This is a genomic window from Aeromonas dhakensis (assembly GCF_000820305.1).
Classification (GTDB): Bacteria; Pseudomonadota; Gammaproteobacteria; order Enterobacterales; family Aeromonadaceae; genus Aeromonas; species Aeromonas dhakensis.
In genome coordinates, this window is record NZ_CDBH01000027.1 from 1 (window position 1) to 56,660 (window position 56,660).

Consider the following 56,660-nt stretch of genomic DNA (forward strand, 5'->3'; position numbering starts at 1 on the left):
GACTTCCAGTTGCCCAGCGGCAATAAGGGGCTCTTTACCGTCAACGGCAATAGCGACAGCCCCTATCTGATCGAAGTAAACCCCTTGCTGGCCAATCTGGGTCAGGCCGGCAGCGGCATGCTGGATCGTATCGATGCTGCGCTCCAGCAGCAGTTGCAGGGCGCGGGACAACTCTCTTTCGATGCGGTCTCTGGCAATGGCGGCATTGCCCAGGTGGCTGGTCAACATGCTGACTGGGCACTGCCGGGACGAGCAAGCAGCGGGGACCACTCCCCTGAGTTGCAGTCGTTAAGCGGTATGGCACTGTCAAACAGTGGCCATGTCGTCACATCAGGTCAGTGGCAACAGAGCCTGCAGCCTGATTTTCATGCAAATGGCTCCGGTCCGCACATAGTTGGCGGTACAGCCAGTGCGGCAGGTCAGTGGCAACAGAGCCTGCAGCCGGGTTGGCAAGCCTCCGTGGTCACGACCGTGGCGGTAACGGCGCCGGGCTCGGTACAGACCGGCTTACAAGCCGTGCCGGCGTTGGCGACCCAGCCGCAGCTTGAAACCAGCCCGACCCTGACCCAGGTCAACCAGTTCCTCGGCTCCAGCTACTTCTTCTCGCAGATGAACTATGCGCCGGAGAAAGACATCAAGCTGCTGGGTGATGCCGCCTTCGATACCCGGGTCATCCGGGATGCGGTGTTGGCCCAGACCGGCCGCCGCTTTATCAATAACGAGATGGGATCGGATCTGGCGCAGATGCGCACGCTCATCGACAGCGCGGTGCAAAACCAGCGCGAGCTGGGGCTGACCGCCGGGGTGGCTCTGAGCGCCGAGCAGGTAGCGCAGCTGGGCCGCAGCATGGTGTGGTGGGAGCCGGTCTGGTATCAGGGCAAGATCGTGCTGGCGCCCAAGCTCTACCTGACCGAGGCCGACAAACGCCACCTCTCTGGCAGCGTCATCACTGCCACCAACATCGATCTCACGGCCGGCGGCATCAATAACAGCGGCACCTTGCTGGCAGACGGCACTCTGTCGCTCAAGAGCGGCAGTACGTTGGTCAACCAGGGGCAGATCCAGGCGGGTGGGCGGCTTGAGCTGCTTGCCAAGGGGGATATTCTCAACCAGAACCTCATCAAAGGGGGAGACGTTGTTATTGCCTCGCGGGACGGCTCGGTACGCAATGAAACCCAGACGGCGCAACGCCACGTGGATGTCAACGGCGTGCTGTCGAATGAGCTGACCGAGCAGACCCGCTTCAGCCGCACTGACGTGGGTGAGATTGCCCGTATCGAGTCGGCGGGCAACCTGCTGCTGCAGGCAGGGCAGGATATCTCGCTGTCGGCCAGCAACCTGCTGGCGGGGCTCGACATGTCGTTGTCGGCGGGACGGGACATCAACATCGGCAGTGTCGAAGACCGCCGTAAATGGGAGGAGGGCAACAGCCGCTTCGCCCGGGTTGAGCAACTGATGAGCGGTCTTGAGGCGGGTCACACCCTGAGTCTGTCAGCTGAGCGTGATATCACCATCTCAGCGTCTTCCCTGGCTGCCAAAGGAGATGCTTCCTTGACTGCCGGCAATGAGCTCGTGCTCAAGACCGCCACTAATGATGCCAACCAATACACCACTCGTCGCAATGGGTACGACATCGTTCAGCAGCGTGAAGAGGTGGGGGCAAATCTGAGCGCCGATAACATTGCATTGCGCGCTGGCAGTGATCTGGCGATGCGTGCAGCTCATGTGCAGGCAGAAGGCGAGCTTGCTGTCACTGCCGGTCGAGACCTGCTGCTGGAAGCGGGTGATGCAATGGACTATCGCGAATCCTACACCAAGGAGAGCAAGAAGAAGGCACTCAGCAAGAAGACCACCACAAGCCACGACATTAGTGAACAGCACATGGCACAGGCTACCGAGCTGGGTGGTCAGTATGTGTTGCTCAAGGCTCAGCAGGATATGGCGGTCAAAGGCAGCAATGTGGTTGGGGATCTTGGCGCGACCCTGCTGGCTGGGTGCGACCTGAACATTGATACCGTCGATCTGCTCAATCGTGAGCTCCATTTCCGTGAAACCAAGCGCTCCGGCCTGATGGGCAGTGGTGGGATCGGCTTTACCATCGGCAAGCAGCAACAAAGTAGCGACATGGCGGGCACTACGCAGATCAGAGAAGGCTCCAGTGTTGGCAGTGTTCAGGGGGATGTCACGCTGCAGGCCGGTAACCGCCTGCAGATAAGCGCCAGCGATGTCATTGCAGGTCAGGATCTGCTGCTGGTAGGCAAAGATGTCGCCATCACCTCGGCTGAGCAGCAGATCACCCGCAAGGAGGAGTTCAAGAGTAAGAGTGGTGGGCTTACGGTAGCGTTGACCGGTGGCGCCGTCACTGCCTTGCAGAGCGCCTATGACACCGTCAAGACCAGCAAGGAGAGCAGCAACGATCGTCTGGTGGCGTTGCAGGGGGCCAAGGCGGCCATGAATGGTTATCAGGCCTGGCAGGGGATGCAGGCGATGGCGAATTCTGGTGGTGTGCCCGATCCCTCCTTTGTCGGGATCGCCATCTCGGTGGGCAACCAGCGCAGCCAATCCAACAGCCAGAGCAGCGAAACCAATGCACTGACCTCGGAGCTCAATGCCGGGGGGGATATCACCGTGTTGGCCAAGGGGGATGAGGCCAATGGCAGCGGCGACCTGATCGTCAGTGGCAGCAGCATCAAGGGGCAGAATGTGACGCTGGGCGCTGCACGTGACCTGGTGCTGCAATCGGCCGTCAACAGCAGTGACAGCAGCGGCAGCAATCACAGCAGTGGCTGGAATGCTGGTGTGAGCTTTGGATTTAGTCAGGGGAGTGCGGGGATCAGCATCTTCGCCAACATGAACGCCGCCAAAGGTAAAGAGAACGGGGATTCGGATCGCTATACCGAAACCAATATCACGGCCGGCGATATCCTGACCCTCAAGTCGGGACGGGATGCGACTTTGCTTGGTGCACAGGTGAGCGGAGACAAGGTAACGGCGGATATTGGCCGCAACCTGACCCTGACCAGCCAGCAAGATAACGATCACTACCAGAGCCAGCAGAGCAGTATTTCGGCGGGCGGCAGCTTTACCTTTGGCAGCATGACCGCCTCTGGTTACGTCAATGCCAGCCGTCAGAAGATCAACAGTGACTTTGAGAGCGTGGTAGAGCAGACCGGCGTCTTTGCCGGCAAACAGGGTTTTGATATCCGGGTGGGCGAGCATACCCAGCTCAATGGTGCCGTGCTGGCGGGTAGCGAGGATGCCGGCAAGAACCATCTGTCCACCGGTACGCTGGGGTGGAACGATCTGGTTAACCGTGCCGAGTACAAGGTTGAAAGCCAGAGCATTGGCATCAGTGGTAGTGGTGGCTCCAAGCAGGGCTTATCAGGCAAGGGTGAGCCGACTGCTGCAACCGTACTAGGCGGCAGCAACAGCAGCGGCAGCGCCAGTTCGACCACCTTCGCTTCAATCGGAGCGGGTGATATCGAGATCCGCAATACAGCCGGCCAGCAACAGGATCTGGTGAGTTTGCATCGTGATCCCACCCAGGCGGTCAACGGGCTTTCTCCCATTTTTGACAAGCAAAAAGAGCTGGCAAGGATGCAGGAGGCCCAGCTGATTGGTGAGGTCGGACAGCAGGCGACCCAAATGGTGGTCAGCCACCATCTGGCTGAAGCCAATGAAAAGGCCAAGGATGATCCTGAGTACGCCAACAGCAAGGAGTACAAGGCGCTGCAGGAAAAATGGGGCGTGGGCAGCGACTTCCAGCGCGGGATGCAGGCTGCGACGGCGGCACTGCAAGGCTTGGCGGGGGGCGACCTGACCCAGGCTGCAGCCGGGGCCGCGGTCCCCTACCTGGCCCAGATGGTCAAACAACAAACCGATGATGGTGTCTCTAGGGTCATGGCCCATGCGCTGGTGCAGGGAGCGCTGGCCACCGCCCAGAACAAGAATGCCATGGTCGGAGCCACCGGTGCTGCGACTGGCGAGCTGGTTGGTATGATGGCGACCGAGCTTTACCACAAAGAAGCCAGCCAGCTGACAGAGGGAGAGAAGGAGACAGTCTCCACCTTGGCGACTCTGGCTGCTGGATTGGCGGGTGGTTTGACCGGAGATAGCTCCGCCAGTGCTTTGGCCAGCGCCCAGACCGGTAAGACGGTGGTGGAGAATAATTCACTGGCAGGAGATAAAGCTCGTGAATCTCTGAAAGGGAGCAATGAGTGGTGGAAGCAGCGAGTCCGAGAGACGCTGGGTGAAAATACTTCATCACAAATCACTAATGGTGTTCTAAATGCGTTGACAGAAGTAGGTGATTCCGGGCTACTGGCTGTGGACTCGGCGTTTGATGTTGCTGCGGCACTGGTTACCTGTAGCTTGGGTGAAGCTTATTGCAACCAGGCCAAAAGTGACCTTGGCAAGAAGAATCAAGCAGCTTCCGATGCGGTAAATGCAGTCATGAGTGGTGATGCATGGGCTGCTGTAAAAGGTACGGTAGGCAAAGCGGCGCAGGGCGATCAGGTTGCCTTGGAAAATTTGGCGGGTGTCTTGGCTGGTGCACTGGTTCCGGCGAAAGGGACCGGTTTAATTAAAAGTGGTGATCGGGTTGTTGCTGTTATTTCGAAAGAGACTGGTAGCAGTCTGTTAACTACTGGTGAAAAAGGTGCGGCTCAAGTTCTGCGTGAAGTAGAGGTGAGTTCTGGTGGAAAAGGCGCATGGACGAAGGAACTAAATAAACCAGAGCCAAATACAATTTATAAGGTTGATGGAAATAAAACTTATCAAACAGATAGCCTTGGGCGTGTTGAAAAAGTTGAATCCAATCTCTCACTGACTAAAAATGATCGCAATACTTATCAGCAATGTGTTGCAGGGAAATGTGGTATTAGCGGCGATGAGGGTGGGCACTTAATAGCAAGTGTATTTAATGGCCCGGGTGAACGTCTGAATTTACTTCCTATGAATGCGAATTTGAATAAAGGGGCTTGGAAGAAAATGGAGAATGTTTGGGCTAAAGCATTAAATGAAGGGCAGAGCGTTAAGATTGATATCCGGCCATCGTACATTAGTGATGGCACTAGACCGGATAAATTTAAAGTTGTATATTCAATGGGTGGTGGACGACCAATTGAAAAAGTATTCAATAACGCGCCTGGAGGAAAGTGATGCGGACCGACCAAGAGATTTATAATGATATAGGCTCAATATTATTATCAATTGCTCCTGATGATGCAAAAAAGATTATTTTATGCGCTAAGTTAGAGCCGGAAAGTGATTCTGGCGAATTTACTTATGATTATATTGATAATCATGGTGGGCAACACTGGATAACTGAAACCAGGGATGCAAGCGAAAAACTTTTAGATTTACTTGTTGAGCTGAGGGGGGTTTTAGTTGATGCTTTTAAATCACAGGAAAAATCGTTCTGGCATAGTTGTGAAATATCAATAAATATTGATGATCTTAAAATAAATATTACTTTTGGGTACAATGACTAACTGAAAACCGGTGTCTTGCGGGCTGACATATTGACCCGTTTTTGGCAGTGCCCGGGGTAATGTCGCCCTGGATACAAAATCTGGGACACTCACCATTTTTGACAATGGGGGCTGCTGAGGGAACTGCTACAGCGGCCATGGCCAACGCTGCTTTAGTACTTTGGTTAGTCAGGCAACTATCTCCACCATCAACAATGGCGGCAATTTGGGAGCGGTACTCAAAGAACTGGGCAGCAGCGCCAATATCAAGCAGTTGGCCACCTCGGTGGCAACGGCGGGGGCCTTGACTGGTTTTAACGAATGGGCTGGCTTGTCAAGCGGTACCCCCAACGCTCCCTATGCCCAGCTGGGGGCAACTAAAATACCTTCAACCGGGTCACCAGCAACGCCGGGATTAGTGCCGGAATAGATAGCACCATCAATGGCTCCCACTTTGCGGATGCCTTTAAAGCCAGCCTGTTATCCAATATTCAGGGGGAAGTGGGTAAAGCCACGGCCAACTGGATAGGGGATCAAGGCATTAAATTTGATGCTGCCAACAGCCCGTTGGCAGAGGCAGGGAAAATCGCTGCCCATGGGGTGGCCAGCGGTGCCATGTCGGAACTCGCCGGTGACTGGAGCCTGGGGGCCTTTAGCAGCAACGAGGAGTATCAGGTTGCCCTCAACAAGGTATTGGGTGGACTTGCGGCAGTGGCCGTCACCGGGGATGAAAACGACTTCTATACTGGTGCAGACCGGGCTGAGACGGTGCATCGGTACAATGCGATGGCACATACGTTAGCCGCGCTGACAGCGCGCGATCCTGAACAATTTGCCAAGTTGATGGAGGCTAAAAGAAATCAATACAAGACTTGTGGTGAATCGGCAGAATGTAAAAAAATGATGATTGCTGGTTTGGGATTAGTGGGCTTGCCCCTGCTTCCATCAGAGTTGCTAGCTGTGGGGGGAATAGGGGGAGGGGCCAAATTTGGGTTTGAGCTGTGGAATAATAAAGGTGACTTAAGTAAAGTTGATGTGGGCGAGGTTGTATTTTCTACTTACTTAAGTGCAGGTACAGTAGGTTGGAGCTTCTGGCCAACTGTAGCTGTCAATTCTGCAGGTGGAGCTTATACGAGCCATTTGAAAGGAGAAGATCCACTTGTCGGTGGTTTCGCGAGTTCTTTGGGAGCTGGTACTGGATATTGGACCGGTAAATAGGTTGAACCATTGGCAAAAAATTTATTTAACGTGAACCCAGATGGTATAAAATATGAGTTCATTGACATAGGTTTGACTATACAAAAGAACAAACCGGAAAGTATTATTTCGAGTTATTTTGGAAATGCAGGTGGTTCCATTTCATCGGAGCTATCAACCAAGTTTTTTGAATGTGAATTAAAAGAGGCTGGCTGGTGAGGTATTTTTCTGGAGTGTTTTTTATATGTTTGCCAATTATATTTTCCATTATTGGTGGCATTATTTATATTTCTGTAAATTTCTTTACATTCATATTCTATGGACGTAAATTGAATCTGTCATGGTCATTATTAATTTCATTTGCAGAGAAAGGTGCAATGTATGGAGTATCGCTTAGTGGTGTCTTTCTTCTGCTTTTAATATGTTCGATAGTTAGGTCTAAATTTTTATCATGGCGGCGTTAGAACTCTCTTTTTCAAGTCGTTGGTGATGAGTTGAGAGGAATAAATAGTAGCTATTAGTAGTGGATATTTATTGGAGAAGATTGTTGTATATACATCTATCAGTGTCGTGACCCTTTATCTGGCTCAGTTGGTGCCCATCCTGGGTGATGGCCCATACCTAGAATAAGAACGCCATGGTCAGTGCAACCGGCGCCGTGACTGGTGAGTTGGTCGGCATGATGGCGACCGAGCTTTACCACAAAGACGCCAGCCAGTTGACAGAGGGGGAAAAGGAGACCGTCTCCACCTTGACTACTTTGGCAGCCGGATTGGCAGGTGGTTTGGCCGGTGATAGCTCCGCCAGTGCTTTGGTCAGCGCCCAGACCGGTAAGACGGTGGTGGAGAATAATCTGCTGGCCCCGTCAGAATACAGAGCCTTAAGCAAAGCGCTGGATGATTTTGATAAGGGTAAAAATCCGCTTGAAGCTGCCAAAAAAATAGTGTCGTTGACCAACAAAGATAACGTCACCGATGACTTGCTATATCAGCTGCAACAGGGGAAACCCCTGTCTGAACAAGACTAGCGGATCTTGGCATCAGCTCTGGATCAGTATGGTTATGAGTTACAAACCAAGTATGGATATACAGAGCAGCAAGCCTTTGCTGCAATTGAAAAGGTAAAGGCTGGCGAGGCTATTGTTGCCCCAGCGGCAGATGTAGCCACCTATAACAAAGCGAGAGCCTACCTAATAAACTATGGCATTCAATCCGGGCAGGCTGCGGTAGGTACAGATGTATTATTGGCTCTGCCGGGTAATCTTGGCACGATACTACGTAGTACGGTGGCTGCAGGCGGTGCATATCAAGCTGGCACCGGTGTAGGGCAGTTGCTAGAAGGCCAGAATGTCGATGGCCTAATCAACGCGGGCTTGGGCACTGCCGCGATTTTTGGTAGTGTGGCTGCAAATAAGATGATTGGAAGCACTGGTGCCGCCCCTAAGGTAGTGGCGGAGGGTGGTATTGGTGTCGCGAAGACGGCCGCCGAGGCCAAAGCAGAGGCTGTCGCGAAGGTTGCTAGTAAGGCTGAATCAGCAGTAATAAAAACAGCTAATGCCTCCAATGCGGCACATAACGCTGCAATGTATGCTGGCCTAAAAATGGATCTTAAAACCACTCAAGCAGCAAATGAGGTAGTGGAAAGTTTACGTAATACAGGCAATTTTCCACCAAACTACCTTACAAAAGAGATAGCTATGGGGAGTGGCTGGAAACCAGGTAAGGCGTTGAATAATAGCGTTCCTAATGGACAAATTGGCGGGGATGTATTCAAAAATGAGAGTAATATATTGCCATCGGCACAGGGGCGAACTTGGCACGAAGCTGATGTTGGTTTAGATAGTAAAATGTCTAGAGGCAATCAACCTGGAACTCGCCTGCTATACTCAAGTGATGGTGTATTATACATCACAACAGACCATTATAAGACCGCAACTTCAATCGGCAAGTGGAAATAAACATGAGAAAAGTCATTTTAGATGGTTCGAAAATAGAATCCGAATCTGATTTTCACAGAACTATTTCTGAGTTATTAAATTTTGGTCCATATTATGGCAGAAATCTCGATGCGCTATGGGATCGCCTAAGCACAGATGTTGAAAGACCAATCGAAGTGATCTGGTTAAACTCCGAAAAATCAAGGGAGTGCCTTGGTGAGTGTTTTTATAAAATCGTTGAAACTTTTGAGCAAACAAAGCAACAAGATATTAAATTTAATTGGGATGAGAAATTTAACTATACATTGAAATAATTGTTGATGCCTCCGAACCGCGGGAGTCCGGGACACCCACCTTTTTGACAGAGGCGTAGTGCTGTTGTTGACTTGAGAGGTCATCGTTGAGGGATGCGCCATGACCATTGCTCGTTCACGTCAAATCAGCTTGCAGGATACGCCTTACTACCACGTGGTCAGTCGCTGTGTGCGGCGAGCTTTTCTGTGCGGAGAGGATTCCTACTCCCAGAGTTACGAGCATCGACGCCAATGGGTGGTCGACAAGTTGGGGCAACTGTCGCGGCTGTTTGCTATCGACATTTGTGCTTACGCGGTGATGAGCAATCACTATCATCTGGTGCTCAAGGTTGAGCCAGATACTGCGGCCAGCTGGAGTGAGCGGGAGGTGGCTGAGCGCTGGGCGGCGCTTTTCCAGTGGCCGCATTTGGGCAGGCGTTGGTATCAGGGGGAGATGTTGATAGAGCCCGAACTGGCTGTTGTGCAGCAATTGCTTACTCAATGGCGGGAGCTGCTTCACGATAAAGAAATTAAAGAGTTAAAGGGGAAAAATGATTTTCGGTCAACCTTTTGAGTTCGCTGTTTTTTATGAGATATTGGAGGAAACAGATGACGAACATTGGAAGTTTGGGATTTTCATGTTTTTTATTGAGGATGAAATATATCCATCAAAAGGTTCTAATTATACATTGCCTATGGCTATTGATTATCTTAAAAATACTCATCAAGAGGTAACTGATAGCCAAGATGAAGGGTTAGATATGTCAATGAATGCCCATGCTTTATTAAAGGTATTAGCTCATTCACATGGTATGCCACTTGATTGTGAACTTGATGATATGGAATTGCCTGATTCAAAAAAATAGGGGTTTTTTTGAGCCCTCTTGAAATAGCTGATACAGGATTTTATCTTTTTTATTGTTTAGGGGATAATGAAAATGAACATTTGGTATATAGTCATGATTATGGGAGTACAGCTAAAAAAACAACTTTAAATAAAGGCACCGTTAGTAGTGTTTTGGATAAGCTTCCATACAAAGAATCAATATAGTGTTGACGGGAAATCTGGGATACCCACCTTTTTTGATGGAAATTAAAAAGATTTCGAAAAAATATTGAAACGGTTAAATAGGTAGGAGCAAATGAATTTATTTGAAGAGTGTAAAAATGCTCTCAGTGCAGATTTTTATGTTATTGAGGGCGTGGCCTGTAAAAATGTTATGAACATTCTGAACAGGTATCCGCTTTCAAATGGATACATGGACTGGTCAAAAATAAAATACAAGGACTACGAAAGCGTCAATGAATTATTAATTTCAAATGTTATAAAGAATGATGATGTGTTCGTTTTTGCGGATGACTCTAGCATTCCTATTTTTAGAACAAAACTGAAATTGATCGCTGAAAACATTTATGATGTTACTGCTTTATCACCGAAATTGTTTATTTTTAACAATGAAGTTATATTGCAACCTTTATTTCCAACTGATAGGGTTCGTTTGGCTGTTTTGGACATAAATTCGATCAACAAAGCGTAATATGGCATTCGCGATATCAGCGTGTTTGCCAATCAACACGTCGCCAAAGGCAAGAATCTGGGTAACACTGAGTGCTATCGAAACTAATAACACAGCCGGTGATATCCTGACCCTCAAATAGGGGCGGGATAGAACCATGCAGAGAGTATGGATAAAGGATACGAGGTAGCAGAGCTGTATCTCGGCTGGAGGCAGCTTTACCTTTGACTGCATGAATGCTTCTGACAACGTCAATGCCAGCCGTCAGAAGAGCAACTGTGGCTGTGAACGTGTAGTTCAACAGACTGGCGTCTTGCCAGCCAGCAGAGTCTTGATATCTGGGGTAGCACACCCAACGGGCCGGTAGCGAGGGGGCAAGAACGGCCTTTCCACCGGTGCCTTAGGCTGGGACGCCACGATACTTCTGACTTTTTTGTAGTGTTTTATTACAAATTTTTCTCTTCGGTAGCATAAAGTGTGGGAGAGTTCTGATTTTTAGACCTGCTGGGGTGTGTCATCTATTGACGCTTGTTAACATTCAGCATGTTTCCATGTTTGGCCACCTTATCTTGTGCATGATCCTCATACCCCGGAAATGAATACCCTGCACGCGCTGGATCTCATCGGCCAGTTCGAGACGGCGGCTGACGAGCGCGCCATCGTGACCCTGCTGCGCGAACTGAGCGGTCGCATGGGATTCGACTATTTTCGCCTTGCCCTGATCTTCCCCAGCACCATCCAGCGTCCTGACGTCATCATCTTCAACGGCTGCCCACAGGCCTGGGTGGATACCTATACCGGCAGCGGCTTCTTTGCCATCGACCCCATCGTCAAGTGCGCCATGACCAGAAGCACGCCCATTCTATGGGCCGATGTGGTGAACGATGAGGAGCGTTGTGATGAACAGGGCCGGGAGGTGATGCAGCTGGCCAGCGAGTACGGCATTCGCGACGGTATCACCCTGCCCTGGCACGGTGCCAACGGTCATGTCGGCCTGCTCTCCTTTATCACAAGTACAGCTCGTACCAGCCAGCAGTGGCTCTCTGCTGTGCCCTTTATCAGCTGGCTCTCCATGCATATCTTTGAGGCGGTGGCCCGGGTCTGTCTGGCAGGGCAGTCACCGCACGATGCGTTGAGTTTGCGGGAGCTGGGGGTGTGTCGCTGGGCGGCGGAGGGCAAGCAGGTGAGCGATATTGCCCAGATCCTCGGGATCACGCCCCGTACCGTGACGTTTCATCTGAACAATGTGGTCAACAAGCTGGGGGCCAGCAGCAAGAGCCAGGCCATCTCATGGGCATTGAAACAGGGGATGGTCAGGCTGAACGTGGAGATGGCGCTGGTGGCTAATGTGGATGAGGAGCAGTGATTCTGTTTGTGGCAAGCAACTCGTTGCGTAGATAGCAAGATGTTCCACTGCATGTGCAAGAATTTATGGTGCAATAACCTGCTGGTTGCAACTTTTTGCGCCACGCATCAGGCCGGCTTGCTTGATTGTTAGTTAATGCTTTGAAAAATATGGATAAAAAAGAGTGGCATGGTCGCTGCTAACCGGTTCGGTCGAGTGTCATTACCGTTCAACCAATCAGGAGCAAACTCATGCCAACTCCATGTTATATCAGCATCGAAGGTAAAACCCAGGGCAATATCACCGCCGGTGCCTTCACTTCCGATTCCGTCGGCAACATCTTCGTGCAGGGCCACGAAGACGAGATGCTGGTACAAGAGTTCCAACACGTCGTCACCGTACCGACCGATCCGCAATCCGGTCAGCCTGCTGGTCAGCGTGTCCACAAGCCGTTCAAGTTCACCGTGGCCCTGAACAAGGCCGTACCGCTGATGTACAACTCCCTGGCTTCCGGCGAGATGCTGCCGAAAGTGACCCTGAAGTGGTACCGCACCTCCGTCGAGGGCAAGCAGGAGCACTTCTTCTCTACCGTGCTGACCGATGCCACCATCGTCGACATCGACTGCCAGATGCCGCACTGCCAGGATCCGGCGAAGTCTGACTTCACCCAGCTGATCCAGGTCTCTCTGGCCTATCGCAAGATTGACTGGGAGCACACCGTGGCCGGTACTTCCGGTGCGGATGACTGGCGCGCACCGATCGAGGCCTAATTCTCGATCTCTTATTGCCGTTATTCCTTGTAGTGCACCCCATGGCCTGGTGATGGCAGTGTCAGCTGTCGTCAGGCCAGTGCAAGCTTTCTCCGACCCGTTCAGCTGGATGCGGTCGGAGCTTTTGTGTTTTGCCATATGGCTGCGAGCCGACCTTATTGCAAAGCACAACAGAGGCCAGTCGTCATGTGTTCCACCATTGCATCGTCCGGTGACATGCTCACCGATCAGGATGGGATTCCCCCATCGACAGTTGCCAGAATCGATTGCAAGCCGCTGGCCCCTTACGACAAATCCGACCATCCCCTCTGTCCGCGCAGCATCTCGGGCGGCGTCGGCTCTGTGCTGGTCAACGGCAAGCCCATCACAGTGACCGGCACCGCCGTCGGCTGCGGCGGTGTGGTGATTGGCTCGGGCAGCGGACAGGCAGGTTAAGGAGCGCTTCATGGCAGACAGCACAGGATTACAATTTACCGTCAAGGTGGGGGCCCTGCCCGAGAGCACTTTCGTGGTGGTCGAGTTTGCACTGGATGAAGCGCTGAATCGGCCGTTCAATCTGCGCCTGGAGCTGGCGAGTGCCCAGCCCGACATCGACTTTGGCGCCGTACTGGACCAGCCGTGCGAGCTCTTGGTGTGGTACAACGGCGAGCCGCAGCGCCGGGTGTGCGGGGTGGTCAGTGACTTCGTGCAAGGGGATAGCGGTTTTCGCCGCACCCGCTATCAGCTCATGGTACAGCCAGCCCTGTGGCGGCTCTCTTTGCGCCAGAACTCCCGCATCTTCCAGGCGCAAAAGCCCGATGAAATCCTCTCAATCTTGTTGCAAGAGCACGGCATCACCGACTATGCGTTTGCCCTGAAAAACGAGCACGCCAAGCGGGAATACTGCGTCCAGTACCGGGAAACTGACCTCGATTTCGTGAACCGCCTCGCCGCCGAAGAGGGGATGTTCTACTTCCACGAGTTTGAAGCGGGCAAGCACCGCATCGTCTTTGCCGACGACGCGGCCGCCCTGACTGCCGACCTCGAGCTCTTCTTCAACCTCGGCAACCGCTCGCTGGAGCAAGGCCCCTATGTGCGCCAGTTCCACTATCGGGAGGCGGTGCGCCCCTCGGACGTGGAGCTCAAGGATTACAGCTTCAAGACTCCGGCCTACGCTCTCTCCCACAAGAAACAGGGCGCAGAGCTCGAACACCAGCGCGATACCTACCAGCACTTCGACTATCCGGGTCGCTACAAGCAGGATGGCAGCGGCAAGGCCTTTGCCCAACATCGGCTGGATGCGCTGCGCAACGATGCCGTAGCCGGCAGTGGCAAGTCCAACTGCGCGGCCTTGCAGCCGGGGCAGAGCTTCTCACTCACCGAACATCCCAACGGCAACCTCAACACCGACTGGCAAATCGTGCGCATCCAGCACACCGGCTTGCAGCCACAGGCACTGGAAGAGGAAGGGGGCAGCGGCCCCACCGTCTACCACAACGAGTTCGGGGTGGTGAAAGCGAGCACCACCTGGCGGGCACGCATCGGCAGCCCGGAGGCTCCTCACAAGCCCATGGTGGACGGCCCGCAAATCGCCATGGTGGTTGGCCCCGAGGGGGAAGAGATTTACTGCGACGAGCATGGCCGGGTGAAACTGCAGTTCCCGTGGGACCGTTACGGCAGCTCCAACGACCAAAGCTCCTGCTGGGTGCGAGTATCGCAAGGTTGGGCTGGGGGGCAATACGGCATGATGGCGATACCCCGCATCGGCCACGAGGTCATCGTCTCATTTCTGGAAGGTGACCCCGACCAGCCCATCGTGACCGGTCGCACCTACCACGCCACCAACCGGCCGCCCTACGAGCTGCCGGCCAACAAGACCCGCACCGTGCTGCGCACCGAAACCCACCAGGGGGAGGGCTTCAACGAGCTGCGCTTTGAAGACCAGGCGGGGCAGGAAGAGATTTACATCCACGGTCAGAAAGACCTGAACGTGCTCATCGAAAATGATGCCGCCTGGCACATCAAGCATGACGAGCATCGGGATATCGACAACGAGCGGGTGACCCGCATCAAGGCTAATGACCACCTGACGGTAGAGGGCGAGAAGCGCGACCAGATAAAAGCCGACTACTCGCTGACGGTGGATGCCAGCCTGCACCAGAAGCTGGGGCAGTCCCTGCTGGTGGAGGCGGGGAGCGAGGTGCATCACAAGGCGGGCATGAAGATAGTGATGGAAGCAGGGGCAGAGCTGACCCTCAAGGTCGGCGGCAGCTTTGTGAAGCTTGATGCCGGCGGCGTTACCCTCAGTGGCGGCTCCATCAAGATGAACTCGGGCGGCAGTCCGGGTTCAGGTTCCGGCTGGGGCGGCCAGATGCCGATCCAGCCTGGTGCGGTTGAAGTGGTGGCGCCACCGCCTCCCATGGACCCCGCACGTCAGATTGCGACGCTCAAGTCTGCCGAACCTGTGTGCGAGATCTGTGAGCAACTGGCCAGACAGGAGGGTGGTGGCTGATGGCCATGGCTTTAGTCGCAGAGCGTCCCGACATCGAGCTGAACAGAGGTGAGCAACTCTATCTATTGCTAGATGGGGCGCGCATTCCCGCGCTGGAGCGAGTATTGTTCGAGCAGGACGCATCGCCTTCCTATCAGCCTGTTTACCTTCACGCCCCCTGGGACAGCTTGCGAGAAGTGAGCCCCTGTCTGGTCTGTGCAACGCCCAATTTGCTGGATTGGTTTATGCAAAACCGCGATGCATCATGGGGTTACCTGCTATCGTCCCCTCTTTCTCTGTTGTCGTTGGCCGAGCGACTGCGTGGGCTTATCGAGGTGGAGAGTCCCTATGGCAGCAGGATTTTGCTCAAGCTGGCCATGCCGGAGACCATGTGGCGGCTGTTTATGGATGATGAACCCTGGCTCTGGCAGGGGGTGGCTCAAGTCTGGATCCCGACCCGGCAGGGGGAGGGGCTGGTGTGGCAGCACAAGGTTGCCGCGCCTGGAATGGGGTCCCCCATGGGGGAGCGCCTGCGACTTTCCGACGCGCAGTGGCGCCGTCTGGGAGAGGTGAGCTGGTTGAACACCCTCGATGGGATAAGAGCGCACATGCACACCTGGTTTGGGGCTCGCATGCTGACGCTGCCAGAACCCATGGCCTGGATTGCCCATTGGGCTGATTACGCCTATGCCCAGGGATTCGAGAGCGAGCGGGATCTGCTGCTGTTTTTCAATGTGATGGGGTATCTCGGCAGTGGCTGGTTCGATGAAGATGAGCATCCCCGGATCAAGGCGTTGATTACCCAGCGTTCTCCCCAGACCCCTTCGCAACGTATCGAGCAGGCCGCCGAGCTTGCTGCCGCATTGAGCAACAAGGATCAAGACGCATGAGTACGCCCAATCAAGCCGCCCAGTGTGCAAACACGACCGACAGCAAGAGCCCGGCAGGAGTCTGTCCGCTCAAGAACAAGAAGATTGCCATCATCCCGGTGCGTTATGCCCTGGATGAGCCGTTCTCCCCGCCACAAAAGCAGCCTCACCCTGTCCCCGCCGGAGCAGGCTTTGTGGTGCCTCTCAAGTTGAAAGAGAGCGGTTATGCCTTGCGCCAACTGCGTGATGGCTGGCTCTATGTGTATGACGAAAAGACCAAGACATTTGATGAGTACGAGATAAAAGGATCGACCTTCATCAACCAGAGCAAGGGAAGCAAGGGGCATCTGCTCTACCCGGCGAGCCATACCCTCTCCCTCGCTTATTCTCCCCAGCGCTGGACGGGGCGCATCAAGCATGAGATGGAAAAGAGCGGCGGTTTGCGCACCACCTGGATGCGGCAGGTGAAACTGGGCAGTTTTGCCAGCACCATGAAGGCCCCTCATTGCGGTCTGCCAGATGTACTCGACAAGGTTGCGGACCTGGGGATGTCCAACAAGGGATTTGTGCTCTCTTCTACCCCTCTTGCCAAGCCTGCCGAAGAGGACAAGCAGGGGATCAAGTTGCTGGCTCACAAACCTGCGAGTTCACCGACTGCCTACAAGGCGGGCATACAGGATCCCAAGAGCGCCATGGTGGTCGCTCTGGAGGACCCGCTGGCCGACCTTGCCGACCTTTCCATGAAGGTCAATCAACTGCTCGCCAAGCGCGAAGCTCTGCTGGGGAAAGATGATGCCACCATCAAGGTCAACAGCCACAAGCTGATGATGGCGGAGGTCACGCGCAACCTGGCCAGGGTGCGGCTCGACGAGAAGGAGTTGCCCGCCTCCATCAGGGGCAATGTCGCCAGGACCCAGGCCTTTGAAGAGGCGCTGGATGATTATCTTGGGGATCGCTACCTCGCCGACATGGAGAGCATGACGGCAGAGCCCGGGATGGTGCGGTTCAACTCCCCCATGGAGAAACGGGCTGATGAGAAGCTGAAAATCTTGCGGGAACAATATGGTTTCAACCCATCCCAAAAACAGGTTTCCCAATGGAAAGAGCGCGCCGCCTTCCAGGATGAGGTCAACTGGAGCGGGCTCAATGCGTTTATCAAGCAGTATCAGGTGCCACTCAATGAGCTGGAGCTGGCCCTGACGCGGGCTCATGAAGATCTGTTCAACGGTGTGGCCCGTCTCAAGGCCGATCCGCTGCCCTTTGGTCTAGACAACAGAACACCCAAGGGACAAGCCTATCTGCAGACCCTGTTTGCCGAGGCCGGGCCGGTTCTCTCTCTTAGCTGCCGCACGGAGGAGAGGAAGAAAGCGCTGGAGAAACTGCTGGGCGAAAAGAGCCGCGACAACTTGCTGGCGCTGGCCCCTTATGGCTTTGATGCCGCGTTGCACAAGGGACTGAGCGAGCTGACGGTAGACAATGCCTGGCTCAGCACCTCCTCTGGCGATATGACAGCCCTCTTTGGTAGAACGGCTGATCTGGAGACGCTACTGGGGGACGAGAGATTCAAGCAAAAGTCCTGGTTCCAGACGATCGAAGCCGTCATTGAAGCCATGAAAGTGGCTGGAAAATCCATGGCCAAGGGGGCTCACGCCCAGATCATGGCGGCCATCTTGCCCCACGCCTGGAAGAACAGCCTGGCGGGCAACCTCAGGCTGGTATTGCTGGAGTCCCTGCTCGGCGACCAGCCGCTGCAGGTCAACCGAGACTATCGGATGCTCCACAACCGCTTCCAGCAGAAGGTCTGGATCATTGTGAAGGAGATGTCTGCCATCAGCTCCCCCCCTCCCGGGCGCAGCACCACGGTGAAGGCCATCAACGGTCAGCTAAAAACCTTGCAGCAACAGCTTGATACCCTGATTGCCAGCGAAATGCCCCTGCTGGTGAAACTGAAAGGCGATCTCTACCAGCAACAAGCCAGACAATATGTTGGTGACTATCTGGCGAGCGTGCGTAGCGGCGTGAATCAACGCATCACGGCCATGAACGAGAGAATTCCCAATCTGGCGACCTTTGGCGGGCTGGTTGCCCTGCTCAACCTCTGGAATCTGACAGTGGTCATCGCAGGGACGGCGCAAAACGCCCAGTCCATCGGTCGGGAACGGGCAAATATGCAGTTGGGCTCTGCCTTCGCCTGGACGGGCAATGCCATCGCCGCGCTCTATCAGGGGGCTGCATGGGAGAAGTTAAAGCCGCTCACTACTGGTGGGGGTAAACGAGCCCTGACAGCAATCTCGATAAAAGCAGCAATAAAAGAAGGTGAACATGCGGTCTGGGTTAAAGCCTTCTCTCTACGGATGCTGGCGTTTGCTGGGTTAGGTGCTGCGGCAGCAGGACTGGAAGCTTGGGATGCCACATTGGCTAGCAAAGACCCTTTAATTAGCGAGATGGAAAGAACTTTGCTGGTTTCGAAGGAGTATGTTCTTTGGGGACAAACGGGCATTTTTGGGGTCCAAGTATTGCTTACGCTGGTGAGTCGTGGTGCTGGGGGATTCGCAATCGGTACCGTTTTTGCCCCCTGGATGGTTGTCGGGCTCTTTGTGCTGGGTATCGCCTATCTGGTACTGACAGTGTTGCTTAATATCTTTAAGCGCTCGGATCTGGAGAAATGGTTGCTGCAATCAACCTGGGGCAAGCAGCCTGCCAACTGGTCTGCCGAGGATGAACTGGCTCGCTTCGAGTCGCTGGTCAATAAACCGGGTGCCAGCCTGGCGGTAGTGCGCTCCCCGGCCCAGGGCTGGATGGACAGCGGCCGCCCCCAGTGGCAGTTGCAACTCTCGCTGCCGACTCACTTGCGAGGGCAGACTATAGGTTTAAAGGTCATCGGTCAGCCAATTGCTCGCGCCGGTCAAATGGTGCCGGTGCGTTCCAAAGAGGATCTGACGCGCTATCAGGCTGCCATGCAGCCCAGAACGCTGGAGACACAACGCGGACGTTGGGATGAGATGGTCTATACCCTGCCGCTGGGGATTGATACCAATTCGGCTATCAAAGTGGAGTTAGGGTATCTCGGGGGTATGATTCAGCGGCAATTTGTCTTCAAGGGCAGCAGTAGCAGTGGTGGCCCAGTCACATTGAATAGCAGCAGCGGCGATCTGGGTACCATGCCCGCGTTGGTGGTCGGCAAGCAAGGGAATAAATAATGGATAAGGTAAATGAGGTAGTTGAAGCGTGCGAGCAGGAGACCCCTTTTCATCTATTATCGCAGGAAGAACAACAGCGCATTCTCGATGCTAATCAGAAGAAAGTGCGTGAAGCCCCTACGCTACATGAGTGGAATATTAGGGTGGAAACACCTTTTGTTTGGCTAGTTATATCAATCCCAGTCGGTATTATGATGTCTATTGGTATGTGGCTGGTGTATAGCGATGATGATGCTGGTTGGGCTCCTATTATCATGGGAGCAATAGTTGCGGCCTTTACTCGTTACTTATGGTTGGCAGATAAAAACTATCATTACCGGCTCACAACGGAAGGTGTTATCGTCACCTATCAGGATGCTATTCCAGAGGCTGCCTACACTATAGTGCGTGGCTTGGCTTGGCTTGGTGTGGTGGTTTGTGTGATGGCAGTGGCTGTATTGGGGCCATTAGCCTTGGTTGGTGCAGGCGGCATGGCGCTCTTTGCGGTGTTTTTCACTAACTTTAAGAGTGAAGTTTCAGTGCATGAAACCATGTTTAGAAAAGACTGGCCCTACACGCTTTCTATTTCTAATAGGAAAAAGGCACTGAGATTTGAATCCACCCCCTTTAAAGTCGCATATAGCGACAATTTATATTGTAAGTCTGAGGATTTTGAACGTGTTATTGAAATGATTAAAAATCAAATCAGGTGTGTCGATATAAAAAATATAAAAGGTCATCCAATGATTTGATTCTAATGTCTCGACTGCCATTGAGAAATAACTGTTATTGCTATTCACTAGGAGGCCAGTTTGTTCGGTAGACAAGCTGGCTTACTATCCGGCGATCTTCTTGAGCCCCAGTACGGAAGTTTGGGTGGCATGGTCTATACCCTGTCGCTGGGGATTGATACCAATTTGGCTATCAAACTGGAGTTAGTTTATTTCGAGGGGATGATTCTGCGGGAGTTTATTTTCAAGGGCAAAAGTAGCAGTGGCGGTCCTGCCACATTGAGTGGCAGCAGCGGCGAGCTGGACACCATGTCTGCGTTGGTAGTCGGCAATAGGGGGAATAAATAATGGACAAGGTGAACGAGGCAATCGAGGTGGGTGAGCAGGAAACCCCTTTCCATCTGCTGCCGCATGGGGAGCAACAACGCATTATCGATACCAATCAAAAAAGGGTGCGTGAGGCTCCTACGTTACATGAGTGGAACATTAGAGTGAGAAACCCCCACACTTGGCTGATCATATCAATACCAATAGGGATTTTGATCTTGATTGGGGCTTGGTTAGCGTCAGGTGATGATATGATATCTCTAGGTTGGGGATTTATTGTGATGGGCGGGGGGGTAGCCCTTTATTTTCGTTATTTGGTAATGGCGGATAAAGATTATCATTACCGACTTACCTCTGAAGGGCTTATTGCTATTTATCAGGATGCTATTCCTGATGTCGCTTATAAAATGGTTCGAGGATTGGCTTGGTTAGGTGTACTTGTATGTGTTATGGCCGTGGCCGTATTAGGCCCGTTATCCTTGGTCGGTGCTGGTGGCATGGCTATTTTTGCAATTTTCTTCACTGATTTCAAAAAGGAAGAACATATAGAATATACATTGTTCAATAAAAATAAAACCAATGTAATTAAGGTTGTCAATAATGCTGCCTTCGTTCAATTCGAAACTATTCCATTTGGTTACTCAGGGTTTGCAAGTTTTTACTGCTATTAAAACGAATTAAATAAAATATTGGCATCTTTGTTGCCAATATTAAATTGCCAAGAATATAGAGAGTTCAAGACTATTCTTTCATTAAATAGAGCCCCTCACAGTTCTCTTGATGTAGGCGTACCAAGAAGGCTAGATGAGCTTGCCAAGTAATTTTAAAAAAGCTCTCGCTTGTTGATGTTTATTTAGGTTTGCCGTGCTGTTCAATATTTTAAAATACTCGTGGCTAGATAAATGGTTGCTGCAATCGACTTTGGGCAAGAAAAGGGAAAATTGACCAGTCAATGAAGGACTCTCGCGTTTGAGCAACTGGTGAATAAGCCTGGAGCAAGTCAAGCCTGACAGTTATATACCCAGTACCTCAGGGCTGGATGGACGCTAGGCCATGCCTAGTGGCTATCACTGCTATATTTTCCTACTCACTTTAAAGGGCACACAATAGGTTTGATTGCCATAGAGCAACCTTTGGTGCGAGTTGGTCAGGTGGAGCCGTATCGTTATCCTACCAAAAATATATGCTGACAGAGACTCTGCACAGCCTTGTAACCAGCCCCTGTCTCTAAAGTCCCCCTCTTTATCATCAAGCTTTGCATGATGTTGATTCAAGATTGGCGCGGGATCAGCCCAATCAGATGCTGCAGGCTTTTCTGGCGGGGATGGCGGCGGGTGGCGAGGCTGATGCGGGTGGTGAGCGGCTCGGTGGCGATGGGGTGATAGCTGACGCCGTGGGGGTGCAGCTCGCTGACCGAGCGCGGGATGATGGCGACCCCGAAACCGGCCTGCACCATGCCGACGGTAGAGATCACCTGCGGACTCTGGCTGCCGAGGCGGGGGCTGAAGCCGGCCCGCTGACAGCGCTGGGTGATGGCGTCGTGCAGCCCGGGTCCGAGCTCGCGAGGGAACAGGATGAAGGGATCCTGTGCCAGCGCCTCGATGGGGATGGCGCCACTGCCGGCCAGCGGATGGTGCGGGGGCAGGGCGATCAGCATCTCCTCCTCATCGATCAGGTGGTGGGCCAGCGCCGAGCTGCTGCTGCAGGGCAGACGCAAGATGGCGGCATCCAGCTCCTCGCTCACCAGATCACGTACCAGATTGGGCATGCTGTTCTCGATGGGGTGCAGGCTGACCTCCGGCCAGGCCTGGCGAAAATCGTGGATGAGTTGCAGCACGCTCGGGTGCAGCACGGTAGAGCCGGCAAAGCCGAGGCGCAGCGAACCCAGCTGGCCGCGAGCAATGCGCCTGGCCTTCTGCATGGCCTGCTCGGTCTGCGCCAATATCCCCTTGGCATCCTGATAGAGGCTCAGCCCCGCCTCGGTCAGCTCCACACTGCGGGTCAGCCGGTGAAACAGCGGCGTGCCCACCTCCTGTTCGAATTTGCGGATCTGCTGGCTGAGCGGCGGCTGGGCCATGCCCAGCGCCTCGGCGGCGCGGGTAAAGCTCTGTTTGTCTGCCACGGCCACCAGGTAGCGCAGGTAACGGAATTCCATATCTGGTACGTCTCGAAGCTGATGGGTTTGGATATTGGTATCAAACTGTGATCTTGGTCACTATTGAATCCTGATTTGCCAACCTAACAGGATTGGAGGTGAAATCCAAATGGAAACCAATTCATCATGTGACTGCGCCATCGAGATCAGCCAGCAGTTTGCTCGCTGGCAGGCTCGCCAGGGGGGCGGCGAGGTCTACCAGAGCTCCCTGATGAGCGCCCTGCTGGCGGGGGTTTACGAGGGGGAGACCACCATGGCCGACCTGCTGCGCCACGGTGACTTCGGCCTCGGGACCTTCAACCGGCTCGACGGCGAGCTGATTGCGTTCGAGCGCCAGATCCACCAGCTCAAGGCTGACGGCTCGGCCCGTCCGGCCCGCGCCGAACAGAAGACCCCGTTCGCGGTGATGACCCACTTTCGCCCCTGCCTGCAGCGCCGCTTCGATCACCCCCTGAGCCGCGAGGAGATCCATCAGTGGGTGGATCGGTTGGTGGGTACCGACAACGTCTTCGTCGCCTTTCGGCTCGACGGCCTGTTCGAACAGGCGCAGGTGCGCACCGTCCCCTGTCAGAGTCCTCCCTACAAGCCCATGCTGGAGGCCATCGAGGCCCAGCCGCTGTTCTCGTTCAGCCAGCGGCGCGGCACCCTGGTCGGCTTTCGTTGCCCGCCCTTCGTGCAGGGGATCAACGTGGCTGGCTATCACGAGCACTTCATCACCGAGGATCGCCGGGGCGGCGGCCACATCCTCGACTACGCCATGGGCCACGGCCAGCTGCAGCTGTCGGTGGTGCAACACCTCAACATCGAGCTGCCCCGCAATCCGGCCTTTCAGCAGGCCGACCTCAATCCCGCCGATCTGGACCGCGCCATCCGCGCCGCCGAAGGCTGAGCTCTTCGCTTAACAAGGAGTGACATCATGGAAAATCAACACTGGGCCTGTGGGGCCGAACTGGTGGTGCGCCATCTGGAGGCGCAGGGGGTCAAGCAGGTATTCGGCATTCCCGGGGCCAAGATCGACAGGGTATTCGATGCGCTGGAGGACTCTCCCATCGAAACCATAGTGGTGCGTCACGAAGCGAATGCCGCCTTCATGGCCGCCGCGGTCGGCCGGCTGACCGGCAAGGCCGGGGTGGCGCTGGTGACCTCGGGGCCGGGCTGCGCCAACCTCATCACGGGTCTTGCCACCGCCACCTCGGAAGGGGATGCCATGGTGGCGCTGGGCGGAGCCGTGCGGCGGGCCGACGGCCTCAAGCTGACCCACCAGAGCCTGGATACCGTCAGCCTGTGCCGGCCGGTCACCAAGTTCAGCGCCCAGGTGGGCACCGGTTCAGCCCTCTCCGAGGTGATGGCCAACGCCTTTCGCTGCGCCGAGCTGGGGCGGCCCGGGGCGGCCTTCGTCAGCCTGCCGATGGACATCATCAACGAGCCGGCCGACGGCGCCATCCTGGTGCCGAGTGCCATCCCGGAGCCGGGAGCAGCCGATGAGAGCGGCATCGATCGGGCGCTGAGCCTGCTGGCGCGGGCTCGCAAGCCGGTGGTATTGCTCGGCCTGCTGGCCAGCCGGCCGGAGAACTCTCTCGCGGTGCGCGCCTTCCTCGACAAGAGCAGGTTGCCGGTGACCGGCACCTATCAGGCGGCCGGGGTGGTGGATACCCACCATTTCGATGACTTCGCCGGACGGGTGGGACTGTTCAACAACCAGCCGGGGGACAAGCTGCTGCAGGATGCGGATCTGGTGATTTGTATCGGCTACAGCCCCATCGAATACGATCCCGTGTTGTGGAACGGCACCGGTGAGCGCCAGCTGCTGCACATCGATGCGCTGCCGGCGGAGATCGACAGCAGCTACTGCCCGGCGGTGGAGCTGGTGGGCTCCATCAGCGCCAACCTGGCGCGGCTGACCCGGATGCTGCATCAGCCGCTGGCGCGGGATCCGGCCATTACTGCCCTGCTCGGCGAGATCCGCGCCCAGCGCCATCAACTCGCCGAACATGCCGGCCGGCTGGGGGGGACCCCCATCCATCCGCTGCGCATCGTCAAGGAGCTGCAGGACATCATCGGGCAGGACATGACCCTGTGCGTGGACATGGGCAGCTTCCACATCTGGATTGCCCGCTACCTCTACAGCTTCCGGGCCCGCCAGGTGCTCATCTCCAACGGTCAGCAGACCATGGGGGTGGCGCTGCCCTGGGCCATCGGGGCAGCCATGGTGCGCCCGGGAGAGAAGATCATCTCGGTGTCTGGCGACGGCAGCTTCATGCAGTCGAGCATGGAGCTGGAGACCGCGGTGCGGCTCAAGTCCAACATAGTGCACATCATCTGGGTCGATAACGGCTACAACATGGTGGCGATGCAGGAGGAGAAAAAGTACAGCCGCAGCTCAGGGGTGAGTTTCGGCCCCATCAACTTCAAGGCCTATGCCGAGTCGTTCGGGGCGGCCGGCTTTGCCGTCACCTGCGCCGAGGATCTGCGGGCGACCCTGCGCGCCGCCATGGCGGTGAGCGGGCCGGCGGTGGTGGCCATCCCGGTGGATTACAGCGACAACCACCTGCTGATGGAGCAGCTCAGGCCCGAAATGCTCAGTTGAGCCGGAGCTTAACCGGCAGACTGCTTGCAGTTCGCCTCAAAGCAGAGCGCCCCTTGCCAATTGGCAAGGGGCGCTCTGTCATTGCGAGAGGGCTATTTACTCAGGGCATGGGTGAGGAGGGGGGCAGCACCATGGGGCCGGCCACCGCACCGGCAGCCTCGTCACCGCGCAGCACCCGCACCAGCTCGAGGGCGAACTCGATGGCGGTGCCCGGCCCCTGGCTGGTGATGAGGTGATGAGCCTCATCGGTCACCACCCGCGCGTGACTGAGCTGCGCCGCGGGCAGGCGGGCCTGAAAGCCGGGATGGCAGGTGGCGCGGGCTTCCCCCAGCAGATCGTGGTGCAGCAGCACCACGGCGGGGGCGGCGCAGATGGCTGCCCGCCAGCGCTGCGCTGCTGCCTGCGCCTTGAGCAGGGTGATGGCGCGCGGCGTATCGCGGATAACCTCGCTGCCGGGCAGGCCACCCGGCACCACTATGGCCTCGAACTCCTGATCCGCCAGCTCGTCGAGGTGGCAATCCGCCACCAGCTGTACCCCGCGGGAGGCCCTGATCTGGCGCTGCCCGGCGGGGCAGCAGGAGGCCAGCACCACCTCGATGGCCCCGCGTACCAGGGTATCGACGATGGCGACCGTCTCGATCTCTTCTGACCCGGGGGCCACCAGTACCAGTACGCTCATCCGTTGCTCCTTGCGTTGGCGAGCCCGATGGGCTCACTGTTTCTCTTTGATGGCCTGATAGAGACCCTGATTGACCGGCACCGCGATGCCGTGGCTGGCTGCCCGGGCCAGCAGGAAGCCGGTGATGGCCTCAATCTCGGTCTCGCGCCCCTGCTCCATGTCCTGATACATGGAAGAGTAATTGTCGGCGGTGAGCTCCACCACCGTCATGACCCGGCGCAGCAGCTCGTCGCTGCCGGTCGGCTGGCCTTCGGCCTGCATCACGTCCGCCACTTCCACGCAAATCTGCTGCAGGGCATCGGCAAAGCGCGGGCCGGCCAGCTCGCCATTCTTGAGCTTGTAGAGCGCGGTGAGCGGGTTGATGGCGCAGTTGACCGCCAGCTTCTGCCACTGGCGCGCCTGGATCTGCTCATCCCAGCCGGCCTGGCCGAGGGCGGCCGCCAGCTCGTCCGCGAGAGCGGCATGGGCTCTGGCCGCCTCGTTGACCGGGCCGAGCCAGGTTTCGCCCTTGCCGGTGTGGCGGAACACGAAGTGGCCGCTCTGCATGGCGCCGTGGCTGGTGACGCCGGCGATGACCGGATTGTGGGGGAACAGCGCGACCACCTGCTCGGCGATCCCCATGCCGTTGTGCAGCAGCACGATGGGCACGTCGGTCGCCAGCTGGCCCACCAGCGGGGTCAGCGCCTCGATGACCTGACCGGCCTTGGTCATCACCAGCAACCGCTGGATCTGACCCGGCTGGTCGACGAAGCCGCGCTCGATGTTGATGAGCTGGGTGTTGCCCTCCAGCGAGGTGAAGTCGATGCCGGGGTGCAGGGTGGCGCGGTGGCGCTCGCGCAGCAAGACGCGGGTGGACTGGCCGCTTTGAGTCAACAGGGAGGCAAACACACCGCCCAGGGCGCCGCAGCCCAGCAGGGTCCATTGGGGGGAGGGGGTGTGTCGACTGTGTGTCAGGTTGTAATCGCGTGATCCGCTTGGCATGGAGAGACTCAATCAAGGTAGGGGCTGCATTCCAGTCAACCACCTGCCGGGGATAAGTGAAGATGTCGCCTGGCGGACACCTGGAACGGGTTCATGATCTTGCTGCGAGGTCGTGATCAAGGCTTGTACGAGGCTTGCGCATGTGAAGCCGGAAGCCCATGTATTCATATACAAGCGGGCTCCTGCGCAGCGATTTACCTTGCGGACGACCTCTCGCGACAGATACTGAACAGGTTCTAACGGGTCTCGCCATTCCTGTGCGCAGGGGATTCTAGCAGAGCAGTCCCATCGAAATCAGCAAATTTGCCGTAATTCTGGTAGATTTGCCCCCCTATAGCGCAACATGAGGAGCCCACTATGCCGTCATTCGATATTGTCTCTGAAGTCAAAATGAACGAGGTGTTGAACGCCGTCGACAACGCCAATCGTGAACTGGCGACCCGTTTCGATTTTCGTGGTGTTGAAGCCAGCTTCGAGTTGAACAAGGAAGAGGTCAAACTGGAGGCCGATGCCGATTTCCAGCTCAAGCAGATGGTCGAGATCCTGCGCGGTGCCCTGCTCAAGCGCAACATCGAGAACAGCTCCATGGACGTGGGTGACAGCGTTCACTCCGGCAAGCGCTTCCACCTGACCGTGAAGTTCAAGCAGGGGATCGACAAGGAAGTCGCCAAGAAGCTGGTGAAGCTGATCAAGGATTCCAAGATCAAGGTGCAGGCCGCCATTCAGGGCGACGAGGTGCGGGTCACCGGCAAGAAGCGCGACGATCTGCAGGAGACCATGGCCCTGGTGCGTGGCGCCGAGCTGGGTCAGCCGATGCAGTTCCAGAATTTCCGCGACTGATGGATGGCCGGGGAGGGCGTGGCTCTCCCTTTTAGCCGCCATCGAGCCATAAAAAAACCGGAGCAGCTGCTCCGGTTTTTTGTATCCCTGATACCCGTTCGATTAGAACTTGTAGGTAACGGAGAAGTAGTGGCCGAAACCAGTGGTGCTCAAACCAAATTGACCGTTGTTGATGCCATAAACTTCGTTGAAGTATTTCAGACCATATCCAACAGCGTAACGATCAGAGTGCCAGTAGAGGCCATGGAAAGTAGCCAAGCCATCAGAATGGCTAGTTTCTTTCATACCCCATGCATAATCCAAATAACCTTGGTAAGAAACAAAGCTGCCATTAGAGAAGGTATAGAAAGGTTTGAACCAGTTCATAGAGAACTGCTGGCCATTCCAGCCTTCGCCAGACACGCCAACTTTCACGCCATTGTCATCGATAGAACCAGATTCGTTTACATGGCGCTTATACAGGTTCATGCCTACTTTGCCGAACCATGGCACCTGTACATCAGTACCTAAACCGACGAGAGATTCATTGAGGCCATGAGCGCCACCAATGTTGAACAAGCTGGCAACATAGACTTCCTGTATTGGGCCAAAGGAGAGGTCTTGGCCTGTCAGAGCATCAAGAGACACACGCGGTGCAAATTTGATAAACAGGTTATCACCGTCATGTTTGTCACTGTGCTTGGAGTCAAAGATATCGAAAATATCAACGTAACCATACAGGTCAAAGATACCGGAACGGCCACCGAACTCCATTTCAAAGTAGGTATCGTTGTAGCCATCTTCAGCACTCATCGGGCGCTGATCAATGGTATGCATGACGTTGAATTGGAACCACTTGTAGTCATTCTTGTGGATGTCACCGCTGTAGTCAGCAGCGAAAGCCGGGGTAGCGGCGGCAGCCAGCAGACCGGCACCGATCAGAGTCTTGGTAAATTTGGCCATTTTATTGGTCTCTTGTGCGTTAGTTGAGGTTTTCCGTAGCCTGCCCACAAGGAGCGGAAGGGATTCTAGCCAAATAAATTCACCGGATAAACCAGCACCAGGGAACTTTATTCGGAAGTGTGAATCTAATCACCCCCAATTTTACGCAAACGCTTGCTATTTGTCCGATTGCGGTAACAAGGCACTTCCTCGTTTGGCAACCAACACGATCAGGATCAGCACCGGAATGCCGAGCAGGCTGGTGCTGATGAAGAAGCTGCTGTAGCCGAACTGCTCGACGAAGCGGCCGGAAAAGCCCGCCAGCAGCTTGGGCAGCAGCAGCATCACCGAGCTGAACAGGGCGTACTGGGTGGCGGAGAAGGCCACGTTGGTCAGGCTCGACAGATAGGTGACGAAGGCGGCCGTGGCGATGCCTGCGCTGAGGTTGTCCAGCGAGATGATCAGGGTCAGCAGCTCGAGGTTGTGGCCCACTTCATTGAGCAGGGCAAACAGCAGATTGGTGCTGGCGGTGAGCAGGGCGCCGAGGAACAGGATGCGCAGGGTGCCAAAACGCATCACCAGCACGCCGCCGAGGGCGGCCCCCACCAGCGTCATGATAACCCCATACACCTTGGTGATGGTGGCCACCTCGGTCTTGCTGAACTGCATGTCCACATAGAAGCTGTTGGACATCACCCCCATCACCACGTCCGAGATGCGATAGCAGGCGATGAGCCCGAGGATCAGCAGGGCGGAGCCGCCGTAACGGCGAAAGAAATCGGCGAACGGACACCAGATGGCCTCGTAGCTCCAGGCACCGAGACCGGCCAACCCAGCCGGCCAGCCGCGGGCGAGCAGCAGGGTCTTGCGGGCCGCCTGTTGTTCATTCTGGGCGGCAAGATCAATGACGGGTTCGTGGCAGAACAGGGTGGTGATGACGCCGAGGGACATCAGCCCCGCCATCAGCAGATAGGTGAGCTGCCAGCCGCGATAGTCGTAGCCGTCGTTGCTGCCGAGCCAGGCGGCCAGCGCCAGTGCGCCGGCCCCGGCCATGATCATCGCCAGCCGGTAACCAGTCATGTAGGAGGCCGCCATGGCCGCCTGCAGCCGCTCGGGGGCCGACTCGATGCGATAGGCATCGATGACGATGTCCTGGGTGGCGGAGGCGAAGGCCACCAGCAGGGCAAACAGGGCCAGCTGGGCGAGCTGGGTCTTGGGATCGCAGAAGGCCATGCCCACCAGCGAGGCGGCGATCAGCAACTGGGAGAAGAGCATCCAGCTGCGGCGCCGGCCCAGCCAGCGGGAGAGCAGTGGCAGCGGGAGCCGATCCACCAGCGGTGACCACAACCATTTGAAGCCATAGGCCAGCGCTACCCAGCTCATGTAGCCGATGTCGGTCAGGCTGACATCCGCTTCGCGCAGCCAGAACGAGAGGGTGCCGAACACCAGCAGCAGCGGCAGGCCGGAAGAGAACCCCATGGCAAACAGGATGAGAACCCGAGTCTCAAGGTAGACGGCGAGCGACGCGCGCCAGCTCGGTGTACGGACAGTGTTCAAATACCTGACTCCTCTGGGAAAATTGCGCCATTTTGTCAGGTTCGGGTTGGATAGCCAAGGCAAGCCGGGCAGGGGAGGGCACTATATTCAGGGGCGCAGGCCGATGCAGTGGCGCGGCAGCGGCCCGTCCGTGGTCAGGAAATTGGCGCACTCCATCAGCTGCAGGCGCAGCCAGACGTCGGCGATGATTTGCTGTTCATCCCACTGATGCAGGCTGTGCAGCAGGTGCCAGAACACCCCCTCCTGCTCGGAGGCCGGGGTCTTGTCGGCGGGGACATGGGGCAGATCCTGCCAGTGGGACAACAGCTGCCAGCTCAGATCTTCCAGCTGCTGATAAGGGATCTCTCGTGCCAGAAAGTGACGAACCGTCTGGGCCAGCGGGATGGCGTGCTGGGCGATGTAGTCGTTGCAAGTCACCGGAACCTCCTTCTCCTCTCGTGGGCCTTGCCCCGGATATCGGGGCAAGGCCAGAGTATAGAAAGGGGCGCCGGCAACCCGGACCGCGGGGATGACGGATTGTGATCCGCTCCGCGTTATTTGTCCGCCAGCAGGACCACCTTCTTCAGGATGATGGGGCTGGTGGGCACGTCGTTGGCACGCAGGATGGGGCTGTAACCGGTCTGCACCTGGGCCAGCTTGTCCAGTACCTCCATGCCCTGCACCACCTGGCCGAACACGGTGTAACCGGCGCCGGCATTGGCGTTGAGGTTGTTGTTGTCGACCAGGTTGAAGTAGAACTGGCGAGTGGCGCTGTCGACCGCCTGGGTGCGGGCCATGGCGATGCTGCCGCGCTTGTTGGGCAGGCCGCCCTTGGACTCGTTGACCACGGGGTCGAAGGTGGGCAGTTGCTGGAACTGCTGGTTGTAGCCGCCCCCCTGCACCACGAAGTCCTGGATCACCCGGTGGAAGATGCTGCCGTCATAGCTGCCATCGGCCACGTAGCGCAGGAAGTTCTTTACCGTCTGCGGCGCCTGCTTGGAGGCCAGCTCCACCACTATGTTGCCGTGGTTGGTCTCCATCCTGACCTTGGGGCCGGCGAACGCCAGCGGGGCGATCAGCATGGCCAGTAACCAGAGTTTTTTCATCTATTCGCTCCTTGCTCAGCTCGGCTGACCCTTGAGATAACCGCGCAGGGCGGTGTCAGCCATGATCTGCTGCAGTACGCTGCCCAGCTGCTGGTTCAGGGTGGACTCCAGTTCGGCCATGCTCGGCTCGCCCGGGCCTTCCTTGCTGGAGGACATGTTGAACTGCTTGGTCAGCTTGCTGCCCTGGAAGTCGGCGATCACCTGCAGGCTGACGCGGGACTTGGTGACATAGGTGAAGGTCTTCTCTTCCACCGTGACCGCGGCAGTGGAGATGGCCAGGGTCAGGTTGGTGGTGCCGCTGTTGCCTACTTCCAGGCCCTGGCTGCGCAGCCCTTCGGCGAGCTTCTCCGCCAGCAGGCTGTTGAGGGGCTGGCTGCTGTTGACCAGTACCGCGGCCTTCTCTTTTTTCTTGATGGAGAAGACGTAGGCGGCTTCACGCTTGTCCACCCCTTCCAGGGTGATGCGGTTGCCCGAGTAGTACTGCTGGTTGGAGGGGATCACCTGCGGATTGAGCAGGGCGCTCTCCGGCCAGTGAGTCGCACAACCACCCAGCATCAGGGCGGCCAGCAGCAAGAGTGACTTTTTCATCATGGGTTTCCTTTCGCGTTTGATGGCGTTTAACGTTTGATGGCTTTCAAAATAACGAATTTGCTGTTCGACGCAACGACTTGTGCGTTGGCGAACAGGCGCTTGAGCTTGTTGTGATAGTCCAGATGGCGGTTGCCCACTATCCAGAGTTCCCCCCCTTTGGGCAACACCCGGTGGGCGTCGCTGAACATCTGCCAGGCGATGTGGTCTGTGATGGCCTGCAACTGGTGGAACGGCGGGTTGCAGAGGATCCGATCCGCCGAACCGGCAGGCACGCCGTCGAGACAGTTGTTGACCATAAAGTGGGCGCGGGGCAGGGCCGCCGGCAGATTGTGCTCGACGTTGAGCCGGGCCGAGGCGACCGCCATGCGGGACTCGTCGACGAAGGTGACCTCCACCTCGCTGTCACGCGCCAGCAGGGAGAGCCCCAGCACGCCGTTGCCGCAGCCCAGATCGATCACCTTGCGGGCGCTGTGGATGGGCAGATTGTCCAGCATGAAGCGGGCGCCGATATCCAGGCTGGTGCGCGAGAACACGTTGGCATGGTTGTGGATGAGCATGTCGGTGCCCTCCAGTGGCCAGACCGTGGGGAAGGGGTTGGCCAGCGCGGGACGCTCGGCGGGCGCAGCGGCCGGAGTGCAGTGAATGAGGCGCGCCTTCTTCCAGGCGAGTGACGTGCGGGTCGGCCCCAGGTATTTCTCAAACAGCGCCAGGGTGGAAGTGTGGATGTCCTTGGCCTTGCCGGCGGCGATGACGCGGGTGGCAGGGGTAACGACCCCGCGCAGGGCCAGCAGTTGCTGCTCCAGCAGCGCCTGATACTTGGAGACCTTGATCACCACCAGTGCGGGGGCATCGGGCAGGGGCGCCAGCGCATCCTGCAGGCGGATGGCCGCGGGATCCAGGCCGTTTTCTGCCAGGTTGGCCAGGGTAGCCCGCTCGCTGATGTGGGAGTCGGTGACGCAGACAGGGGTATGAGGGTGCAGACAGGCGGCCAGCGCCCCGAAACCGTCGTTCATGATGATGACGGGGCCATCCTGCTCGAGGGGCTCTTCGGCCAGGGTATTGATCAGATACTCGTCGGCGGCATCCCAGGCCTGCAAGGGATCCTGCTGCTGACGTGGATAGCGATACAGGGTCAGGCGACAGTGGGCCGTGTCGAGAAGGGTTTGCATAGGCGAATTGTCCAGCTGAGTCATGTAACGGGCCCCGGTGGGGCGCAAAGTGGCGCTATTCTAGCGGGGGCGGAGAATTTCACCAGCCCGGCAGGGCTGCAAGCGGGATTTTCCCGCACCGCCCGATTTCGTCATCCGGTCAACCCTGGCTACAATGGCCGGACATCCATTTTGGGAGTTTTGCTCGTGACCATGCAACAACAGATCGAGGCCAAGCTGGCCGCCGCCTTGTCCCCCAGCCACCTGGAAGTGATCAACGAGAGCTACATGCACAGGGTGGCGCCGGGCTCGGAGAGTCACTTCAAGGTGGTGGTGGTGAGCCAGGCGTTTGAAGGGCAGCGCCTGCTGGGGCGCCATCGTCAGGTCAATGCGGTGCTGGCCGACGAGCTGGCGGGGGCCATTCATGCATTGGCGCTGCATACCTATACCGAGCAGGAGTGGCAACAACGGGAGCAGGCACCGAGCACCCCCAGCTGCGTCAGCAAAAATGGACTCTCTTAAGACTATTGACGAATTTATTACTCAATCTTCGACCAGTTAACAATTTCAAAACCTGTTTCGGCGACGTTTCGTACTCATGAGGGGAGCGTCGCCCTCCCACCGCGCCATCAAGATTTCTAATCCTTTTTCGAACATAAAAATTATTACCCATTTTGGGGTAATGGTGGCTAACTCGAGGCCGCGCCTGAGGTTTCACGAGAAAAAGCGACGCGATTAAATTGCGATGATTTTGTGATAGAGCGGGGATTTTCCCCATTTTGCATGGCAGGAAACTTGCCATAGGTGGTAAACTCAGGCGCTTTTGAATGACTCTGTATGTTGCTGATTTGTTTGTTTCTTCGACATCTTGCCGCAACATCAACGGGCTCATTCAACAACTCGTCGTGATGTATTTCTCGGCGCTAACCAACCTGTCTTCCCTTAACGGTAGTGCAAGTGAGTATGATTACAATTAAAAGAGGACTGGACATCCCCGTGCTGGGTGCTCCGGAGCAAGTAATCTACGATGGCCCGGCCATCACCCGTGTTGCTACACTCGGCGAAGAGTTCGTGGGGATGCGTCCTACTATGTTTGTCAAAGTAGGTGATCGCGTCATTAAAGGTCAGGAGCTCTTCGAAGATAAGAAGAATCCCGGCGTTAAATTCACGGCCCCCGCCACCGGTGTGGTTTCAGAGATCAACCGTGGTGCCAAGCGCATTCTGCAATCCGTTGTCATCGACATCGATGGGTCCGACGAGCAGGTGACCTTCGAGCACTTTGCCTGTGCCGAGCTGCCTAAGCTCGAACGCAGCAAGGTGCAGGAGATCCTGGTCGCGTCCGGCCAATGGACTGCGTTGCGTACCCGCCCGTTCAGCAAGGTGCCAGCCGTGGGTTCCATCCCGCGTGCCATCTTCGTCACCGCCATGGACACCAACCCGCTGGCCGCCGACGCGGAGCTGATCATCAAGGAACAGTCCCAGGCGTTCCTCGACGGTCTGGCCGTGCTGACCCGCCTGACCGATGGTTCCGTCTATGTCTGCAAGGGCGAAGGCAGCCTGCCGCACGCTTCCCTGGCGCAAGTCAAGGAAGAGGTGTTCGTCGGTCCGCACCCTGCCGGCCTGCCCGGTACCCACATCCACTTCTTGGACCCTGTTGGTGCCAAGAAAGTGCAGTGGCACATCAACTATCAGGACGTGATCGCCTACGGCAAGCTGTTCACCACCGGTCAGATCCATACTGACAAGGTGATCGCCCTGGCCGGCCCGAACGTGATCAAGCCGCGTCTGCTGCGTACTCGCATGGGTGCCTGTATCAGCCAGCTGACCAACAACGAGCTGCGTGCGGACGAGAATCGCGTCATTTCCGGTTCCCTGCTGAGCGGTGCCAAGGCTGAAGGGGTCCATGACTACCTGGGTCGCTACCACAATCAGGTCAGCGTGCTGGGTGAAGGTCGCGAGAAAGAGTTCCTGGGGTGGGTCAATCCCAGCGCCAGCAAGTTCTCCATCACCCGTACCACCCTCTCTCACCTGGTGAAGGGCAAGCTCATCAACTTCACTACCACCACCAATGGTAGTGACCGCTCCATGGTGCCTATCGGCAACTATGAGCGCGTGATGCCGCTCGACATCCTGCCGACCCTGCTGCTGCGGGATCTGGTCTCCGGCGATACCGACAATGCGCAAGCGCTCGGCTGCCTGGAGCTGGATGAGGAAGATCTGGCGCTCTGTACCTTCGTCTGCCCCGGCAAGACCGAGTACGGCCCGATCTTGCGTGAGTGCCTGACCAAGATTGAACTGGAAGGTTAAGCGATGAGTTTCAAGCAACTTCTTGAAAATATGGAACATCACTTCGAGCCGGGTGGCAAGTACGCCAAGTACTATGCCCTGTTCGAAGCGGCGTACACCCTGTTTTATACCCCGGGTTCCGTGACCCGCAATGCCGCCCACGTCCGTGATGCGATCGATCTGAAGCGCATGATGATCATGGTGTGGCTGGCCGTGTTCCCGGCCATGTTCTGGGGCATGTACAACGTCGGCAACCAGTCCATCGCCGCCATCGCCCACTTGGGCACGGCCGCCGGTGCCGGCAGCTGGCAATATGCCCTGGCTACCCTGCTGGGTGCCTCTCTGGATCCGGCGGTGGCCGGCGTCGGCAGCAAGATGCTGATCGGTGCGGCCCACTTCTTCCCGATCTACATCACCGTCTTCATCGTCGGTGGTTTCTGGGAAGTGCTGTTCGCCATGGTGCGCAAGCACGAGATCAACGAAGGCTTCTTCGTGACCTCCATCCTGTTCGCGCTGATCGTGCCGCCCGAGCTGCCCTTGTGGCAAGCTGCCCTGGGTATCACCTTCGGTGTGGTGCTGGCCAAGGAAGTGTTCGGTGGTACCGGCAAGAACTTCCTGAACCCGGCGCTGGCGGGTCGTGCCTTCCTGTTCTTCGCCTACCCTGGTCAAATCTCCGGTGATGCGGTCTGGGTTGCCGTCGACGGCTACTCGGGCGCAACCGCGCTGAGCCAGTGGGCCCAGGGCGGCCAGATGGCGCTGATCAACGGTGCCACCGGCCAGAGCATCAGCTGGATGGACGCTTTCCTTGGCAACCTGCCCGGTTCCATCGGTGAAGTTTCCACCCTGATGATCCTGCTGGGTGCGGCCATGATCGTCTACATGCGCATCGCCTCCTGGCGCATCATCGCCGGCGTGATGATCGGCATGGTAGCTACCTCCCTGCTGTTCAACGTCATCGGTTCCGACACCAACCCCATGTTCAACATGCCGTGGCACTGGCACCTGGTGCTGGGTGGTTTCGCCTTCGGTATGGCCTTCATGGCGACCGACCCCGTCTCCGCTGCCTTCACCAACAAGGGCAAGTGGTGGTACGGCGCCCTGATCGGCGTGATGGTGGTGCTGATCCGGGTCGTGAACCCCGCCTTCCCGGAAGGCATGATGCTGGCCATTCTGTTTGCCAACCTGTTTGCCCCCTTGTTTGACCATTTCGTGGCACAGGCGAACATCAAGCGGAGGATCGCTCGTGGCGTTTAATAAAGACTCTACTACCGGCACTCTCGCCGTAGTGACCGGTCTGTGTCTGGTCTGCTCCATCGTGGTCTCCGTGGCCGCCGTGGGTCTGCGTCCGGCCCAGCTGGAAAACAAGGCGCTGGACAAGCAAAGCAACATCCTGTCCGTCGCCGGCGTCGACATCAGCGCCGTGGCCAAGCGTGACCTGGCCAAGCTGTATGGCGACAAGATTGAAGCGCGTCTGGTGGATCTGGCCACCGGTGAGTTCGTTGACGGCGATGCCGACAACTTCGACACCAAGGTCGCCGCCAAGGATCCTGCCCAGAACATTCGCCTGGCTCCGGCCGACGACAAGGCCGGTCTGCGTCAGATCTCCAAGCTGGTCCCGGTGTTCTTCGCCAAAGATGCTGAAGGCAAGGTCGACAACATCATCCTGCCGATCTACGGCCAGGGTCTGTGGTCTACCATGTATGCGTTCGTAGCGGTCGCGGCCGATGGCCAGACCATCAAGGGCATCACCTACTACGACCACGGTGAAACCCCGGGTCTGGGTGGCGAAGTCGAGAACCCGGCCTGGCGCGAGCTGTTTGTCGGCAAGAAGCTGTTCGACCAGAACGGTCAGCCTGCGCTGCGGGTGATCAAGGGTCATGCTCCGGCTGGTTCCGAGCATGAGATCGACGGCCTGTCCGGCGCAACCCTGACCGGTAACGGCGTACAGCATACCTTCGACTTCTGGATGGGTCCCAAGGGCTTCGGTCCTTTCCTGGCCAAGGTTCGTGCAGGAGAAATCAACAATGGCTGACAAGAGCGAAATGAAAAAGTTGCTGTTGACGCCTGTGCTCGGCAACAACCCCATCGCACTGCAGGTGCTGGGTGTCTGTTCCGCGCTGGCCGTTACCAGCCAGATGAAGACTGCGTTCGTGATGACGCTGGCCGTTACCGCGGTCACCGCCTTCTCCAACCTGTTCATCTCTCTGATCCGCAACCAGATCCCGAACAGCGTGCGGATCATCGCCCAGATGGCGGTGATTGCCTCGCTGGTTATCGTGGTTGACCAGGTGCTCAAGGCGTATGCCTACGACATCTCCAAGCAGCTGTCGGTGTTCGTCGGCCTCATCATCACCAACTGTATCGTGATGGGCCGTGCCGAAGCCTACGCCATGAAGAGTGCCCCGCTGCCCTCCTTCCTGGATGGTATCGGCAACGGTCTGGGTTATGGCGCCGTGCTGCTGACCGTGGCCACCGTGCGTGAAATCCTGGGCTCCGGCACCTGGTTCGGCATCGAACTGCTGCCGCTGGTGAACAATGGTGGCTGGTATGTGCCGAACGGCCTGCTGCTGCTGCCGCCGAGTGCGTTCTTCATCATTGGTCTGATCATCTGGGGCGTGCGCACCAAGGATCCCAAGCAGGTGGAGGCGAAGGATTAAGGTATGGAACACTATATCAGTCTGTTGATTCGCTCGATCTTCATCGAGAACCTGGCGCTCTCCTTCTTCCTGGGGATGTGTACCTTCCTGGCGGTGTCCAAGAAGGTCAAGACCGCCATGGGCCTGGGGATTGCCGTTATCGTGGTTCAGACCGTGGCCGTACCGGCCAACAACCTGATCTACAACTACGTGCTCAAAGACGGTGCCCTGGTGTCCGGTCTGGATCTGAGCTTCCTGAGCTTCATCACCTTCATCGGGGTGATTGCGGCCCTGGTACAGATCCTGGAGATGGCGCTGGACAAGTACTTCCCGGCCCTCTACAACGCCCTCGGTATCTTCCTGCCGCTCATCACAGTGAACTGCGCCATCTTCGGTGGCGTCTCCTTCATGGTGCAGCGTGACTACAACTTCGTGGAGTCCGTGGTCTATGGCGTGGGTTCGGGTGCAGGCTGGATGCTGGCTATCGTTGCGATGGCAGGGATCCGCGAGAAGATGAAGTACTCCGATGTTCCGGAAGGCCTGCGCGGCCTTGGCATCACCTTCATCACCGCGGGTCTGATGGCGCTGGGCTTCATGTCCTTCTCTGGTATTTCCCTGTAATCGGAAAGGAAATATAGATGGAAATTATTCTGGGTGTGGTCATGTTCACCGTGATCCTGCTGGCCTTGGTGGCAGTCATTCTGTTCGCCAAGTCCAAGCTGGTAACTGCCGGTGACGTGACAATCAGCATCAACGGCGACCCGGCCAAGGCTGTGACCAGCCCGGCGGGTGGCAAGCTGCTCGGCGTGCTGGCCGGCAGCGGTATCTTCGTCTCCTCCGCCTGCGGCGGCGGCGGCTCCTGTGGTCAGTGCAAGGTTCGGGTGAAATCCGGCGGCGGCGACATCCTGCCGACCGAGCTGGATCACATCAGCAAGGGCGAAGCCCGTCATGGCGAGCGTCTGGCCTGTCAGGTCACCGTCCGTTCCGACATGGACATCGAGCTGCCGGAAGAGATCTTCGGCGTGAAGAAGTGGGAATGTACCGTCATCTCCAATGACAACAAGGCCACCTTCATCAAGGAGCTCAAGCTGCAGATCCCCGATGGCGAGAGCGTGCCGTTCCGCGCCGGTGGTTATATCCAGATCGAAGCGCCTGCCCACCACGTGCAGTACAAGAACTTCGATATTCCTACCGAATATCGCGGTGACTGGGATCGCTTCAAGATCTTCGAACTGGAGTCCAAGGTCAACGAGCCGATCATCCGTGCCTACTCCATGGCCAACTATCCGGAAGAGTTCGGCATCATCATGCTGAACGTGCGGATCGCGACCCCGCCGCCGAGCAACTGGACTGCCCCTCCCGGCCAGATGTCCTCCTACATCTTCAGCCTGAAGGCGGGCGACAAGGTGACCATCTCCGGTCCGTTCGGCGAGTTCTTCGCCAAGGACACCGATGCGGAAATGGTGTTCATCGGTGGTGGTGCCGGTATGGCGCCGATGCGTTCCCACATCTTCGATCAGCTGCGCCGTCTGAAGACCAAGCGCAAGATGAGCTTCTGGTACGGTGCCCGTTCCAAGCGCGAGATGTTCTATGTCGAAGACTTCGACATGCTGCAGGCCGAGAACGACAACTTCCAGTGGCACGTGGCCCTGTCCGATCCGCAACCGGAAGACAACTGGGACGGCTACACCGGCTTCATCCACAACGTGCTGTTCGAGAACTATCTCAAGAACCACGAGGCGCCGGAAGATTGCGAGTTCTACATGTGCGGTCCTCCCGTGATGAACGCTGCCGTCATCAACATGCTGAAAAACCTCGGCGTTGAAGACGAGAACATCCTGCTGGATGACTTTGGTGGTTAATCAATGCACAGTGTTGTAAAGACCTGGCTAGCCTTCGGGCTAGCCTTTTTCTTGACTGGGTGCGGTCAGGAACAAACGGTCCAATCGAAGCCGGAAATTCACATCACCGGCAGCACCATGGGTACCTACTACTCCATCAAGGTGGCGGACAACGTCATCACGGATCCCGCCAAGTTCCAGGCCGAAGTCGATGTACTGCTGGAGCGGGTGAACGATCAGATGTCGACCTACCGGCCGGACTCCGAGCTGTCGCGCTTCAACCAGCACCGCAGCTCGACGCCCGTGGTGGTCTCCCGCGATACCGCGCGGGTGGTGACCGAGGCCATTCACATTGGCCGTGAGAGCCGCGGGGCGCTGGACGTCACCGTCGGCCCCTTGGTCAATCTGTGGGGCTTCGGGCCCGACGCGCGCCCGACCAAGACGCCGTCTGACGAGCTGATCACCCAGACCCGCCAGAAGACCGGGCTCGGCAATCTGCACGTGATCACCTCCGTCGATGCCGATACCCTGCAAAAGGACATCCCGGATCTCTACGTGGATCTCTCCGCCATTGCCAAGGGCTTTGGCGTCGACAAGGTGGCCGAGTATCTGGAGTCCCTGGGTTCGCGCAACTATCTGGTTGAGATCGGCGGCGAATTGCGGATCAATGGCGTCAACGGCAAGGGTCACCCCTGGCGCGTCGCCATCGAGAAACCGACGGCCAACGCCGGCTCGGTGCAGGAGGTGATAGTGGCGGGCGACAACGGGGTGGCGACCTCGGGCGAGTACCGCAACTATTACGAGCTGGACGGCAAGCGCTTCTCCCACACCATCGATCCCATGACCGGCAAGCCTATCCAGCACCGGATGGTGTCGGTGACCGTCATTCACCCCTCCTGCATGACTGCAGACGGGCTGGCGACCGTGTTCATGGTGCTCGGACCCGAGAAGAGCCTGGCCTACGCCAAGGAGCGGGGGCTGGCCATTTTCGTGATCACCAAGACGGATGAGGGTTTCGAGGAGTCTTACTCCGATGCCTTCAAACAGTATCTGGTTAGAAAATAAGGGGCGGTAACATGCAGATTTTTTTGATCACCTTCGGGGTGTTTCTGGTGGTGGTGGTGGCCATGGCCATCGGCTACATCTTCCAGAAGAAGACCATCTCCGGCTCCTGTGGCGGACTTGGCAGCATAGGTATCGAAAAAGAGTGTGATTGCCCGGAACCCTGCGACAACCGCAAGAAGAAGATGGCCAAGGAAGAGGCCCGTCGCAAGATGCTGGCCGAGAACCGGATCATCTGAGCGGGCAGGGGGCACTCGCACCCATGTCGAAAGCAAAACGGGCTGACCCTTGGGTCAGCCCGTTTTTTATGGCGAGCGCTCAGTAGTCGTAGCGCTGGCACTCCTTCTTGTTGAATTCGGCCCGCCAGCGTGCCAGCTCCTCCTGCGTACCCAGCTCGTCCCCCTGTTTGATGGCCTTCTCCAGCGCCTCGATGCGCTCGTGCAACCAGCTACACTCGGCGGTCGGATTGTCCTTGCCATAGCTCTGCTGCGGCAGCAGCAGGCAGAGCCCCAGAGCCAACCCCGGCCAGACTCCCTTCATCTCATCCTCCTTGTGCGATGGATTATAAATGGTGCCTTAAGAGTCTATGTCGGCCCGTCATTTCATGCCGATGGCAGAAATGACAACACTGGGTTAGCATAGGCAGGTTACCTGTTTATTCGTACAGTGGTATGCGCAAGATCATTCACATCGACATGGACTGCTTCTATGCCGCGGTAGAGATGCGGGACAACCCGGCCCTGCGCGAGGTACCGCTGGCCATCGGTGGCTCGGCGGACAGGCGCGGTGTCATCTCGACCTGCAACTATGTGGCGCGCCGCTTCGGGGTGCGCTCCGCCATGCCGAGCGCCCTGGCACGCAAGCTCTGCCCGCCGCTGGTGCTCATTCCCGGCCGGATGGCGGTCTACAAGGAGGTCTCCCGCCAGCTGCGGGCCATCTTTCTGCGCTACACCGAGCAGGTGGAGCCGCTCTCCCTCGACGAGGCCTATCTCGACGTGACGATGAGTCCCTGCTGTGGCGGCAGTGCCACCCTGATGGCCCGCGAGATCCGCGCCGCGATCAACGCCGAGCTGGGGCTGACCGCCTCGGCCGGGGTGGCGCCGAACAAGTTTCTGGCCAAGCTCGCCTCCGAGCAGCGCAAGCCGGACGGCCTGTTCGTGATCCGCCCGCAGGAGGTGGATGAGTTCGTGCGTCAGCTCCCCCTTGGCAAGTTGCCCGGCATCGGTCGCAAGACTGCGGATCGGCTGGAGTCGCTCGGCCTTTACTCCTGCGAAGATGCTCGCCAGCTCGGCAACCAGGAGCTGATCGCCCGGTTCGGCAAGCTCGGGGAGATGCTGGCCGGGCGGATCTGGGGCCACGACGAGCAGCCGGTGCAGGCCCAGCGGGTGCGCAAGACCATAGGGGTGGAGACCACCCTGGCCAGCGACGTGCTGGATGAGGCCGCCTGCTGGCAGGTGCTGAGCCGGCTCATTCCCGAGCTGGAGCAGCGATTCTCGGCCAGCCACGGCAAGGAGCAGTTGATGGGGCAGGGGATCAAGCTCAAGTTTGCCGATTTCCAGCAGACCACCGTCTACCGGCGCGGGGGTTACCAGCCGGAGCGGTTTCACGATCTGTTGCACGAAGGTTTGCTGCGGGCACAGGGCAAACCCATTCGGCTACTGGGATTGGTGGTCGGCCTGCCCGCGGCCGGCGAAGTGAACCAACTTGCCCTGGATTTAGCGTGATAAGGTTAAGTTTTTGTTTCTAAAACCGATACACTGATCACATCAGTATGAAGCTAGGAAATGGTGGCATGAGTTCTCTTTCTGTTCAGGGGCGGATCACCCTGATCGCCGGTTGTTGTTTGTTGGCCAGTGCCGGTGCCCTAGTGGCCTCTTCTCTCTTCAGTGCTGCCAACATGCAGGATCAGGTGCTGACTTCTACCACGGCGGAAGCCCAGAGTGCGGCCGAAAACTGGATGAAGGCGATGGGCTCGGAGCAGGCGGCCAAGGTGACCAGTTATCTGGACGAGGCCTACTTCCGGGCAACCCTGCTGGGCCAGGGGATCCTGTTCCAGCGCAAGAATGCGGCCGACAATTTCGGCTCCTCCGAATCACTGCGTACCGCCGTCAACCAGCAACTGCATGACGCGGCAGCCTCCTCTGATCACCTGCTCGGCGTCTATGCGGTGTTCGAGCCGGACCAGCTCGACGGCGAAGACAGCAACTACCACGGCTCCAGCGCCCTGGGCTCCAACGATCAGGGGCGTTTCTCCACCTACTGGGCGCGGGTCGACGGCAAGATTGAACCCGAGGTGCAGGACGAATCCGTGCTGGCGGACGAGAGCCCGACCGCGGCCGGCGGGGTGGAGAACGAGTGGTATCGCTGCAGCATTCGCAGCAAGGCCCTCTGTCTGCTGGAGCCTTATCTGGACGATGTGGGCTCGCAAAAGGTATTGATGACCTCGGTGACCGTGCCTCTGTTGGAGCAAGACAAGCTGCTCGGCATGGTCGGGGTCGATATCTCGCTGACCGCGCTGCAGAGTCTGGTCAAGGAGATGGATCAGGAGCTTTATGAGGGGCAGGGCAAGGTGCTGCTGGTGAGCAGTCAGGGCCGAGTCGCCGGGGTGGATGGCTTCGACGTCACCCTGGGCAGTCCGCTCGGTCAGCAGTATCAGACCCTGACGGCCGCCTTGCAGGGTTGGCTGGGCCAGGGGCAGGTGGCCAGTCGCTGGAGCCCGGACGGCAACCTGCTGCAGACCTTCGTGCCGGTCAAGATGCGCGGTACCGAACAGAAATGGGGCATCTACATCGAGCTGCCGCGCAGCGTGGTGCTCGCCTCGGCCCTCCAGCTGCAGGACGATCTCTCCGGCCAGGCCAGCCGCAGCGTGATGACCCAGCTGCTCATCGGTGGCCTCATCTCGGCGGTGGCGCTGATCTGCATCTGGCTGATGGCCCATCAGATAGTGGCCCCCATCCGCGCCGTGGTGGCCCGCCTCAAGGACATTGCCAGCGGCGAGGGGGATCTCACCCAGCGCATCGAGCTACGCCGTGACGATGAGATAGGCGAGCTGGCCAAGTGGTTCAACAGCTTCTTGAACAAGCTGCAGAGTACCATCAGCCAGGTCATAGATACCGTTGCTGGCACCCGGGCCAGCGCGGAGCAGGCGGCCAGCGTCGCCGAGCGCACCAGTGCCGGTATGCAGGCCCAGTACCAGGAAGTGGATCTGGTGGCGACCGCGTTTGAGGAGCTGAGCGCTACCGCCCTGCAGGTGGCCAGTAACGCCAACTCGGCGGTGGCCGCTGCCAACCAGGCCGACACGGCGGCGCAGGAGGGCAAGTATGTGGTGGCCGACACCCAGGAGGCGATGCGCAAGCTGATGGCGGTCATCAGCGATGCCAAGCCGGTGGTGGAGCACCTGTCAGCCAACAGCGAGAACATCAACGACATCCTGGTGGTGATCCAGGGGATCGCCGAGCAGACCAACCTGCTGGCGCTCAACGCCGCCATCGAGGCGGCGCGGGCCGGTGAGCAGGGGCGCGGTTTTGCGGTGGTGGCGGATGAGGTGCGCAATCTGGCGGGCCGCACCCAGAACGCCATCGTCGAGATCCAGACCCTCATTGGCCAGCTGCAATCCGGCACCGAGGCGGTGGTGAAGGCGATCATGACCGGCCACGGCCAGGCGGATCTGACGCTGACCAAGGTGGATCTGTCGGTCAGCGTGCTGGAGCAGATCATCCACGCGGTCGGCACCATACATCAGATGAACGAGCAGATCGCGAGGGCGGCGCAGGAGCAGAGCGGGGTGGCGGACGAGATCAATCGCAACGTCAGCAACATTCGCGATGTGAGCCACACCATCCGGGCCGAGGCGGCCAGCTCCGCCGAAACTGGTCGCGAGCTGTCGGCGCTGGCCGACAAGCAGCAGCAACTGGTGGGGCAGTTCAAGGTATAGGGATAAGAAAAAAGGCGCCTTCCAACCGGAGGCGCCAAACACATTCAGATGACAGACTGGGTTAAATCGGTCCGATTTAAGCCCCTCTTCCCGCAGAGGAAGAAACACAACACCACAATCGCACTCCAGAGACTCACAAAAATCACATGTAAACCAACATGGAAGAGAAAAAGTGAGCCATATGGCAACGGATTGCGAAGCGAATTATGTTTATTCACTGGTCGACCCGCAACCGACAAATTATAATGCGGCCCATTAGAAAAACTCATCGTCGGCTGGTCTCATGTCTCGTCGTTTACCCCCGCTCAACGCACTGAAAGCGTTTGAAGCCGCGGCTCGTCATTTAAGCTTCACCCGCGCTGCGGAGGAGCTGTTCGTGACCCAGGCCGCCATCAGTCACCAGATCAAGGCGCTGGAAGAGTACCTCGGTATCAAGCTGTTTCGCCGCAAGAACCGTTCTCTGTTGCTGACCGAGGAGGGGCAGGGCTACTTCCTCGATATCAAGGACATCTTCACCTCCATCTCGGAGGCGACCGACAAGTTGCTGGCCCGCAGCGCCAAGGGCGCACTCACCGTCTCCCTGCAGCCGAGCTTCGCCATCCAGTGGCTGGTGCCGCGGCTGGTCAAGTTCAGCGAACGTCATCCCGACATCGACGTGCGGATCAAGGCGGTGGACATGGACGAGGGCTCGCTCACCGACGACGTGGACGTGGCCATCTACTACGGACGCGGCAACTGGCCTGGCCTGCGGGCCGACAAGCTGCACACCGAGTATCTGATCCCGGTCTGTTCACCGCTGCTGCTGACCGGTCCCAAGCCGCTGCGCACCCCGGACGATCTGACCCGCCACACCCTGCTGCACGACACCTCGCGTCGCGACTGGAAGGCCTGGTTTCGCCAGCTCGACATCGATGCCCCCAACGTCAACCAGGGGCCCATCTTCAGCCACTCCACCATGGTGATCCAGGCCGCCATTCACGGCCAGGGGGTGGCCCTTGGTCACAGCGTGCTGGCCCAGCCAGAGATAGAGGCGGGTCGCCTCATCTGCCCGTTCGAGCAGGTGCTGGTGAGCAAGAACGCCTTCTATCTGGTGTGCCAGGAGCAGCAGTCCGATCAGGGCAAGATAGTCGCCTTCCGCGACTGGATGCTGGAACTGGTGGAGCAGGAGGAGGCCCGTCGCCGGGCCCGACTGGCCGATGCATGAGGTGATCCTGGAAGGGGCTGTTGATGCCCCCGTTCGCATTCTGCTGGCCCACGGCGCCGGGGCGGGCATGGAACACGCCTTTCTGGCCGAGCTGTCGCGGCTGCTGGCCGGGCCCGACATCGAGGTGGTGCGTTTCAACTTTCCCTACATGAGCAAGCGCGCCCTGGATGGCAAGCGTCGTCCGCCGGACCGGCAGCCCGCCCTGCTCGACCATTGGCGCCAGATGATCAAGGCGTTTGCCCATCCCAGACTGTTTCTGGCGGGCAAATCCATGGGCGGGCGGATGGCGGCCGAACTCTATCAGGAGAGTGAGGACGAGATGAATGCTGCAGGATTGCTCATTCTCGGGTATCCTTTCCACCCCCCGGCCAACCCCGACCGCTGGCGGGGCGAGGTGCTCAAGCAGATCAAGACGCCAACCCTGCTGTTGCAAGGGGAGCGCGATACCTTCGGTACCCGTGCCGAACTGGCTGATTTCCCCTTCTCATCCGCCGTAACGGTCCATTGGCTGACCGATGGTGATCATGGCTTCAAGCCGCGCAAGAGCAGCGGTGCGAGCGAGCAGGGCAACCTGCGCCAGGCGGCCGAACGGATCAAGGATTTCATTGCGACCATCCCGGCGCGGGGTTGAGGCTGGCGCGGGACAACAAGGAGGCAAGGGATGCAATTTCATCGACATTGGCTGGTGCTGGCGGGCTTTTTCGGCCTGACGGCGACCATGCTGGGCGCCTATGGTGCCCACGGTCTGGCGGCCACCGGCATCGACCCTTCGCGTCTGGCGGCCTTCAATACCGCCGTGCAGTATCAGTTTTTTCACGCCCTGGCCCTGCTGGTGCTGGGGTGGTGCGGTGTGCGCAGCAAGGTGATCAACCTGGCTGGCACCGCCTTTGTGCTGGGGATCCTGGGATTCTCCGGCAGTATTTACGCCATGGTGCTGCTTGGCAGCAAGGGCTTGGGGCTCATCACCCCGGCCGGTGGCCTCTGTTTTATGTTGGGATGGGCGGCCCTGATGTGGGCTGGCTGTCGTCTTGGAGGAAAGAATGAATAATCTGCTGCTTTATTGCCGCCCCGGTTTTGAGAAAGAGGCGGCGGCAGAGATCACCGAACGAGCCACTAACATGCAGTGTTATGGCTTTGCCCGGGTCAAGGACGACAGCGGCTACATCATCTTCGAATGCTACGGCGAGGAAGAGGCCGACCTGCTGGCGCGCAAGCTGCCGTTCAAGGAGCTCATCTTCATCCGTCAGATGCTGGTGGTGACCTGCGAGCTCAAGGAGCTGGATCTGGCGGATCGAATCACCCCGATCATCGAGGCGACCCGCGACTACGCCATCTGCGGCGATCTGCGGGTGGAAACCGCCGATACCAACGAGGCGAAGGAGCTCTCCGCCTTCTGCCGCAAATTCACCGTGCCGCTGCGCCAGGCGCTGCGCAGCAACGAGATCCTGACCAAGAAGGAGACCCCGAACCGCCCGGTGTTCCACGCCTTCTTCCTGGCCAACGACCATGTGTTGCTGGGTTACTCCTACTCCTTCAACAACTCCGCCTTCCACATGGGGATCCCGCGTCTGCGCTTCCCGGCCGATGCGCCGAGCCGCTCCAGCCTCAAGCTGGAAGAGGCCTTTTACGTGTTCGTACCGCGGGAAGAGTGGGACGTGCGGCTGCGCTCCGGCATGAAGGCGGTGGATCTCGGTGCCTGCCCGGGCGGCTGGACCTATCAGCTGGTGCGTCGCGACATGATGGTGACCGCGGTGGACAACGGCATGATGGCCCAGTCCCTGATGGATACCGGCCAGGTCAAGCACATCCGCGATGACGGCTTTGTCTGGCGTCCCAGCAAGAAGAACATCTACTGGCTGGTGTGTGACATGGTCGACAAGCCGGCACGGGTGACCCACATGATCGCCGACTGGTTCCGCGAGGGCGATTGCCAAGAAGCCATGTTCAACCTCAAGCTGCCGATGAAGAAGCGCTACGCCGAGGCGGTGCACAACATCCAGGTGCTGCGTGAACTGCTGGCGGAGATCGACGGCGGCTTCATCATTCAGGCCAAGCAGCTCTACCACGATCGTGAAGAGATCACTGTGCACGTATTCAACAAGTACTGGGTCTCCAAGCTCTCCCCCCAGGAGTGAGGACTGGCTGACATAGGCTGACAAAAAGGCCGACAACCTCGAGGTTGTCGGCCTTTTTATTCGGCTTGCGTTCAGAAGCGATAGTCAAAACGCAGCGAGGATTCGCCATCGGTAAGCTTGAGCTCGATGTCGAGCGGTATGGTGCGATCGGTCGGGCTGAACTCCAGCTTGACGCCGTTGCTGCGCAGCTTGAGAGAGGTGTTCATGCCGGCTGTCTTGAACTTGATCCTGGGCTTGTGCTGCTCGAAGGAGAGGCTGACGCTCTTCTCGGCGGTCAGGTTGAGCTTCTGATAGGGAGTGACCTGACTGTTGCCATTGCTGTCGGTGACGACATCCATCCCGAAGGAGAGGGGTTTGGGAGCCTTGAGCAGGTCATTGGTATCCAGGGTGGATTGCCAGACCTGGCTGGCCGGCTGGGTGGATGGCGGCAGCTGGGGCCAGGCATTCTCGACTGGTCTGTCTATTGCCATGACATTGCTGCTGATGAGCAACAGGGTAACGATAGCGCGCATAATGGATCTCCTTATCCCTTATCTATTGAACATAGTAGCCAATCGACAAAGGGGGGAGCGCGCCGTGAGATAAAACAAAGGGAGCCGAAGCTCCCTTTTTAAATCAACAAGTTGGCACCAATTACAAACGTTCGATGATGGATTGGGTGAACTCGCTGGTGGAGGCGCTGCCCCCCAGATCCCGGGTCACCCGGTCGCCGGATTCGATGGTTGCGCGCACCGCTTCGCGAATGCGCTCGGCCTTGTCCTGCATGCCCAGATACTCCAGCATCTGGATGGAGGCGAGGATCACCGAGGTGGGGTTGGCGATGTTCTTGCCAGCGATGTCCGGGGCAGAGCCGTGCACCGCTTCGAAGATGGCGGCACCATCACCGATGTTGGCGCCCGGTGCCATGCCGAGGCCGCCGACCAGACCGGCACACAGATCCGACAGGATGTCGCCGAACAGGTTGGTGGTGACCATGACGTCGAAGCGCTCCGGGTACATCACCAGATTCATGCAGGCGGCATCGACGATCATCTCTTCGCTCTGGATGTCCGGGTAGCGGCTGGCCACCTCACGGGCCACTTCCAGGAACAGACCGGAGGTGGACTTGAGGATGTTGGCCTTGTGGATGATGGTGACCTTTCTACGCCCTTCCTGACGGGCCAGCTCGAAGGCGAACTTGACGATGCGCTCGGCCCCTTCGCGGGTGATGATGCTCATCGCCTCCGCGCTCTGGTTGTCATCGCTGCGCTTCTGACCGGCACCCGAGTACATGCCTTCGGTGTTTTCACGCACCGTGATGATGTCGATGCTGTCGTAACGGCTGCGGGTGCCCTTGAAGGAGAGCACGGGACGTACGTTGGCGTAGAGGTTGAACTTCTTGCGCAGGGAGACGTTGATGGAGGTGAAACCGCCACCGACCGGGGTGGTGAGGGGGCCTTTCAGGGTGACCTTGTTCTTCTCAATCAGGTCGAGTGTGGCCTGGGGCAGCAGCTCGCCGTGTTTCTCCAGCGCCACCAGACCGGCGTCGGCGTATTCGTATTCGAAGTCACAACCGGCGTGGGTCAGGATCTGGATGGCGGATTCGATGATGCTGGGGCCGATGCCGTCGCCCGGGATGACGGTAATTTTTCTTTTTGACATGAGACGTATCCACTTCTAGGGAACAGAGGGGGAGGATTCGGCGGTTTTATACCATTTCTCCACCTAACCCTCCATGTTTCTTTACATTCTATCTGTTTTTGTCAACAGCGAGAGTGAGTCCGGTCATGCTTGGCGAGATAGCGTCATCAGGCATCCAGGGCGGGCGGATAACGGATCTCCCGCAGGTTGAAGCCAAGGGGGATGTCCCGCTGCAGCCGTACCAGCCGCTGGGCCAGCAGGGCCTCATCCTGGTGCTGGCGCAGCTTGAGCAAAGGCTTGGCGGCGTCCTCCTGCTGGCAGGCGGTCAGCATGGCAGCGAGATCGCCATATTGTTGCAGCAGCTGGGTGGCGGTCTTGGGGCCGATGCCGGGCACCCCCTTGATGTTGGAGCCACCGATGCCGGTCAGGGCCCAGAAGTCCACCAGCTGGGTCGGGGCTACGCCGTATTGCTGCTCGACGAAGGCGGCATCCAGCCAGCGCTTGTTGAAGTAGTCGCGGATCCGGATCTGCGGGCAGATGAGCTGGCAGAAGCCCTTGTCGGTGGAGATGATGGTGGCGCTGGCACCGTGCTGGGCAATGCCGCTGGCCAGGGTGGCGATGAGATCGTCCGCCTCGTCGGTCTGGGAGAGCAGGGCATCGACACCGCACTCCCAGAAGGCATCCTGCAGCTCGTTCAAGCCTTCGCGCAGCTCGGCCGGCATGGGGGTTCGTCCCTCCTTGTAGGCGGGATAGACCTCCTTGCGCCAGCTGTGCACCTCGCCATCGAACACCGCGATGACGTGGGTCGGCTCGCTGCCGGCCAGCAGCTTGCGGCAGGTATTGATGAGGTTGGCACGGGTGGCGATCAACGCCTGGGCCGGAGTCAGCGCCTGCTGAGCCTGCACCGCGTGCAGCCGGCGGATGAGGTTGAGGGCATCGATGATGAGCAGGTGTGGCCTTGGGTTTGACATGGGGCACTCTTGGCAGTCGGAACGTCCCATTGTAACAAACCAGCGGGCTCAATGGGGGATTGATGGCCGAAGGGCTGGCAGCAATAAAAAAGGGGCGCCATGCGCCCCTCGTTTCATCTGTGCTGCCCGTCAGCGCACGATTTCGTAGCAGGGTACATACTGGCTGCCCGGTAGCTTCATACGCTGCTGTTTGACGAAGCTCTCCAGCAGCTTGTCCATCAGGTGCATCAGCTCCTTGTCGCCATGGATCTTGAACGGCCCCTTCTTCTCGATGGCGCGGATGCCCCCTTCCTTGACGTTGCCGGCGACGATGCCGGAGAAGGCACGGCGCAGGTTGGCCGCCAGCAGCTGGGGCGGCTGGTTGCGGTGCAGATCCAGGCTGGCCATGTTGGCGTGATCCGGCTCGAACGGCAGCTGGAACTCCGGCTCGATCTTGAGGGACCAGTTGAAGGAGTAGGCATCCCCTACCGATTTGCGGTATTCGCGGATCTTCGGCATCGCCTCCTTCATCACCCGGGCCACCTCGGGGGCATCGCCGATGATGATCCGGTAGAGGCTGGTGGCCGCCTCCCCCAGGGTCGCCTTGACGAAGTCATCGATGGCGCGGAAGTAGTCGGCACTCTCTTTCGGGCCGGTCAGCACGATGGGCATGGGTTGCCGCTCGTTGGCCGGGTGCATCATGATGCCGAGCAGGTAGAGCAGCTCCTCGGCGGTGCCGACCCCGCCCGGGAAGATGATGATGCCGTGGCCGAGGCGCACGAAGGCCTCCAGCCGCTTCTCGATGTCCGGCAGGATCACCAGCTCGTTGACGATGGGGTTGGGAGGCTCGGCGGCGATGATGGAGGGTTCGGTGAGGCCGATGTAACGGCCATTGCGCACCCGCTGCTTGGCGTGGCCGACGGCGGCCCCCTTCATCGGGCCCTCCATGGCGCCCGGGCCGCAGCCGGTACAGATGTTGAGCTCACGCAGTCCCAGCTCGCTGCCCACCGCACGGGTGTACTGGTACTCGATCTCGTTGATGGAGTGGCCGCCCCAGCAGACCACCAGGTTGGGGTCGGCGCCGGGCAGGATCGCCTTGGCGTTGCGCAGGATGGCGAACACCACGTTGGAGATGTGGGTGGAGCTGGTGAGGTTGACCAGCCGGTTCGACTCCAGCTGGGTCGACACATAGAGAATGTCGCGCAGCACGGAGAAGAGGTGTTCCTGAATGCCGCGAATGATCTCGCCATCGACGAAGGCGTGTTCGGGGGCGTTGAACAGCTCGAGCTTGACCCCGCGCTCGCGCCGGATCACATGAATATCAAAGGATTTGAAGCGCTCCAGTATCTCTTTGGAGCTGTCGGTATGGCTGCCGGAGTTGAGTACCGCCAGCGAGCAGTTGCGAAACAGTTGATAGATATCGCTGGAGGCGGTTTGCTTGAGGCGGTCCACCTCGAGCTGGGACAGCAAGTCCATGCTGCCGACTGGATTGATGTGCGTAATCATATGTTCCCCTTTCACTCGCTTGTTATCGTTGTGCTTTTCCCTGGGGAGAAAACGGGATGCCCTGTGGCATCCCTTGAATTTGATAGTAGTTGCAAGCGGTGGGGCAGGGGAATAGGGGAAAAGTGCGTTTGCTGCTTTTTTAGGCGCTCGTCATGCCAGATTCACCTGATCCCGACCCGAGTGCTTGGAGCTGTAAAGCGCCTTGTCGGCCCGCTCGAACGCATCCGTGGTGTGGTCCCCCTCCCTGAACAGGGTGGCGCCGATGGAGATGGTGATCTCGACCCTGGCATCCCGAAAGCGGAACGGAATGCTCTTGATGGTCTGGCGCAAGGTTTCCAGCGGTTTCTGATACTTGTCCGGGTTGATGTTGGGCAGCAACACCACGAACTCCTCGCCGCCGAAGCGGGCGATGAAGTCGGTGTCGCGCAGGGCCCCCTGCAGCGCCTTGGCCACTACCTTCAACGCCTTGTCGCCGGCCATGTGGCCGTAGTTGTCGTTGATGTTCTTGAAGTGGTCGATGTCGATGATGGCCAGGCACAGCGGGGTGCCGTAGCGCAGCCAGCGCTTGTATTCGAGCTCGAGCCGCTCATCGAGGGCCGCCCGGTTGTGCACCTGGGTCAGGCTGTCGAGGAACAGCTTGTGTTTCTGGATGGTGAGCCGCTTCTTGTACTCGGCAGTCTCCTCCTTCATCAGTCGCAGCTTGGCCTCCATGGTGGAGAGCCGGGTCAGCAGGTGGCGCTCGCGGGCGGCCATGGCCTCTCTGTCCTGCAGCAGCAGGCTGATGGCGCCCATGTGGCCTGAGATGGCCTCCTTGAGGTCGCCCAGGGTGTCATGGCTGGCCAGGGTATGGTCGATGGCTTTGAGCTCCTGGTCGATGGCCTTGCGGGTATCCAGGGTGGCACTTTGCAGGGCCCGCCCCTCGTCGAGGGATTCGGTGAAGCTGAAGTGGACGGCCGAGAGGCTCTCGTTGAGGGTGCTGAGAAACGCCTGGGAGGCTTTGCGCTCCTCGCGGGTGCCCTCGATGATGAGCTCGATCACCTGCAGGCAGATCTCGGCCAGCAGGGGAGGGGTGATGCCATTGAGCAGCTGGCGGCGAATGTCCGCCAGGCTCTCGCCCACCGCACCGGCAAAGTCGAGCTCGGTGATGAGCCGCTGCAGCTCATCAGCGATGTGGGCGTGGATCTTGACGTCAAAGGGGGCATCCGGCTCGGGGGCGGCCAGATCGGTGACCGTTTCGGGCTGGTTGCCTGGCGTCGAGCCCTGTGCCAGCAGGGGTTGGCTGGGCAACAGCTGGATCTTGATGGCCTGCTGGTAGAACTCCAGCAGTCGGATCACCTTCTTCTGGTGATCGCCGATGCCATAGCCATCCGGGCTCGCCAGAAACTCCTTGAGGGATTTGCGGGTATCTTCCGGGAAGCCCTTGATGGCCTTGAGTTGCTTGGAGCCGAGTTCGATGGCGGACTTGGTCAGGGAGATGGACTCTTCCAGCGCGTTGCCGTGCTGCTGCAGCAGCTTCTCGATGATGGCGAGATCGGCGTCGAGGGAGGAGAGCGGCGGGTTGCCGTCGAGTTTCTGCTTGAGCTTGGCGAGTTTGTTGTCCAGCTCCCGGTCGTGACCGCGGCAGGCCTGCATCAGCTTGGCGATGAACTGGATGCTGCGGGCGCGCTCGGTATCGGAGAAGGAGACAATGCCGTCCAACTCCAGCTGTTTTTGCTGAAGGGATTCCCTGAGTCTGGCCAGTTGTCCGGCTACGGCAGCGATATCATTCATTATTCAGGTCGCCCTGTTGTCATTATCGTTGTTGTGTTGGATAGCAACAGCGGTCGAACCCAGTTCCAGACCCAGTTGATTATCTATTCGTCACTGATCAACCGGCACTCTCTTCCGTGAAAGTTGAAGCCAATTAACCCATTGCTTTTCATGAGAAGAATTTACTTTTACCAGTCCCTTGTCAATTGCCATCAAGCAGCATTGCCACACATCCCCATTAAAAAATGCGGCCTGCTGGCAATCGATGGCAGCCAGCTCCAACCAGACGCTTTGCTGGGATTTTTCACTGAGCTGAATGGCTCCTGCCAGCGCCAGATAGCAGAGGTCGAACAGCCCGTGATGATCGAGGGCGGTGGCCGCCTTGGGCAGGAAGGGGTGGCTGACGATGCCGAGGCTGATGTGGCGATCGAGCGGATGCTGGCAAGGGAACTCGGCCAGTGCGGCGAGCAGCTCGCGGGCCAGCCGGTGCAGATCCTCCACATGACGCTGGGGCACCACATAGAGCAGATGGCCTTCGCGAAGGTCGTAGATGCGGCCATCCTGCGGGGTGAGGCCGTTGACGTAGGCACCGAAGGCCTGCTCTATCTCGCGGCTCACCTGATAGCCGTGCTGCTCCAGGCTGTTGACCAGGAAGGGGACCCGAAACAGCAGGTAGTGCAGCTTGTCGTCAAATTCGCTGCTGGGCAGCTCGCTCAGATACCAGCGCTCGGAGCGCTGCTGGCGCTTGGCCATCTCCCTCGGCCAGCGGCTCATCAGTCGCTGCCAGTTGGCCAGCCCGGTGCGCGGCTCGAGCAGCAGCGCCTCACCCAGCTGTTTGCCCTGCAGGCGGGCGACCCGCAACTTGAGCCAGAGGGTGAAGAAGAGGTAGATGAACAAGGTCAGCAGCAGGCCGGTTATCACGCTCGACCAGAGGTAGCGATCCTGTTGATGCTTGCTGGTGCTCAGCTGCTGCTCCAGCTCCTTGATCTGCTGTTCACGCTCCACTTGGGCGTAGTTGTCGCGGATCGCCTCCTGCTCCAGATCGACCTGCTGCTGGCGGACCTGCTCGCTGCGCTGGTGGAAGTTTTTGTAGCTCTCCAGCGCCTGTTGCAGATAGCCCTTCTGCTCGTAGGCGGCCGAGAGCAGACGGAAGATCTCGAACTGGCGCTGGGTGTCGCCTATCTGGTTGGCCAGCGCCAGCGCGTTCTCCAGCTGCAGGATGGCGATGCCCGCCTCCTTCTGCTTGAGGTGCAGCTCGCCCAGCAGCAGCAGGGTGTCGATCAGCGGCTCCTTGTCATCCCCCAGCTCGTGGGACTGGCGGGCCGCGGTGAGGTAGTTGCGGGCCAGGGTCAGGTTGCCGGTTTCCAGATAGGTTTTGCCGATTTCGTACTTGAGGTTGGCGATGCGGGTGCGGTTGTTGCCCTCGTCCAGCAGGTCCAGGGCGTTGAAGAAGTAGACCAGCGCCATGTTCATCTCGCCCTGCTCCCGGTTGAGGCGGGCCAGAACGATGAGGGCGTCGCTCAGCAGGGAGGGATTGCCGAGGGCGTGGAAGTAGTTGGCTGCCTCATTGGCATATTGCAGCGCCTTCTGCGGCTCCTGCTCCTCTTCATAGAGGTTCACTATCTGGTTCGACAGCAGGCCGAGGAAGAGGGGATCCTGCAGGCCCCTGGCCTGCTGCTGGGCGTCGATGTAGTCGCCCAGCGAGAGCTGCGGCTGCTTGAGGGCGTGGTAGAGATCGCCGCTCACCGCGCTGACCCAGGCGCTGGCCAGCGGGTTCTTGGTCTGATCCGCCCAGCGGCGGGCTTCGGCCAGCTGGCGTTTGGCCTCGTCGAACTGGTGCGCCTCTATGCTGGCATTGGTGCGCAACAGCCGGCTGTAAACCTGCAGCTGGCTCTCTTTCAGGCTGGGGGTGCTGAGCAGGGTCTCCAGCTGACCGAGCAGGCCGCTGCTGGCACCGTGGGAGCGTTCCAGCAGGTTCTGGCTGCGGATCTTGAGGTAGAGGCCGTGGGCCTGCAGCTCCAGCTGCTGCTCCTTGGCCGCCATGGCGATGCCCTGATCGAGGGACTTCTGGGCGGCCTGGAACTGGCCCAGTTGCAGCAGGCACTCCCCCTTGAGCAGGTGGGCGCCGGTGGCCTGGGCGGCGGTGCCATAGCTCAACAGCGGCTCACGGTAGCCGTACTCCTGGCGATTGCTGATGATTTGCTTGGGATTATTGGCCGTGCGCGCAAGGAAGGCGGAGGTGATCTGCACGCATCTGGCAGGATCGGTCAGCACCAGGGTCTGGGCCTGTTGCAGATCGATGGACAACTGCTCCTTGGCCAGATCCAGATCAGGAGCGGACAGGGAGGACATCATCATTGCCAGAAAAAACAGTTGATTCATTGGATTAAGGGCAGCACGGGAGTGAGGGCATGTTATCCAAGCCCGCCCCCGTGCGTCCAGAGTTTACTGACAGATTGCGCGCCAGCCCCGTTATCCGGGCGCTGGCGGCGCAGAGCGGCGGGGGCAGGGCCTGCGGATTATTGCCGGATCAGGCGCAGGTTGGCCGGCACAACTTCCCAGTCGCTGCGAAACGGGTTGATGTCCAGGCCGCCGCGGCGGGTGTAGCGGGCGTAGACGGTCAGCTGGCTCGGTGCGCAGAAGTGCTTGAGATCGGTGAAGATCCGCTCGATGCACTGCTCGTGGAACTCGTTGTGCTGGCGAAACGAGATGAGGTAGCGCAGCAGTTTTTCCCGGTCCAGCTGCGGGCCGCGATAGTGGATCACCACGGAGCCCCAGTCCGGCTGGCTGGTCACCAGGCAGTTGGACTTGAGCAGGTGGCTGTGCAGGGTCTCCTCCACCTCCAGGCTGCCGGCCGCGCCTTGCAGCAGGTCGGCATCGAACTCGTAGCGGTCCACCTCGATATCCTGCTCGTCGATGCACTCGCCCGGCAGGGCGGCAATGTGGTGTGGTGCCTGGGCCAGCGGAAACAGGGTGACGCTCACATCGCTGCCGGCACAGGCGCTCAAATCCTTGACCAGCATGGCCTGCACCGCTTCCAGCGAGTCGCAGCGGGTCTGGTTGAAGGAGTTGAGATAGAGCTTGAACG

Annotated in this window: 55 protein-coding genes and 1 pseudogene (1 of these 56 running past the window's edge); 38 read left to right on the forward strand and 18 right to left on the reverse strand. The window is 58.2% G+C overall.

Annotated features, from left to right (window positions below):
- Positions 1 to 228: hypothetical protein (locus BN1143_RS22735; RefSeq protein ID WP_231570558.1), on the reverse strand; the 228-nt coding region annotated here is incomplete at its 3' end.
- A gap of 69 nt (positions 229 to 297) precedes the next feature.
- Between BN1143_RS22735 and BN1143_RS05390 the strand changes: the two genes are divergently transcribed.
- The 20 genes and pseudogenes from BN1143_RS05390 (at position 298) to BN1143_RS21510 (ending at position 20,776) form a co-directional block, all read left to right on the forward strand.
- Positions 298 to 5,160, forward strand: a complete 4,863-nt coding sequence (locus BN1143_RS05390) for a hemagglutinin repeat-containing protein (RefSeq protein WP_231570559.1) — start codon at positions 298 to 300, stop codon at positions 5,158 to 5,160.
- The gene (locus BN1143_RS21760) at positions 5,160 to 5,492 is read left to right on the forward strand and encodes an immunity protein YezG family protein (protein ID WP_082038441.1); all 333 of its coding nucleotides are present in this window, start codon (positions 5,160 to 5,162) and stop codon (positions 5,490 to 5,492) included. Before BN1143_RS05390 ends, BN1143_RS21760 begins: the two co-directional genes overlap by 1 nt.
- A gap of 160 nt (positions 5,493 to 5,652) precedes the next feature.
- Positions 5,653 to 5,901 (forward strand): DUF637 domain-containing protein, encoded by a 249-nt coding sequence (locus tag BN1143_RS22915; protein ID WP_082038442.1) that lies wholly within the window; start codon positions 5,653 to 5,655, stop codon positions 5,899 to 5,901.
- Positions 5,886 to 6,689 carry a DUF637 domain-containing protein gene (locus BN1143_RS21770; protein ID WP_082038443.1) on the forward strand — a complete coding sequence of 268 codons (804 nt, stop codon included), beginning with the start codon at positions 5,886 to 5,888 and terminating at the stop codon, positions 6,687 to 6,689. Before BN1143_RS22915 ends, BN1143_RS21770 begins: the two co-directional genes overlap by 16 nt.
- Positions 6,690 to 7,305: 616 nt before the next feature.
- Positions 7,306 to 7,695 carry a VENN motif pre-toxin domain-containing protein gene (locus BN1143_RS05400; RefSeq protein WP_042049902.1) on the forward strand — a complete coding sequence of 130 codons (390 nt, stop codon included), beginning with the start codon at positions 7,306 to 7,308 and terminating at the stop codon, positions 7,693 to 7,695.
- Positions 7,696 to 7,701: 6 nt separating this feature from the next.
- Positions 7,702 to 8,625 (forward strand): ribonuclease domain-containing protein, encoded by a 924-nt coding sequence (locus BN1143_RS22600; protein ID WP_197069845.1) that lies wholly within the window; start codon positions 7,702 to 7,704, stop codon positions 8,623 to 8,625.
- Positions 8,626 to 8,627: 2 nt separating this feature from the next.
- On the forward strand, positions 8,628 to 8,918 hold the full coding sequence (locus BN1143_RS21780) for a barstar family protein (RefSeq protein ID WP_082038444.1): 291 nt from the start codon (positions 8,628 to 8,630) through the stop codon (positions 8,916 to 8,918).
- Between the two features lie 100 nt (positions 8,919 to 9,018).
- Positions 9,019 to 9,417: pseudogene (locus BN1143_RS05405) on the forward strand (transposase); the annotation flags it as partial.
- A 31-nt stretch (positions 9,418 to 9,448) separates the two neighbouring features.
- Positions 9,449 to 9,763 (forward strand): Imm42 family immunity protein, encoded by a 315-nt coding sequence (locus BN1143_RS22845; protein WP_082038446.1) that lies wholly within the window; start codon positions 9,449 to 9,451, stop codon positions 9,761 to 9,763.
- An 8-nt stretch (positions 9,764 to 9,771) separates the two neighbouring features.
- Positions 9,772 to 9,948 carry an Imm42 family immunity protein gene (locus BN1143_RS22920; RefSeq protein ID WP_197069846.1) on the forward strand — a complete coding sequence of 59 codons (177 nt, stop codon included), beginning with the start codon at positions 9,772 to 9,774 and terminating at the stop codon, positions 9,946 to 9,948.
- Positions 9,949 to 10,039: 91 nt separating this feature from the next.
- Positions 10,040 to 10,435: a CDI toxin immunity protein gene (locus BN1143_RS21790; RefSeq protein WP_082038447.1), complete on the forward strand. Its 396-nt coding sequence runs from the start codon at positions 10,040 to 10,042 to the stop codon at positions 10,433 to 10,435.
- 574 nt (positions 10,436 to 11,009) lie between these two features.
- Positions 11,010 to 11,780, forward strand: coding sequence for a LuxR family transcriptional regulator (locus BN1143_RS05410; RefSeq protein WP_042049903.1), 771 nt, complete (start codon positions 11,010 to 11,012; stop codon positions 11,778 to 11,780).
- Between the two features lie 230 nt (positions 11,781 to 12,010).
- Positions 12,011 to 12,529, forward strand: a complete 519-nt coding sequence (hcp1, locus tag BN1143_RS05415; protein WP_010634822.1) for a type VI secretion system effector Hcp1 — start codon at positions 12,011 to 12,013, stop codon at positions 12,527 to 12,529.
- Between the two features lie 216 nt (positions 12,530 to 12,745).
- Positions 12,746 to 12,964, forward strand: coding sequence for a hypothetical protein (locus BN1143_RS05420; RefSeq protein WP_414730662.1), 219 nt, complete (start codon positions 12,746 to 12,748; stop codon positions 12,962 to 12,964).
- 10 nt (positions 12,965 to 12,974) lie between these two features.
- Positions 12,975 to 15,020, forward strand: coding sequence for a type VI secretion system Vgr family protein (locus tag BN1143_RS05425; protein WP_042049906.1), 2,046 nt, complete (start codon positions 12,975 to 12,977; stop codon positions 15,018 to 15,020).
- Positions 15,021 to 15,025: 5 nt separating this feature from the next.
- The gene (locus tag BN1143_RS05430; protein WP_231570560.1) at positions 15,026 to 15,889 is read left to right on the forward strand and encodes a DUF4123 domain-containing protein; all 864 of its coding nucleotides are present in this window, start codon (positions 15,026 to 15,028) and stop codon (positions 15,887 to 15,889) included.
- Complete coding sequence (locus BN1143_RS05435) at positions 15,886 to 19,068, forward strand: toxin VasX (protein WP_042049909.1); 3,183 nt, start codon at positions 15,886 to 15,888, stop codon at positions 19,066 to 19,068. The genes BN1143_RS05430 and BN1143_RS05435 overlap by 4 nt, the downstream gene beginning before the upstream one ends.
- The gene (locus tag BN1143_RS21505; protein WP_052444023.1) at positions 19,068 to 19,799 is read left to right on the forward strand and encodes a hypothetical protein; all 732 of its coding nucleotides are present in this window, start codon (positions 19,068 to 19,070) and stop codon (positions 19,797 to 19,799) included. Before BN1143_RS05435 ends, BN1143_RS21505 begins: the two co-directional genes overlap by 1 nt.
- 60 nt (positions 19,800 to 19,859) lie before the next feature.
- A complete protein-coding gene (locus BN1143_RS05445; RefSeq protein ID WP_042049910.1) occupies positions 19,860 to 20,126 on the forward strand; it encodes a hypothetical protein in 267 nt (88 codons plus the stop codon).
- Positions 20,126 to 20,776, forward strand: a complete 651-nt coding sequence (locus BN1143_RS21510; RefSeq protein ID WP_052444024.1) for a hypothetical protein — start codon at positions 20,126 to 20,128, stop codon at positions 20,774 to 20,776. The genes BN1143_RS05445 and BN1143_RS21510 overlap by 1 nt, the downstream gene beginning before the upstream one ends.
- A 599-nt stretch (positions 20,777 to 21,375) precedes the next feature.
- Here BN1143_RS21510 and BN1143_RS05455 read toward each other — a convergent pair.
- Positions 21,376 to 22,260 (reverse strand): LysR family transcriptional regulator, encoded by an 885-nt coding sequence (locus BN1143_RS05455; protein ID WP_042049911.1) that lies wholly within the window; start codon positions 22,258 to 22,260, stop codon positions 21,376 to 21,378.
- 109 nt (positions 22,261 to 22,369) lie between these two features.
- On the opposite strand from BN1143_RS05455, the gene budA reads away from it, so the two are divergent.
- Both budA and alsS read left to right on the forward strand, forming a co-directional pair.
- A complete protein-coding gene (gene budA / locus BN1143_RS05460; protein ID WP_017787776.1) occupies positions 22,370 to 23,149 on the forward strand; it encodes an acetolactate decarboxylase in 780 nt (259 codons plus the stop codon).
- Between the two features lie 27 nt (positions 23,150 to 23,176).
- Positions 23,177 to 24,847: an acetolactate synthase AlsS gene (gene alsS / locus BN1143_RS05465; protein ID WP_042049913.1), complete on the forward strand. Its 1,671-nt coding sequence runs from the start codon at positions 23,177 to 23,179 to the stop codon at positions 24,845 to 24,847.
- Between the two features lie 100 nt (positions 24,848 to 24,947).
- On the opposite strand, the gene BN1143_RS05470 is transcribed toward alsS, so the two are convergent.
- Together BN1143_RS05470 and BN1143_RS05475 are read right to left on the reverse strand one after the other, a co-directional pair.
- A complete protein-coding gene (locus BN1143_RS05470) occupies positions 24,948 to 25,526 on the reverse strand; it encodes a DJ-1 family glyoxalase III (protein ID WP_042049914.1) in 579 nt (192 codons plus the stop codon).
- A gap of 33 nt (positions 25,527 to 25,559) precedes the next feature.
- A complete protein-coding gene (locus BN1143_RS05475; RefSeq protein WP_017787777.1) occupies positions 25,560 to 26,507 on the reverse strand; it encodes a ketopantoate reductase family protein in 948 nt (315 codons plus the stop codon).
- Positions 26,508 to 26,864: 357 nt separating this feature from the next.
- Between BN1143_RS05475 and BN1143_RS05480 the strand changes: the two genes are divergently transcribed.
- The gene (locus BN1143_RS05480; RefSeq protein ID WP_005303589.1) at positions 26,865 to 27,347 is read left to right on the forward strand and encodes a YajQ family cyclic di-GMP-binding protein; all 483 of its coding nucleotides are present in this window, start codon (positions 26,865 to 26,867) and stop codon (positions 27,345 to 27,347) included.
- Positions 27,348 to 27,449: 102 nt separating this feature from the next.
- On the opposite strand, the gene BN1143_RS05485 is transcribed toward BN1143_RS05480, so the two are convergent.
- The 6 genes from BN1143_RS05485 to BN1143_RS05510 form a co-directional block, all read right to left on the reverse strand.
- Positions 27,450 to 28,289: a nucleoside-specific channel-forming Tsx family protein gene (locus BN1143_RS05485; protein ID WP_042049916.1), complete on the reverse strand. Its 840-nt coding sequence runs from the start codon at positions 28,287 to 28,289 to the stop codon at positions 27,450 to 27,452.
- Positions 28,290 to 28,445: 156 nt separating this feature from the next.
- Complete coding sequence (locus tag BN1143_RS05490) at positions 28,446 to 29,825, reverse strand: AmpG family muropeptide MFS transporter (protein ID WP_042049919.1); 1,380 nt, start codon at positions 29,823 to 29,825, stop codon at positions 28,446 to 28,448.
- 87 nt (positions 29,826 to 29,912) lie between these two features.
- Entirely contained in the window at positions 29,913 to 30,242 is a 330-nt protein-coding gene (locus tag BN1143_RS05495; RefSeq protein ID WP_017764090.1) for a hypothetical protein, read from the reverse strand.
- Between the two features lie 116 nt (positions 30,243 to 30,358).
- Complete coding sequence (locus BN1143_RS05500; RefSeq protein ID WP_005303575.1) at positions 30,359 to 30,910, reverse strand: peptidylprolyl isomerase; 552 nt, start codon at positions 30,908 to 30,910, stop codon at positions 30,359 to 30,361.
- A gap of 15 nt (positions 30,911 to 30,925) precedes the next feature.
- Positions 30,926 to 31,498 carry a YajG family lipoprotein gene (locus BN1143_RS05505; RefSeq protein ID WP_010634807.1) on the reverse strand — a complete coding sequence of 191 codons (573 nt, stop codon included), beginning with the start codon at positions 31,496 to 31,498 and terminating at the stop codon, positions 30,926 to 30,928.
- A 29-nt stretch (positions 31,499 to 31,527) separates the two neighbouring features.
- Positions 31,528 to 32,670 carry a methyltransferase gene (locus BN1143_RS05510; protein ID WP_042049921.1) on the reverse strand — a complete coding sequence of 381 codons (1,143 nt, stop codon included), beginning with the start codon at positions 32,668 to 32,670 and terminating at the stop codon, positions 31,528 to 31,530.
- Positions 32,671 to 32,862: 192 nt separating this feature from the next.
- On the opposite strand from BN1143_RS05510, the gene BN1143_RS05515 reads away from it, so the two are divergent.
- The 9 genes from BN1143_RS05515 (at position 32,863) to nqrM (ending at position 40,713) form a co-directional block, all read left to right on the forward strand.
- The gene (locus BN1143_RS05515; protein ID WP_005303561.1) at positions 32,863 to 33,171 is read left to right on the forward strand and encodes a BolA family protein; all 309 of its coding nucleotides are present in this window, start codon (positions 32,863 to 32,865) and stop codon (positions 33,169 to 33,171) included.
- A 441-nt stretch (positions 33,172 to 33,612) separates the two neighbouring features.
- Positions 33,613 to 34,956: a Na(+)-translocating NADH-quinone reductase subunit A gene (locus BN1143_RS05520; RefSeq protein ID WP_042049923.1), complete on the forward strand. Its 1,344-nt coding sequence runs from the start codon at positions 33,613 to 33,615 to the stop codon at positions 34,954 to 34,956.
- A 3-nt stretch (positions 34,957 to 34,959) separates the two neighbouring features.
- A complete protein-coding gene (locus BN1143_RS05525; protein WP_005303550.1) occupies positions 34,960 to 36,189 on the forward strand; it encodes an NADH:ubiquinone reductase (Na(+)-transporting) subunit B in 1,230 nt (409 codons plus the stop codon).
- Positions 36,179 to 36,967: a Na(+)-translocating NADH-quinone reductase subunit C gene (locus tag BN1143_RS05530; protein ID WP_005303548.1), complete on the forward strand. Its 789-nt coding sequence runs from the start codon at positions 36,179 to 36,181 to the stop codon at positions 36,965 to 36,967. Before BN1143_RS05525 ends, BN1143_RS05530 begins: the two co-directional genes overlap by 11 nt.
- Positions 36,960 to 37,592, forward strand: a complete 633-nt coding sequence (locus BN1143_RS05535) for an NADH:ubiquinone reductase (Na(+)-transporting) subunit D (protein WP_005303545.1) — start codon at positions 36,960 to 36,962, stop codon at positions 37,590 to 37,592. Before BN1143_RS05530 ends, BN1143_RS05535 begins: the two co-directional genes overlap by 8 nt.
- A 3-nt stretch (positions 37,593 to 37,595) precedes the next feature.
- A complete protein-coding gene (nqrE, locus tag BN1143_RS05540) occupies positions 37,596 to 38,192 on the forward strand; it encodes an NADH:ubiquinone reductase (Na(+)-transporting) subunit E (protein WP_005303538.1) in 597 nt (198 codons plus the stop codon).
- A 17-nt stretch (positions 38,193 to 38,209) separates the two neighbouring features.
- Complete coding sequence (nqrF, locus tag BN1143_RS05545) at positions 38,210 to 39,433, forward strand: NADH:ubiquinone reductase (Na(+)-transporting) subunit F (protein WP_005303535.1); 1,224 nt, start codon at positions 38,210 to 38,212, stop codon at positions 39,431 to 39,433.
- Positions 39,434 to 39,436: 3 nt separating this feature from the next.
- Complete coding sequence (locus BN1143_RS05550; protein WP_005303533.1) at positions 39,437 to 40,477, forward strand: FAD:protein FMN transferase ApbE; 1,041 nt, start codon at positions 39,437 to 39,439, stop codon at positions 40,475 to 40,477.
- An 11-nt stretch (positions 40,478 to 40,488) separates the two neighbouring features.
- Positions 40,489 to 40,713 carry a (Na+)-NQR maturation NqrM gene (gene nqrM / locus BN1143_RS05555; RefSeq protein ID WP_005303529.1) on the forward strand — a complete coding sequence of 75 codons (225 nt, stop codon included), beginning with the start codon at positions 40,489 to 40,491 and terminating at the stop codon, positions 40,711 to 40,713.
- Positions 40,714 to 40,792: 79 nt separating this feature from the next.
- Here nqrM and BN1143_RS05560 read toward each other — a convergent pair whose 3' ends face one another.
- Positions 40,793 to 41,014 (reverse strand): hypothetical protein, encoded by a 222-nt coding sequence (locus tag BN1143_RS05560; protein WP_042049924.1) that lies wholly within the window; start codon positions 41,012 to 41,014, stop codon positions 40,793 to 40,795.
- A 131-nt stretch (positions 41,015 to 41,145) separates the two neighbouring features.
- On the opposite strand from BN1143_RS05560, the gene dinB reads away from it, so the two are divergent.
- From dinB to rlmM, 6 genes are all read left to right on the forward strand, one after another.
- Positions 41,146 to 42,198, forward strand: coding sequence for a DNA polymerase IV (gene dinB, locus BN1143_RS05565; protein WP_042049925.1), 1,053 nt, complete (start codon positions 41,146 to 41,148; stop codon positions 42,196 to 42,198).
- A 68-nt stretch (positions 42,199 to 42,266) separates the two neighbouring features.
- On the forward strand, positions 42,267 to 44,408 hold the full coding sequence (locus tag BN1143_RS05570) for a methyl-accepting chemotaxis protein (RefSeq protein ID WP_017784033.1): 2,142 nt from the start codon (positions 42,267 to 42,269) through the stop codon (positions 44,406 to 44,408).
- 283 nt (positions 44,409 to 44,691) lie between these two features.
- The gene (locus tag BN1143_RS05575; RefSeq protein ID WP_005303519.1) at positions 44,692 to 45,612 is read left to right on the forward strand and encodes a transcriptional regulator GcvA; all 921 of its coding nucleotides are present in this window, start codon (positions 44,692 to 44,694) and stop codon (positions 45,610 to 45,612) included.
- Positions 45,605 to 46,243: an alpha/beta fold hydrolase gene (locus tag BN1143_RS05580; protein ID WP_042049927.1), complete on the forward strand. Its 639-nt coding sequence runs from the start codon at positions 45,605 to 45,607 to the stop codon at positions 46,241 to 46,243. The genes BN1143_RS05575 and BN1143_RS05580 overlap by 8 nt, the downstream gene beginning before the upstream one ends.
- A gap of 30 nt (positions 46,244 to 46,273) precedes the next feature.
- Positions 46,274 to 46,660, forward strand: coding sequence for a DUF423 domain-containing protein (locus BN1143_RS05585; protein ID WP_010634798.1), 387 nt, complete (start codon positions 46,274 to 46,276; stop codon positions 46,658 to 46,660).
- A complete protein-coding gene (gene rlmM / locus BN1143_RS05590) occupies positions 46,653 to 47,747 on the forward strand; it encodes a 23S rRNA (cytidine(2498)-2'-O)-methyltransferase RlmM (RefSeq protein WP_005303513.1) in 1,095 nt (364 codons plus the stop codon). Before BN1143_RS05585 ends, rlmM begins: the two co-directional genes overlap by 8 nt.
- A 71-nt stretch (positions 47,748 to 47,818) precedes the next feature.
- On the opposite strand, the gene BN1143_RS05595 is transcribed toward rlmM, so the two are convergent.
- The 7 genes from BN1143_RS05595 to queF form a co-directional block, all read right to left on the reverse strand.
- Positions 47,819 to 48,259, reverse strand: a complete 441-nt coding sequence (locus BN1143_RS05595; RefSeq protein ID WP_005303511.1) for a hypothetical protein — start codon at positions 48,257 to 48,259, stop codon at positions 47,819 to 47,821.
- Between the two features lie 121 nt (positions 48,260 to 48,380).
- Positions 48,381 to 49,388, reverse strand: a complete 1,008-nt coding sequence (locus tag BN1143_RS05600) for an isocitrate dehydrogenase (protein WP_042049929.1) — start codon at positions 49,386 to 49,388, stop codon at positions 48,381 to 48,383.
- A gap of 146 nt (positions 49,389 to 49,534) precedes the next feature.
- Entirely contained in the window at positions 49,535 to 50,338 is an 804-nt protein-coding gene (xni, locus tag BN1143_RS05605; RefSeq protein WP_042049930.1) for a flap endonuclease Xni, read from the reverse strand.
- Positions 50,339 to 50,467: 129 nt separating this feature from the next.
- Entirely contained in the window at positions 50,468 to 51,823 is a 1,356-nt protein-coding gene (gene ppnN / locus BN1143_RS05610; RefSeq protein WP_005303505.1) for a nucleotide 5'-monophosphate nucleosidase PpnN, read from the reverse strand.
- Positions 51,824 to 51,973: 150 nt separating this feature from the next.
- Positions 51,974 to 53,593 carry a GGDEF domain-containing protein gene (locus BN1143_RS05615; RefSeq protein ID WP_042049931.1) on the reverse strand — a complete coding sequence of 540 codons (1,620 nt, stop codon included), beginning with the start codon at positions 53,591 to 53,593 and terminating at the stop codon, positions 51,974 to 51,976.
- 90 nt (positions 53,594 to 53,683) lie between these two features.
- The gene (locus BN1143_RS05620) at positions 53,684 to 55,954 is read right to left on the reverse strand and encodes a hypothetical protein (protein WP_017781874.1); all 2,271 of its coding nucleotides are present in this window, start codon (positions 55,952 to 55,954) and stop codon (positions 53,684 to 53,686) included.
- A gap of 137 nt (positions 55,955 to 56,091) precedes the next feature.
- A protein-coding gene (gene queF, locus BN1143_RS05625; protein ID WP_026139024.1) for an NADPH-dependent 7-cyano-7-deazaguanine reductase QueF crosses the window boundary here: on the reverse strand, positions 56,092 to 56,660 show its 3' portion. The gene runs 280 nt beyond the window's last position; only the last 569 of its 849 coding nucleotides appear in the window; its start codon lies beyond the right edge, outside the window; its stop codon occupies positions 56,092 to 56,094.

Bases quoted from the DNA above. Each gene is read 5' to 3' on its own strand.
- BN1143_RS05390 (WP_231570559.1), top strand. From the start codon at position 298: ATGGCACTGTCAAACAGTGGCCATGTCGTCACATCAGGTCAGTGGCAA.
- BN1143_RS21760 (WP_082038441.1), top strand. From the start codon at position 5,160: ATGCGGACCGACCAAGAGATTTATAATGATATAGGCTCAATATTATTA.
- BN1143_RS05400 (WP_042049902.1), top strand. From the start codon at position 7,306: ATGGTCAGTGCAACCGGCGCCGTGACTGGTGAGTTGGTCGGCATGATG.
- BN1143_RS21780 (WP_082038444.1), top strand. From the start codon at position 8,628: ATGAGAAAAGTCATTTTAGATGGTTCGAAAATAGAATCCGAATCTGAT.
- BN1143_RS22845 (WP_082038446.1), top strand. From the start codon at position 9,449: ATGATTTTCGGTCAACCTTTTGAGTTCGCTGTTTTTTATGAGATATTG.
- BN1143_RS21790 (WP_082038447.1), top strand. From the start codon at position 10,040: ATGAATTTATTTGAAGAGTGTAAAAATGCTCTCAGTGCAGATTTTTAT.
- BN1143_RS05410 (WP_042049903.1), top strand. From the start codon at position 11,010: ATGAATACCCTGCACGCGCTGGATCTCATCGGCCAGTTCGAGACGGCG.
- hcp1 (WP_010634822.1), top strand. From the start codon at position 12,011: ATGCCAACTCCATGTTATATCAGCATCGAAGGTAAAACCCAGGGCAAT.
- BN1143_RS05420 (WP_414730662.1), top strand. From the start codon at position 12,746: ATGCTCACCGATCAGGATGGGATTCCCCCATCGACAGTTGCCAGAATC.
- BN1143_RS05425 (WP_042049906.1), top strand. From the start codon at position 12,975: ATGGCAGACAGCACAGGATTACAATTTACCGTCAAGGTGGGGGCCCTG.
- BN1143_RS05430 (WP_231570560.1), top strand. From the start codon at position 15,026: ATGGCTTTAGTCGCAGAGCGTCCCGACATCGAGCTGAACAGAGGTGAG.
- BN1143_RS05435 (WP_042049909.1), top strand. From the start codon at position 15,886: ATGAGTACGCCCAATCAAGCCGCCCAGTGTGCAAACACGACCGACAGC.
- BN1143_RS21505 (WP_052444023.1), top strand. From the start codon at position 19,068: ATGGATAAGGTAAATGAGGTAGTTGAAGCGTGCGAGCAGGAGACCCCT.
- BN1143_RS21510 (WP_052444024.1), top strand. From the start codon at position 20,126: ATGGACAAGGTGAACGAGGCAATCGAGGTGGGTGAGCAGGAAACCCCT.
- BN1143_RS05455 (WP_042049911.1), bottom strand. From the start codon at position 22,260: ATGGAATTCCGTTACCTGCGCTACCTGGTGGCCGTGGCAGACAAACAG.
- budA (WP_017787776.1), top strand. From the start codon at position 22,370: ATGGAAACCAATTCATCATGTGACTGCGCCATCGAGATCAGCCAGCAG.
- alsS (WP_042049913.1), top strand. From the start codon at position 23,177: ATGGAAAATCAACACTGGGCCTGTGGGGCCGAACTGGTGGTGCGCCAT.
- BN1143_RS05470 (WP_042049914.1), bottom strand. From the start codon at position 25,526: ATGAGCGTACTGGTACTGGTGGCCCCCGGGTCAGAAGAGATCGAGACG.
- BN1143_RS05475 (WP_017787777.1), bottom strand. From the start codon at position 26,507: ATGCCAAGCGGATCACGCGATTACAACCTGACACACAGTCGACACACC.
- BN1143_RS05480 (WP_005303589.1), top strand. From the start codon at position 26,865: ATGCCGTCATTCGATATTGTCTCTGAAGTCAAAATGAACGAGGTGTTG.
- BN1143_RS05485 (WP_042049916.1), bottom strand. From the start codon at position 28,289: ATGGCCAAATTTACCAAGACTCTGATCGGTGCCGGTCTGCTGGCTGCC.
- BN1143_RS05500 (WP_005303575.1), bottom strand. From the start codon at position 30,910: ATGAAAAAACTCTGGTTACTGGCCATGCTGATCGCCCCGCTGGCGTTC.
- BN1143_RS05505 (WP_010634807.1), bottom strand. From the start codon at position 31,498: ATGAAAAAGTCACTCTTGCTGCTGGCCGCCCTGATGCTGGGTGGTTGT.
- BN1143_RS05510 (WP_042049921.1), bottom strand. From the start codon at position 32,670: ATGCAAACCCTTCTCGACACGGCCCACTGTCGCCTGACCCTGTATCGC.
- BN1143_RS05515 (WP_005303561.1), top strand. From the start codon at position 32,863: ATGCAACAACAGATCGAGGCCAAGCTGGCCGCCGCCTTGTCCCCCAGC.
- BN1143_RS05520 (WP_042049923.1), top strand. From the start codon at position 33,613: ATGATTACAATTAAAAGAGGACTGGACATCCCCGTGCTGGGTGCTCCG.
- BN1143_RS05525 (WP_005303550.1), top strand. From the start codon at position 34,960: ATGAGTTTCAAGCAACTTCTTGAAAATATGGAACATCACTTCGAGCCG.
- BN1143_RS05535 (WP_005303545.1), top strand. From the start codon at position 36,960: ATGGCTGACAAGAGCGAAATGAAAAAGTTGCTGTTGACGCCTGTGCTC.
- nqrE (WP_005303538.1), top strand. From the start codon at position 37,596: ATGGAACACTATATCAGTCTGTTGATTCGCTCGATCTTCATCGAGAAC.
- nqrF (WP_005303535.1), top strand. From the start codon at position 38,210: ATGGAAATTATTCTGGGTGTGGTCATGTTCACCGTGATCCTGCTGGCC.
- BN1143_RS05550 (WP_005303533.1), top strand. From the start codon at position 39,437: ATGCACAGTGTTGTAAAGACCTGGCTAGCCTTCGGGCTAGCCTTTTTC.
- nqrM (WP_005303529.1), top strand. From the start codon at position 40,489: ATGCAGATTTTTTTGATCACCTTCGGGGTGTTTCTGGTGGTGGTGGTG.
- BN1143_RS05560 (WP_042049924.1), bottom strand. From the start codon at position 41,014: ATGAAGGGAGTCTGGCCGGGGTTGGCTCTGGGGCTCTGCCTGCTGCTG.
- dinB (WP_042049925.1), top strand. From the start codon at position 41,146: ATGCGCAAGATCATTCACATCGACATGGACTGCTTCTATGCCGCGGTA.
- BN1143_RS05570 (WP_017784033.1), top strand. From the start codon at position 42,267: ATGAGTTCTCTTTCTGTTCAGGGGCGGATCACCCTGATCGCCGGTTGT.
- BN1143_RS05575 (WP_005303519.1), top strand. From the start codon at position 44,692: ATGTCTCGTCGTTTACCCCCGCTCAACGCACTGAAAGCGTTTGAAGCC.
- BN1143_RS05580 (WP_042049927.1), top strand. From the start codon at position 45,605: ATGCATGAGGTGATCCTGGAAGGGGCTGTTGATGCCCCCGTTCGCATT.
- BN1143_RS05585 (WP_010634798.1), top strand. From the start codon at position 46,274: ATGCAATTTCATCGACATTGGCTGGTGCTGGCGGGCTTTTTCGGCCTG.
- rlmM (WP_005303513.1), top strand. From the start codon at position 46,653: ATGAATAATCTGCTGCTTTATTGCCGCCCCGGTTTTGAGAAAGAGGCG.
- BN1143_RS05595 (WP_005303511.1), bottom strand. From the start codon at position 48,259: ATGCGCGCTATCGTTACCCTGTTGCTCATCAGCAGCAATGTCATGGCA.
- BN1143_RS05600 (WP_042049929.1), bottom strand. From the start codon at position 49,388: ATGTCAAAAAGAAAAATTACCGTCATCCCGGGCGACGGCATCGGCCCC.
- xni (WP_042049930.1), bottom strand. From the start codon at position 50,338: ATGTCAAACCCAAGGCCACACCTGCTCATCATCGATGCCCTCAACCTC.
- ppnN (WP_005303505.1), bottom strand. From the start codon at position 51,823: ATGATTACGCACATCAATCCAGTCGGCAGCATGGACTTGCTGTCCCAG.
- BN1143_RS05615 (WP_042049931.1), bottom strand. From the start codon at position 53,593: ATGAATGATATCGCTGCCGTAGCCGGACAACTGGCCAGACTCAGGGAA.
- BN1143_RS05620 (WP_017781874.1), bottom strand. From the start codon at position 55,954: ATGAATCAACTGTTTTTTCTGGCAATGATGATGTCCTCCCTGTCCGCT.